Raw genomic sequence first — 56144 nt, forward strand, 5'->3', positions numbered from 1 at the left:
GGGGGGGCCCCCCCCCCCCACTTCTGTCCACGGGCGGCACGTGGGCACTCCCGGCAGGCGGGTCGCGCCGTGCGGACGTGGCCGCCGACGGCGGGCGCGGGCGGGGTGTCACAGGGGCGAGGCAGAATCACGTCCGTGCTGGTGGCGGTGGTCTCGGACGAGCGGGGCGGGGGAGTGCTGTGCCCGCTGCGGCCCGACGGGCTGCCCGCCGGGCCCGCCGAGCCGGTCGCCGATCTGGCCGCCGCCGTCGCGGCCCGCGAGGCCGCCCACCGGCCGCGCTGGGTGTGGGCGTCCGGCGCGACGGTCTACCCCGCGCTGCTGCGCGCCGGGGTGCGGGTGGAGCGCTGCCATGACGTGGAGCTGACCGAGGCACTGTTGCTCGGGCACGGCGGCCGCTGGGGCGAGCCCCGCTCGCTCGCCGCGGCCTGGGCCCGGCTCACCGGCGCGCCGGTGCCGGCCGACCCGCCGCCGCGCCCGGCCGCGCCCCCCGGCCACGGCCAGAGCGCGCTCTTCGACGCCCTGCCCGGCCCGCCGGGGCCCGGCATCGAGGCCCTGACCCGGGTGTACGCGGACCAGCTCGCCCGGATCGCCGCGACCGAGCACCCCGGCCGGTTCCGGTTGCTGGTCGCCGCCGAGTCGGCCGGCGCGCTCATCGCGGTGGAGATGGGCGCGGCCGGGCTGCCCTGGCGGGCCGACGTGCACGACGAGATCCTCGCCGAGCTGCTCGGCGAGCCGTCCCCGGTCGGTGGCCCGCCCCGGCGGCTGGCCGAGCTGGCCGCCCGGATCGCCGCCGCGTTCGGCGTACGCCAGTTGCACGCCGACTCCCCGGCGGAGCTGTTGCGGGCGTTCGCGCGGGCCGGCGTGGAGCTGCCCAACACGCGGGCCTGGGTGCTGCGCGGGGTGGACCACCCGGCGGTGCCGCTGGTCCTGGAATACAAGGAGCTCTACCGCATCTGGACGGCGCACGGCTGGGCCTGGCGCGACGCCTGGGTGCGCGACGGGCGGTTCCAGCCGGAGTACGTGCCGGGCGGGGTGGTCTCCGGTCGCTGGGCCACCCGGGGCGGCGGCGCGTTGCAGATCCCGAAGGTGATCCGGCGGGCGGTGGTCGCCGACCCGGGCTGGCGGTTCGTGGTCGCCGACGCCGGCCAGTTGGAGCCGAGGGTGCTCGCCGCGGTCTCCGGCGACGCCCGGCTGGCGGCGGCCGGTGGGGCCGGCGACCTCTACGCCGCCCTCGCCCAGGACGCCTTCGGCGGCGACCGGGCCCGGGCCAAGGTGGCCCTGCTCGGGGCCATGTACGGGCAGACCGGCGGGTCGGCGGTGCCGGCGCTGGCGGTGCTGCGCCGCAGCTACCCGACCGCCTTCGGCTACGTGGAGGCCGCCGCGCGCACGGGCGAGGCCGGCGGGCTGGTGCGTTCCTGGTTGGGCCGCACCTGTCCGCCGGGCACGGCGGGGTTCGGCGACGGCGAGGAGGCCGACCCCGACAGCGGCGGCGACCCGCAGTCGCCGCGCGCCCGGGCGGCCCGCTCGCGGGGGCGGTTCACCCGCAACTTCGTCATCCAGGCCACCGCCGCCGAGTGGGCCTCGACCCTGCTGGCGACGCTCCGCGCCGAGTTGGCCGGCGCCCGCGCCGAGCTGGTCTTCTTCCAGCACGACGAGGTGATAGTGCACTGCCCGGCGGAGCAGGCCGGCGTGGTCGCCGAGGCGGTCACCCGCGCCGGCGAGCGGGCCGCCGCGCTGCTCTTCGGCGACACCCCGGTCCGCTTCCCGCTGGATCTGTCCGTCGTGGGCTGTTACGCCGACGCGGCGTGACGGGCCTCGGTCAGGAGACGGCGGATCCGGGTCGGCGGCGTTCCACGCCTGACGGGATTCGGCGATCGCGTCCTCGTGCGTCCGCGACCAGTCGGCCAACTGCCGGACGAGGTGGGTCAGACTCTGTAGCCGATCGGTAACAGTTGCACTATTTTCCCTTTTCGCCCCGCTACCCGGCCCGCCCCGTCCTCGTTGCTCCCGATGTCCGTACGACGGAGCGGGCCGTGCCCTCGCGACACGGCCCGCTCCACGGTGGAGGGGGCCCAGCTGAACCGGATCGCAGGAATGATCATCGCCGCGGGCGGGGGACGCCGCATCGGTGGCCCGGAGGCCCTGCTGCACCAGGGGGAGAAGCCCCTGGTGAACCGGATGATCGACACGATGACCGAGGCGGGCTGCGAGCGGATCGTGGTCGTGCTGGGCGCGGCGGCCGACCAGGTCCGCGAGACGGCCGACCTGAGCGGCGTCACGGTGGTGATCAACCGGGCGTGGGGCACCGGCGTCGGCTCGTCCATCCGGGCCGGCCTGGCCGCGCTCGACGACGAGGGGATCGAGGCGGTCGTGGTGGTGCCGGTCGACATGCCCGGCCTGACCGCCACCGCCGTCCGCCGGGTGACCGCGCTGCCGTACCCCGACGTGCTGGTCTGCGCCACGTACGACGGGCTGCGCGGCTACCCGATGCTGTTCGGGCGTCGGCACTGGTCCGGCATCGCCACCCTGGCCAGCGCGGACGTCGGCGCCCGGCCCTACCTGCTGGCGCACAAGGACCAGATCGTCGACATCTCCTGCGACTCGGTCGCCGACGGCAGCCGGGTCGACACTCCGGAGCTGATGGCGCTCTACGGGCTGACCGTCCCGCCCCAGCGCGTCGGCGTCTAGTGGCCCGCCCTTCGACTGTTGGATGGGTGATCCAGGGGGCTGAATTCGTCTCGGATGTGGCAGGGAACGCCCCGTGGGCCCGCATCCGTCGACGAGCGGAAGCACTCACACGTGGGACCCTTTCGAGCTGATGTCGCAGACGATTCACCGCCGTGCAGCGCAGGGCGCGGCCTGGGCACCATCGCCTGATGTCGCCAACGATTCAGCTCGAAAGCGTCCGTACGGCCCGTCGCCTGCGGACCGGCTCGGCAGCCACCACCGCCCCAGGACGCACGGAACACCCGTTCAAGGCTGCGTGGCGAGGCACGAGGTTGCCCTGTCGATGTGCGCTCGACACGCCAGCCGTCGACTCGTCACCGGCTGCTGGATGACGCCGCCACCGGCCGGGCCCGGGGCCTGCCCGCCGCCGAGACGCCCCACAGCACCAGTGCCGCGAGCAGCGCCGCGCCGGGCGCCACGGCCAACCCGTACCGGAGATCGGCCGACACCAGCGGACCGGCGAGCGCGGAGCCGGCGGCGCTGCCGATCACGAACGCCGTGGCCACCCAGGCGAACGCCTCGGCCACCGTCCCCGGCTGCGCCAGCCGCTCGGCGGCGAGGAAGACGGCGGTGAGCACGGGCGGCAGCGCCAATCCGCTGACCACCAGCAGGCCGGCCATCGGCAGCGGGCCGGGGGCGAGCAGCAGCGGCAGGTACCCGACGGTGAGAACGCCGGCCAGCAGCGGCAGCCGCCCCGGCCCGCCGGGCCGGGCCCGGGTGTAGAGCAGCCCGCCGGCCAGCGCGCCCGCCGCCTGTGCCGCGAGCAGCCAGCCGCTGAGCCGCCGGTCGCCGACCGCCTCCGCGTAGCCGGTCACCGCCACCGCGATGCTGCCGACCGCCGCCCCGACGCCGACCACCCCGGCCACCATGGCCGTGAAGCGGGGCACCCGCAGCGGGCCGGCCCAGTGCCGCGCCGCCGGCACCCCGCGCCACGCCCGGACGGCGGGTGCCGTCGCGTACGCCGCGGTGCCGGCGAGCTGCGCCAGCGCGGCGGCGACCAGCCCGGCCGACGGCCCGCCCAGGGTCACCGCGAGCACGGTGACCAGCGGACCCACCACGAAGATGACCTCCTGCACGGCGATGTCGAGGGTGTACGCCGTCGGCACGGCGGTCGCCGGGAGCATGCCGGGCCAGAGGGTGCGCAGGCAGGCCTCCAACGGCGGCGTGCCGAGCCCGGCCACCGCCGCGCCGAGCATCGCGCCCGTCAGGTGCCCGTCGGTCAGCGCCACCGCGCCGAACCCGAGGCCGGAGAGCACGGCCGAACCCCACAGCACCGGCGGCTGCCGCCAGCGGTCCACCGCCCGGGCGAGCAGCGGCGTACCCACCGCCATGCCGGCGGTGTACGCGGCGACGAGCAGCCCGGCGGTGGCCAGACTCAGGGACTGCCGGGCGAACAACAACAGCGCCAGCGGCCCGCTGGCGGTGGGCAGCCGGCCGACCTGGCTGCTGACGAGGACGCGCAGGACCTGGGGTGCGCGCAGCACCATCCGGATCCCGGGATTGTCGACGGACATGAGGCATCGCTCCCGGTGTGCTTCGGGTTGGGGGGAAGAGGCGAGGGAACCGGGAGCGGTTCAGGGAGCGAAGTCGGCCCGCTCGTGGTCGTTGCCGTAGAGCGGCAGCGCGGGCGTGATCCACCGCGCGTACGCGGCAGCGACGGCCTCCACCGGGATCACCCGCCGACGATAACCCATCGGCCGGTCGCCACACCGCCCCGACCGCTCACTCCCGCCGGAGGCGCCGGTGCCCTCGGCGGGCCGACCGGCGTCGCCGACGAGTCTCCACCCGCGACGCCCGGGACCGGCCGGGTCAGCCCTCGATGTTGAATCGCTGCAACACCGACGGGGCGACCAGCCCGAGCGCCGCGAGCACCGAGATCGCCGTCAGCACGGCCCGGACGACGACCACCTCGGTCTTGCTGCCGGCGCGCAGGGCGATCTTGTTGGGCAGGCCGACCGGCATCCACATCCGGCGCTTGATCGGGATCGGCCAGAGGATCGGCACCCCGGCCCTGGTGATCATGTCGCCGAGGATGTGCACGAAGCAGCCGACCCCGACGGCGGTGCCGATCAGCGGGTAACCCCGGCCGCCGGGCAGGTTGGCGAAGGTGAACCAGGCCGCCGCGGCCGACGCGAGGGTCACGATGACCCAGCCGGCCCGCTCCGCCCACTTGTCGAACAGCCCGCGCAGCGCCAGCCCGAACATGAAGAAGAGGATCCCGATCACCGCCCACTTGCCGTACGCGGCGCAGAGCGCGGTGGTGCCCCAGCCGACCAGCAGGGTGAACGGGATGGTGTGGGTCAGCGTCCGGTGGCCGTTGTTGCGGCGCGGGTCCTTGCTGAGCTTCGTGGCGTAGTAGACCCCGAGCGAGATCTTCTCCATCACCTCGGCGATGAAGAGCGAGAACACCCCGAAGGTGCGGGCGACGGTCGCGCCGCCCTGGTTGCGGGTCACCTTGCCGGAGAGGTCGAGATCGGGGAAGAGCGCCCCACCGGCGCAGACCGCGGTGCCGACGGCGAGTTCCAGCGGGGTCTGGTGGTAGTTGGCGAAGTGGTCCAGCGCCCAGGACCCGGCCAGCCACGCCGCCGCGCCGGACAACGCGTGGGACGGTCCCATCATGTCGGCTCACCCTCCCCAGGGATCTTGAGCGCCAAACTACGCCACTGTAGTTCGCCGCCGTGGCGCAGGGGCATCACCCGGACGGTCCACAGGGGGCGGTGCGAGGGAGGGGGCGCGCGGCCCCGCCGGGCCACCAGGAAGTATCGCCGGCCGGCGGGCGGCGTTCTGTCGGCCACGCGACGGTGTGTGCCGAGGGGCGGCGCGGCGCGCCGTGGCCCCGATTCAGCAGGCGGCGCCGCCGACCGCGAGGAGGTTCCCCTCGGGGATGGTGATCTTCCGGCGGGTCTCGCCGAGCCGGGCGGCGGCCCGGCGGGCCTGCGCCGGGCCGTGGTCCCGGCGGGCGGTGGCGTACGTGCCGGCGGTCCGGGCCGCGATCGTGGCCCAGCCGTACCGCCGGCCGACCATCGTGCGGGCCCGCCGGGCCACCCGCCGGGCGAAGACCTCGTCGCCGAGGAGCTGGTCGACCGCGCCGGCGAGGGCGTCCGGGTCGCTGTGCGGGAAGGTCACGCCCGTCACGCCCGGCTCGACGATCTCCGCGAGGCCGCCGGTGCGGGCCACGGCCAGCGGCGCGCCGGCGGCCGCCGCCTCCAGCGCCACCATGCCGAACGGCTCGTAGAGGCTGGGCACCACCGTCGCGTCGGTGGCGCCGAGCACCGCCGGGAGCTGGGTGGCGTCCATGAAGCCGGCGAAGCGTACGGTCTGTCCGAGCGCGAGCCGGCGGGCCTCCTCCTCCAGTTCGGCGCGGTAGGGGCCGTCGCCCGCGATCACCACCCGCAGCCCGGGGTGCCGCTCGCGCAGGTACGGCACGGCGTGCACGAGGTGCTGCACGCCCTTCTCGTAGACGAGCCGGCCGGCGTAGCCGACGAGGGGACCGTCGCCGGCGAACCGGGCCCGGGCCGAGGCGACCGCCCGGGGTCGCGCCCGCCAGGCGCGGTCGTCGACCCCGTTGGGCACCACGTCGATCTGGTCGGCCGGCACGCCGAAGAGCGTGGCGACCTGGTCGCGCATGTATCCCGAGCAGGCGATGACGCGGCCGGACTCGCCGGCGAGCCAGTGTTCGACGCCGTGGATGGTGCGGTTCATCTCCTCGGGCAGCCAGCCCTGGTGTCGGCCGGCCTCGGTGGCGTGGATGGTGCTGACCAGGGGGATGTCGAGGTGTTCGCGCAGGGTCATGGCGGTGTGGGCGACGAGCCAGTCGTGGGCGTGGATGACGTCGTAGGAGCCGGCTTCGGTGGCGCGCAGGGCGGCGCGGGTGAGGGTGTGGTTGAAGGCCATGGTCCAGGCCAGCAGTGAGGAGGTGGCCAGGGGGAAGGTGACGGGGTCCTCGGCGGCGCGGACGACGCGGACGCCGTCGGCGTACTCCTCAAGGGGTGCGCCGTCGGCGTGGCGGGTGACGACGGTGACCTCGTGCCCGGCGGCGGCCAGGGCCACCGACAGGGCGTGCACGTGTCGGCCGAGGCCACCGACCAGCACCGGCGGGTACTCCCAGGAGAGCATCAGCACCCGTTGCGGCCGGGCGGGGTGGATGTCGATCACGTCGGCGTCAGGTGACATGCGGCCCCCTTTGAGTTGTCCCCGAGCGCGCGCGGACCGGCACCTTGGCAGGTGCCCGCCGGACGTCGCGACTGGATCGGGACCCATCCTGCTGGCGGTTGGCTAACCAGCGGAGACGCCGCCGTTGCGGTCGTGTAAAGCGCTACCGACCGGTGCGGCGGGCGCGGAGCACCTCGGCGACCGACCACGCCTGGAACGGGCAACCGGTCGCGCCGTGCGGCGCGAGGCCGTCGGCCGTCTCACTCACCGATCCTAGCCCGTATTCGGTCAGATGGGACTCGATGCCCACGAAAAGGTCGTCGACCGGCATCTTGGCCCGCCGGGCCGCGTCGACGTACGGGCCGAGCAGCCAGGGCCAGACCGTGCCCTGGTGGTAGGCGCCGTCCCGCTCGGCCGGCCCACCCCGGTGCCGACCGACGAACTCCGGCGAGTCGGGGGAGAGGCTGCGCGGGCCCAGCGGGGTGAGCAGCCCGGCGGCGATCCGGCGCAGGGTGGGCTCGTCGGGCTCCAGCGGGGCGTACGGCAGCGACCAGGCCAGTAGCTGGTTGGGGCGGAGCAGGTCGTCGTCGTGGTGCGCGGCCCCACCCAGCGGGTACGCCGGGGCGGGCGCGTCCACCACGTCGTGCAGCCAGCCCGTCGGGGCGGGGAACCGGTCCCGGAACGCGGTGACGGCCCGCTCGTGCAGCCGCCACAGGCCGGTCGCGTCCCGCCCGGCCAGCTCGGTCAGCTCGGCGAGGCCGGCCAGCCCGTTGACCCACAGCGCGTTGACCTCCACCGGCTTGCCGGTGCGTGGCGTGACCGGCACCCCGTACACCCGGGCGTCCATCCAGGTCAGTGCCGTCCCCGGGGTGCCACCCTGGGTGAGCAGGCCGTCGGCCGGGTCGACGGCGATGCCGAACCGGGTGCCGGCCAGGTGCGCGTCGACCACCCCGCGCAGCGCGGGCAGCAGCTCGTCGCCGAGGTCCGTGTCGCCGGTGACGGTGACGTGCCGGCTCACCGCGTGCAGGAACCACAGCGTCGCGTCGACGGTGTTGTACTCCACCCGGCCGGTGTCGGCGGTGTTGGCGAGCATCCCCTCCGACAGCGTCGCCGCGTACGCCCGCAGCAGCTCTCGCCCCTCGTCGGCCCGGTTGGTGCAGAGGAAAAGCCCTTCGTAGGAGATCATCGTGTCCCGCGACCAGGCGCCGAACCACGGGTAGCCGGCCACCACGTCCGGCCCGGTGCCCGTGCGGATCACGAACGCGTCGGCGGCCAGCGCGAGCGTCGCCTCGACCGGGTCGGCCGGCTTCGCCGCCGCCACGACCCGCCGGTTGCGGGACCGGGCCGCCGCGACCACCTCGGTCGCGGGCGGCGGCTCCTCGGCCAGGTCGCCGGCCCAGGCGAGCACCGACACCGTGTCGCCGGGGCGCCCCAGCTCGCCGGAGAAGCGGCCGGCGTACCACAGGTCCTCGTCCGGGTGCAGGCCGCGCGCCGCCTCCTCCCGGTGGTGCGCGCCGAGCCACCACTGGCCCTCCGGGGTCCAGTCCGGTCCGGCGAGCCGGAACCCGCTCTCGACCACCGCGCCGTCGGGCGCCGGCTCCACCCGCGGGGCCGGGCCGTCGGCGCGGCGCTCGCCGTGCGCGTCCCGCCAGGTGCAGACGGCCGCCAGGTCGAGCCGCACCGGCCCGCCGGAGACCAGCCGGTGCACCACCGCGACGCCCGGGCGGCCGCGCGTCATCGCCAGCTCCCGCTCGATCACCACGTCGCCGATCCGCCAGCGCCACCGGGGCAGGCCGTCGGTCAGGTCGAACCGCTCCAGCAGCTCGAAGCCGCGCGGGTCGACGTCGCCGGAGGCCCACTCGTGCGCGCCCAGGCGCACCCGGGCGCCCGAGGGGAGCAGCACGGCCGGGTCCAGGCTCGCCAGTCCCACCCGTCGGGACGCCGGCGTCTCCCCGGCCACCACCAGCAGACCGTGGTAGCGGCGGGTGCGCAGCCCGCTCACCGTGCCGGTGGCGTACCCGCCGAGACCGTCGGTGACCAGCCACTCCCGGGTCGCCCCGCCAGCCAGCTCTCCGCACACCTGCGGACCGAAACCAATGTCGATCAACTTTCCTCCACCAGCGGCGGCGTGCGACAGACCACGACGAGAATGGCCCGTGTGGTGAAGTCCCCCGGCGGCGTCGAAGATGTGCGAGTGATCACCGACGTGCCGCCCACCGACGACCGCGCGCCCGACCCCGAACGGCTCCGGCTGGCTCAGGCCGACGCCGGGGAGCAGGACTGGCGCGCATGGGGTCCCTATCTGTCCGAACGGGCGTGGGGGACGGTACGGGAGGACTACAGCGAGCACGGTACGGCCTGGGACTACTTCCCGCACGACCACGCGCGGTCCCGAGCCTACCGGTGGAGCGAGGACGGGATGGCGGGCGTCTGCGACGACCGGCAGACGTTCTGCTTCGCCCTGGCGCTGTGGAACGGCCAGGACCCGATCCTCAAGGAGCGGATGTTCGGCCTCGGCGGCGACGGCGGCAACCACGGCGAGGACGCCAAGGAGTACTGGTGGTACGAGGACTCCACGCCCACCCACTCCTGGATGCGCTGGCGCTACCACTACCCGCAGGCCGCCTTCCCGTACGACGAGTTGGTCGCGGTGAACGCCCTGCGCGGCCGGGACGACACCGAGTACGAGCTGGTCGACACCGGCATCTTCGACGACGACCGGTACTGGGCGGTGACCGTCGACTATGCCAAGGCGAGCCCGACGGACATGTGCATCGTGATCACGGTCGCCAACCGGGGCGACCGGGCCGCCACCCTGCACGTGCTGCCCACCCTCTGGTTCCGCAACACGTGGGCGTGGGGGCTGCCCGGTGGCGACCGGGTGCCCCGGCTGGTCGGCGACGGTTCCCGCCTGGTGGGGGAGCACCGGGTGCTCGGCCAGCTGCTGCTGGAGGGCGACGGCGAGCCCACCCCGCTGCTCTGTGACAACGACAGCAACGCCGAGCGGCTCTGGGGGCTGCCGGGCCGGTCCCGCTACCCGAAGGACGGCATCAACGACCACGTGGTCGACGGGGCCGCCACGGTCAACCCGGCGCGGGAGGGCACCAAGGGCGCGCTGCACTACGTGCTGGACGTGCCGGCCGGCGCGCAGCGGCGGATCCGGCTGCGGCTGACCCGCACCGCCCCGCCGCCCGGCGGCACCCCGCCCCCGCCGGCGGACCTCGGCGACGGCTTCGACGCGGTCCTCTGGGCCCGGCGGGCGGAGGCGAACCGGTTCTTCGCGGGGGTGATCCCGGCCGCGGCGACGCCGGACGAGGCCCTGGTCGCCCGGCAGGCGATCGCCGGGCTGATGTGGGGCAAGCAGTTCTACCACTTCGACGTCAAGCGCTGGCTGGAGGGCGACCCGGGCTCCGCGCCGCCGTCGGGCCGCCGGCACGGGCGCAACAGCGCCTGGTGGCACATGAACAGCTTCGATGTGATCTCCATGCCGGACCCGTGGGAGTACCCCTGGTACGCGGCGTGGGACCTGGCCTTCCACTGCGTCAGCATCGCCCGGGTCGACCCCGGCTTCGCCAAGGAGCAACTGCTGCTCCTGCTGCGCGAGTGGTACCTGCACCCCAACGGGCAGATCCCGGCGTACGAGTGGGCGTTCGGCGACGTGAACCCGCCGGTGCACGCCTGGGCGGCGCTGAAGGTGTTCGAGATCGACGGCAGCCGGGACCACGACTTCCTGGCCCGGGTGATGCACAAGCTGCTGCTGAACTTCACCTGGTGGGTCAACCGCAAGGACACCGTCGGCAACAACGTCTTCGAGGGGGGCTTCCTCGGGCTGGACAACGTCGGCCCGTTCGACCGCTCGGCGGCGCTGCCGGTGGCCGGGGTGCTGGAGCAGTCCGACGGCACGGCCTGGATGGCGATGTACGCCCTCAACCTGCTGGACATCGCCGTCGTGCTGGCCGAGCACGACCGCACCTGGGTCGACACCGCCACCAAGTTCTTCGAGCACTTCGCCTACATCGCCGCCGCCGCGTACGAGCAGGGGCTGTGGGACGCCGAGGACGCGTTCTTCTACGACGTGCTGCGGCTCGCCGACGGCAGCAAGGTGCCGCTGCGGGTCCGCTCGGTGGTGGGTCTGCTGCCGCTGGCCGCGACCACCAGGCTCACCGCGCGTACCCTGCACCGGCTGCCCGAGCTAAGCGCCCGGCTGCGCTGGTTCCTCACCAACCGCCCCGAGTACGCCGACGTGATCGGGGCCCGGCGGCTCGGTCCCGACGGCCGCCAACACCGGCTGCTGTCCATGGTCGGCCCGGAGCAGATCGTCCGGCTGCTGGCCCGGATGCTCGACCCCGACGAGTTCCTCTCCGAGTACGGCCTGCGCACGCTGTCCCGGGCGCATCTGGACAAGCCGTTCTCGGTGACCCTCGGCGGTCAGGAGTTCAGCGTCGGCTACGAGCCGGCCGAGTCGACCAGCGGCCTGTTCGGGGGTAACTCCAACTGGCGCGGCCCGATCTGGATGCCGACCAACTTCCTGCTGATCAGCGCGCTGCGCGACTACGCGGCCTTCTTTGGCGACGACCTGCAGGTGGAGTACCCGACCCGCTCGGGGGTGAAGCGGACCCTCGACGAGATCGCCGACGACCTCTCCGCGCGGCTGATCTCGCTGTTCACCCGCGACGGCTGGGGCCGACGGCCGATCTACGGCGCGGCCCAGCTCTTCCAGACCCACCCGGACTGGCGGGACCTGATCTGCTTCCCCGAGTACTTCCACGGCGACAACGGCGCCGGCCTGGGCGCCTGGCACCAGACCGGCTGGACGGCGCTGGTCGCCGACCTGATCCTCACGCTGCGCCGCTGACCCCGTCCCCGCCGCCACCGCACCGACCCCCGCCCACCGGTCGCCCGCCAGCTCGGCGGAGAGTCGCCAATCCGTCGCGGAACGGTCGGAAGTGGTGACGGTCAGTAGCATCGACCGGGTGTCGCCAGCAGAGGGAGCAGACGCCGTCGAGCGGGACCGCGTGGTCGCGGCCGCCCGCGAGCTGGCCGAGGCCGAGGGGTGGGCGGCGGCGACCCACCGCCGCCTGGCCGAGCGCGCCGGGGTCGACATCGAGGCTCTCTACCGCCGCTTCCCGGACCCGGCCGCGCTCATGTCCGCCGTGGCGGTGCAGGGTTTCGCCGACCTGGCCGCCGCGCTCGCCGCCGCCCGCGCCGGTGCCGGCGACCGCGTGGGCTGGCCGGCCGTGGTGAGCGCCTACCTGGACTTCGCGTACGCCAATCCCGAGGTGTACGACGCGATGCTCGCCCACACCGCGGACCTCACCCTCGGTCGCGACCCGGCGCCGGGCGCGCCGCGGGCCGCCTTCGCCGAGCTGCGCGCCGCCGTGGCGCCGCTGGCGGCCGGCCGCGACCCGGACACGCTCGCCGAACTCGGCTGGGCGCTGCTGCACGGCATGGTGATGCTGACCCGGGGCGGGCGGCTGCGCCCGGACACGCAGGAGCAGCGGGAGGAGATGGCCGTCGCCCGGCTGCTCGCCGGACCGTGACCCCGCCGCCACCGGCTGCTCCTGCCTGCTGGTGATGCCGGCTCTGCGGGCGGGGCGCCCCGACGGAACCCGGATGACCCGACCGGCGGCGCCCAGTACCGTGGCTGCGGCCGTCGACGGGAGGAGCAGCCATGGGGGACACGACGCGCCGGCGCGACGGGCAGGTGCTCGTCTTCGACGCCGACGACACGCTCTGGGAGAACAACGTCCTGTTCGAGCGGGTGATCGACGACTTCCTGGAGTGGCTGGACCACCCGACCCTCGACCGGGCCGAGACCCGTGCCATCCTCGACGACATCGAGCGGGCCAACGCGGTCGCCCACGGTTACGGCAGCAAGGTGTTCCTGCGCAGCCTGGCGGAGTGCCTGGAGCGGTTGCGCCGGCGGCCCGCCACGGAGGCGGAGCGGCGCGAGATCGAGGGCCTCGCGGCGGCGCTGGTCGAGCACCGGGTCGAGCTGATGCCCGGCGTCGCCGAGGCGCTGGACGAGCTGGCCACCCGGCACGAGCTGCTGCTGCTGACCAAGGGCGACCGCGAGGAGCAGCAGCGCAAGCTCGACGCCTGCGGGCTGCTGCACCACTTCCGGGCCGCGCACATCGTGCGGGAGAAGGACGTCGACACCTACCGGTGGCTGGCCCGGGAGCACGCCCTCGACCCGGCGGTCACCTGGATGGTCGGCAACTCCCCGAAGTCCGACATCCTGCCCGCCCGCGCCGCCGGCATGAACGCCGTGTTCATCCCCAACGACAACACCTGGGTGCTGGAGCAGGACGAGCTGGACCCGACCGACCCGGGCGTGCTGCGGCTGTCCGCCTTCCCCGAACTGCTGCTCCACTTCTGAGCCGGATCACCGCACCCCGGCGGCGGACCGCGTCTCCGGGGCGAACTCGACGTATTCGATGGTGGCCCCGGCGGGATGCCGCACGGTCATGTTGCGCCCGGTGGGTACGTCGTTCGGGCCGTCGAGGATCTCCCCGCCGTGCTCCTCGGTGATCCGAAGCGGCTCGTCGAGCGAGGCCACGATCGCGGTGGCGTGGGTGCCCCGGTACGGCGCCAGCGCCGCCTCGCTCCCGCCGAGGATCAGATACCCGCCGACGGTGGCGAGTTCCAGGTCCCGGTAGGTGAAGCGGAGCTTCGGCTGTTCCCCGGTGAGCCGGACGAACGTCGGCAGTGCGGTGTCGAGGTCTTCGACGTAGACCCGGGCGTAGGTGGCGAGCGTCGGCATGGCACTCCTAGATCATTTCGACTTTCCCGAAACGTTGTACTGAGGTGGCATGCTAGGGGCCGATGCGGACGAGGACAAGGGAGGGTTTCGATGCGGCCGTTGTCGCAGCCGAAGCGGGAGGACCTCGAGCTGGCCGCGGTGCTGCACGCGCTGGGCGATCCGGTGCGCCTCGACCTGCTCCGCCGCATGGACCGCGACGGTGAGTGCATGTGCAGCCCGGCCGGTGTGAACGTGCCCCGCTCGACCCTGTCCAACCACTGGCGGATCCTGCGCGAGGCCGGCATCACCTCGACCGTGGCCGTCGGGAAGGAGCGGCGGATGACGCTCCGCCGCGACGACCTCGACGCCCGCTTTCCCGGACTCCTCGACGCCGTCCTCGGCCAGGGCACGCGTGCGACCGCGCCGAGCCAACCACCGCCGACGCCGAAAACCGCACCAGGATCCCGCTGATCCGGCTCGCGTCCGCCCGTTCGTCCGGCCCGCGTCCGCTGCGCCGTACGCTGGTCGCTGGCGGCGGCACGGGCACCTCGACGCAGTGGTCGCCTCGACGGGGAACAGCGCTGGCCCGCGGGGCCGTGTTACGTCGACATGCCGCTTTTTCACCTTGACATCAATCACGCTCGCCCGGCCCCGGTTCGTCCTTGTCCGGCCCGCGAACGCGCGCCTAACCTGATCCGGCGCTCACGGCTCTTCGGGGTGAGTCGGGGGCGTGCCGAAGTCCGGTAGTTGGGCACCGTGGAGCTGAGTGCAGGCGGCAGGCTCGCCGCGTTGGGCCCGGCGTGGGCGGCGTGCCACGCCCGCGGGCTCATGCGGCGAAGTCCGCTACCACGCCGGACGGCTGGGGGTCAGGGCCGGGGAGTTGCGGACCCGGTCCTGACCCGCCCGGCAGGTGACAGGCCGACCCCGGCCTTACACGAAGGGGCCAGGGGAACCATGCTGCCAGGGAACTGCGGGAACGTGCGCCGGCTGCCAGGACGCGCGGCGTGAACCGGAGAGGTCTGCTGCTTGCCGCCGCGGGCGCGGCGGCATCCGCCGTCGTCGCCCCCGCGGCGCGCGCCGCCGCGGCCCCCGCGGTCGTGGCAACCCCGGACACCTGGAGCAGCACCACGACCGTGGCCCGCTACCCGAGCGACCGGCGCATGTGGGTGGACCCGAACAACCGCGCCGCCAAGCTGCGGACGCTGCCGGTGGAGTGCCGGCAGGTCATCGTCGTCGGCGGCGCCAGCTACACCACCACCTACGCGACCCTGGAGACGTACGCCAAGGTGCTGGGCCACTGGCGGCGGGTCTCGGCCGTGCTGCCCGCCCGGGTCGGCTCGAAGGGGTTCAGCGACAACCACGTGGAAGGGGTGCCGACCACCCCGACCGGGGTCTACTCGATCGGCCCGACCATGTACGGCATCGCGGCCAACCCGGGCGTGCGCTACCCGTACCACCGCCTGGTCAGCGGCGACTGGTGGAACGAGAACCCGGACTCCCCGCTCTACAACACCTTCCAGCACAGCGCCACCAACCCCGGCGGCTACAGCGAGGCGCTGTGGCGGGAGACGCCCGCGTACACGCACTTCGCGGTGATCACCTACAACATGCCGCCGAACGTGGCGAAGCCCGTGCCGAACGCGGGCAGCGGCATCTTCCTGCACGAGTTCAGCACGAGCGGCGGCAACGCCACCGCCGGCTGCGTCAGCCTCTCGCACACCAACCTGGTGGCCGTGCTGCGGTGGCTCAACCCGGCGCTGTCCCCGCGCATCGTGATCAGCCCGTACGCGAACCTCGACCGCTACTGAGATGAGCGGTTGGGTCGACGTCTACCAGCGCGACGACGGCCGCCTCTACGTGTCCAGCCACTCCCGCGTCCTGGGCGGCCCGAGGGTGGTGAACGGCTGGTGCGAGGCAATCGCCGGCGACGTGGCCGACGGCCGGCTCGGCGCGCTGGTGTGCGACGGCCTGCGGGCCGGCGAGAAGCCGTTGCGGGACGTCACGGCGGCCGACGTGCGGGAGTTCCTGCGCCCGCTGCTGGCGTTGGCGCAGGTCAGTTCCGTCGCGGACTTCGCGCGGGGCGCCCAGGCGGTGGGCGTCGAGCGGGACGCCTCCGGCGCCTACGTGGTCGTCGCCAGCGAGAACCGGGGCGCCGGCCTCGGGTTCGTGTTCACGGACACCACGATCGTCGTCCCGGCGGAGGCCGTCGCCGACGAGATCGGCAGGGCCGTGCGGCGAGGGCTCGCCTCCTCCTGCGACCTCGGGAGACGACGACACCGCCGTTGACGCCGGTTCGACCCGAGCACCCCGCGCGGGTCTTCCGGTCCACCGGGCTCGGGCCGGCGAGCCCCAGCGTGGCCAGGGATCCGGATGACGTGCGCGGCGATCTCCTGTGCGGCGACTGGAAGGAGAGTCAGGCGGCCACGGGGGCCTCGCGTTCGGCGTCCTGCGTGGACGTCCGGGTCCGGGGCAGGACGAGATAGGTCAGGGCCAGTCCGATCAGGCTCAGCGCCGCGCCCGCCAGGCCGGTCCAGCGCAGTGCGCCGGCGGCGACGATCGCGCCGCCGATGACCGAGCCCGCGGCGGCGCCGAGGTTGAAGGCGCCCACGTTGACGGCGACGGCCAGGGTGGGAGCGGCGCCCGCGTGGTGCAGGATCAGGCCCTGCAGCGGGGCGATGGTCGCCGTCGCGAGCAGGCCGAGCACCAGCACCGCGACCACGGCGGTGGGCTGCCACACCACGGCGAACGGGACGAGCAGGAGCGTCCCCGTCAGCCCGCCGAAGACCCCGCGCACGGTCGCGCTCATGGACCTGTCGGTCAGCTTGCCGGCGGTGAGGTTGCCGAGGAAACTGCCTGCGCCGTAGGCGAGCAGCAGACCGGAGACCATCGCGGCGGAGAAACCGGAGACGCGGGTCAGCAGCGGGGCGATGTAGGTGAACACGGTGGCGACCCCGGAGAAGCCCACCGCGGTGGTGGCGATCGCGAGCACGACGGGCCGACGCGTCACCACCCGTATCTCGTCACGTGGTCGCGTCGACGGTGCCGCCTGCCGGGGCAGCACGGCGGCCAGGAGCACGGCGCCCGCCAGGGCGAGAGCGGTCAGCGCGACGAACGGAGCCCGCCATCCGGCACTCTGCCCGAGCAGCGCCCCCAGGGGCACCCCGAGGAGCGTGGCCACCGTGAAGCCGGAGGCGACGGTGGCAATGGCCGAGCCCGTCTTCTCGGCCGGGACCACCCGGGTCGCCGTCACCAGCGCCAGGGCGAGGAAGGCGGCGTGACTGAGCGAGGACACCACGCGGCCCACCAGGAGCAGACCGAACGACGGCGCCGCGGCGCTGATCGCGCTGCCGGCCGCGAACAACAGCATCAGGCCGACGGCGAGGCCCTTTCGCGGCAGACGCGCGGTCACCAGGGCCACTATCGGCCCTCCGACCACCACGCCGAGCGCGTACGCGGTCACCGCCTGTCCGGCGGTTCCGATCGGGACGTGCAGGTCGGCTCCCACCTGGGGCAGCAGGCCGGCGATCAGGTACTCGGAGGTACCCACGACGAAGACGCTCGCACACAACGCCACGAGCGTCGCGAAACCCTTGTTCACGTTCACGCCGCAGAGGCTAAAGTCTCACATCGGTATGAGAGTCAAGTCGAGCGGGCATGTCCGCGTGGGGAGGCCGTGTGCGTATCGGAGAGCTGTCCCGGCGGACCGGCGTGGCCGTGCACCTGCTGCGCTACTACGAGGAGCAGGGCCTGCTCCATCCGCAGCGGCGCCCCAGCGGCTACCGGGAATACGTCGAGGAGGACGTGGCCGTCGTCCGCCGCATCCGCAGCCTGCTGGCGGCCGGCCTGAACACCTCGACGATCACCACGGTCCTGCCGTGCCTGCGGGACACCGGCGATCGTCTGGTCCCCACCTGCGCGGACCTGCTCGCCGACCTCCACCAGGAGCGCGACCGCATCGCCCAGGCCATCGCCGACCTCCAGGCTTCGATGGTCGCCCTCAACGACGTCATCGCCGCCGCCCCGGCAGACGTCACCCGCCGCGCGTTGGCCGCACGGCACGCGTGAGCGAAGCCGGTTCTCGCCGACGGTCGCCCGCGACCTTCCGTCGTCGTGCGGGGGCCGGCACGCCTGCCTCAGGAGACCTCGCCGCGCACGATCGCCACCGCCACCCGGCAGAACTCGTCCATGTCCGGCTCGAAGCCGGCCGCGATGTCGGGGTGCAGGCCGCCGCGCGTCTCGTCGAGCAGTCGCTGGCAGACCTGCTCGACCGGCTCGCCGGCGTAGCTGGCGCTGACCCGTTCCGTCGCGGCCTGCAGCGCCGAGGTCAGCTGGTCCTCCAGCGGGCCGCGCAGCTTCTGCTGCACGGGATCGAGCCCGCGAGGGTCCAGCGTGACATGTGGCTCCGACATCGGCGCTCCCTTCGTCGGCGTCCGCGGTACCCCACCGCGGCCGTCGGTCAAACCACGGTCGGTACGGCGGCGACCCGCACCCGGTACGAGAAGTCGTCCGCCGGTTCCTCGACGTACGACAGCCGGCGGATCTGCCGGTCGTCGTCGTAGAGGGCGACGTCCACGAGGACGCCGAGGTGCGCCAGGCCGATGCTGGCCACCCGCTTCTTGTCCTGGAGCACCGCACACACCCCGCCCAGCAGGGTGCTGGCGTCGGAGGTGCGGTGCCCCGGCGGGCAGCGCAGCACGAGGTCCACCTCGATCGGCCCCGACAGCGGGGTCCAGCCGGTGCGCTGGGCCGCCTCGCAGGCCGCCAGGAGCAGGGCGCGGACCCTCGTCGCCTGCCGGTGCCCGGCGGCGAAGATGGACAGCGCCTCGGTCTTGACCGGTGGCAGGCCGCTCACCTCGAACGTCAGGGCGAGAGCGCGGGTGTCCTGCACGACGGCACCTCCTCGTTGGGGACGATCCTGCCCAACCGGTGGCGCGGCAGAGGGAGTTCCCGCGAGAACCAACCGATCGGACGGGGCTGGGGTCGGCCGGAGGCGTGTCGACGGCGGCGGCGAACGCGGTGGCTGCGGAGTTACGGAAACGCTAGTCGACCCGGGGGCCGCTGGGTAGCCCGCCGCTCACCGGCTGGGACGCGGCGCGAAGGCGCAGAACTCGTTGCCCTCCGGGTCGGCCAGGACCCACCAGCCGACGGCGTCGTCCGGCTCGCGCAGCAGCGTCGCGCCGGCCCGGATCAGCGCGGTCGGCTCCGGGTCGGTCAGGTCGACGTCCCAGTGCATCCGGTTCTTGACCGACTTGCGCTCCGGCACCGGGACGAAGACCCACCAGTCCCACGGGAAGCCGCCGGCGTCCACCACGAACCCGACGCCCGTCGCACTGGTGTCGGCCCTGCCGCCGGTCACGCCGGCCCACCAGGCGGCCTGGGCGGCGGGGTCGGCCGCGTCGACGATCAGCTCGAACGGGCCGGGCCGGGCGCCCTCCCCGGGCGGGAACGCGCAGAACTGGTTGCCGTCCGGGTCGGCCAGCACCCACCAGTCGACCTCCGCGTCCGGCTCGCGTACCAGCCGGGCGCCGGCCGCCAGCAGTGCCGCCGGGTCGGCCTCGGCCAGCCGTAGGTCCAGGTGTACGCGGGTCTTGGCCGTACACGGCTCGGGCACCCGGTTGACCCAGATCGACTCCGCGTCGGAGCGGGCCGCCCGGGGGTCGACCCGGGTGTCGCCGTCGTCGAGGTCCACGAGGTCGCCGTCGAGCACCCGGGCCCAGAAGGCTCCCGTCTCGCGGGGGTCTGCGGCGTCCAGACAGAGGTCCTTGAAGCGCGCGATCATCCGCCCATCATGCCGCCGTCGCCCGCCCCGGCCGACCCGCCACCCCGCGTGGGGGGTCAGTGGCGGGCGCGCTTGACCTCGTGGAAGGCGGGCATGCGGATCAGGGGCAGCAGCGAGTCCCAGATGGTCAGGGCGTCGTCGGTGCCCGGCACCTCGGTCAGGATCGGGCCGTGGACGCCCCGGTCGGCGCCGGGCACCATCAGCACGGGCGAGCCGACGTCCGGGCCGGCGGAGGCGTACGCCAGCGCGTGCGACTCGCGTACCGCGTCGTCCCAGCGGTCGTCGTCGAGGGCCGGCGCGGCCTGCTCCAGGCCCGCCGCCTCGACGGCCGCCGCCACGATCTTCGGCGACAGCGGGTTGCCGGCGTCGTGGCTGCGGGCGCCGAGTTCGGCGTAGAACCGGGCGACGTCGTCGTGGCGGCCGTCGGCGCGCAGCGCCTCCACCAGGCGCAGCGCCCGGCTGGACGTGGCCATCGCCTCGGCGAACTGCGGTGGGACGTTGCCCTCGTTGAGGATGGCCAGGCTGAACGCCCGCCACTCGACGTGCAGGGTGCGGGCGTCGGCGACGGCGACCAGCCAGCGCGAGGTGCGCCAGGTCCACGGGCAGGCGGGGTCGAAGAAGAAGGTGGCGTCCATCGGCCGAGCGTACGGGCGCCGGGGTCGCCGCGCACGGCGGTGATCCGGGCCACACCGGGGCCTGTCGGGGCCGTCTCACCAGCGTCAGGTTTCGCCGCTTCGCAGGTCGGGCAGTGTTGGGGCCACGAAACCCCCGGGGCCGCGGATTCGCTGGTCAGCGCCCTGAGAGTTCCGCCGTGCGCCGGGGCACGGAGCCCTACCCCGGCTTTGGCCGACACGAGGGGAGGGGTGATGAGCGACCCTGACAAGGCCCGACGCCGCAGGCGGCCACGCGTGCGCGCGCTGGCCGCGGCCGCGGCGTTGACGCTGGTGGCGCCGACGGCGGCCGCCTGCGGTTCCGGCGGGGACGGCGGTACGCCCACGATCAACCTGTACTACCCGCCGGAGCAGAACCTGCAGAAGGTCGTCGACGACTGCAACGCGCAGGCGCAGGGGCGCTACAAGATCGCCTATCGGGTGCTGCCGCGGCAGGCGGACGACCAGCGGGTGCAGCTGGTCCGCCGGCTGGCCGCGCAGGACAGCGGGATGGACGTACTCGGCCTCGACGTCACCTGGACCCAGGAGTTCGCCAGCGCCGACTGGATCCGGGAGTGGACCGGGCAGGACAAGGCCGAGGTGGAACAGGGCACCCTCGCCGGCCCGCTGGAGACGGCCCGCTATCAGGACAAGCTCTACGGCGCCCCGAAGAACACCAACGTGCAGCTGCTCTGGTACCGCAAGGACCTCGTGCCCGAGCCGCCGAAGACGTGGGACCAGATGATCTCGGCGGCGCAGGAGCTGAAGCAGCAGGGCAAGGCCCACCAGGTGCTCACCATGGGCGCCCAGTACGAGGGCCTCGTGGTCCTCTACAACACCCTCGCCGAGAGCGCCGGCGGCAAGATCCTCAGCGACGACGGCGAGCAGGCCGTGATGGACGCCGGCGCCGTCCGGGCGCTGGAGCAGCTCCAGCGGTTCGCCACGTCGGGCGTGACGTCGCCGTCGTTCAGCAACGCCACCGAGGACCCCGTCCGGCTGGAGTTCCAGTCCGGCAGCGGCGCGTTCCAGGTGAACTGGCCGTTCGTCTACCCGGCGATGCAGGAGGCCAACCCGGAGCTGGCGAAGCAGGTCGGCTGGGCGCGGATCCCCGGCATCGACGAGAACACCCCGAGCAAGGTCACCATCGGCGGGGTCAACATGGCCGTCAGCGCGTACTCGAAGCACCCCGAGGAGTCCTTCGAGGCGGCCCGGTGCATCCGCAACGAGAAGAACCAGAAGTTCTCCGCGATCAACGACGGCGTGCCGCCGACCATCGAGAAGGTCTACGACGACCCGGAGATGGCCGAGGCGTACCCGATGCGGGAGACGATCCTCGAGGAGCTCAAGGACCCGGCGGTCCGGCCGCTGACCCCCGCGTACCAGAGCATCTCCACCGTCATGTCGGCGATCCTGTCGCCGCCGTCGGCCATCGACCCGCAGCGGACGGCCGACGAGCTGCGCGGCGCCATCGCCGACGCCCTCGAATCGAAGGGGGTCCTGCCGTGAGCGAGCGCGCCCGGCCACTCGACGCCGACGGCCCGGAGGTGGCGGCATGAGCGTCAACGCCACCCCGGCGGGCGCCGACGTGACCGCCGAGGAGACCGCCGGTCGGTCCGGGCGGCACGCCGCCGTGCCGGCCCAGCGGGCCGGCGGTGGCCGCAAGGCCCCGCTGAGCGAGAACAAGAAGGCCGAGCGGCGGCTGGGCTGGCTGCTCTGCGCCCCCGCCGCGCTGGTCATGGTGCTGGTGACCGCCTACCCGATCCTCTACTCGGTCTGGCTGTCGTTGCAGCGCTTCGACCTGCGCTTCCCCGACGAGCGCGAGTTCGTCGGGCTGGAGAACTACGCCACGGTGCTGTCCAACGAGTTCTGGTGGACGGCGTTCGGGGTCACCGCCCTGATCACCGTGGTCACCGTCGCGATCGAGCTGGTCCTCGGCATGGGGCTCGCGCTGATCATGCACCGCACGCTGGTCGGCCGGGGCCTCGTCCGGACCTCCGCGCTGATCCCGTACGGCATCGTCACGGTGGTCGCGGCGTTCTCCTGGCGGTACGCGTGGACGCCCGGAACCGGCTACCTGGCGAACCTGTTCAGCGAGGGCGCGCCGTTGACCGAGCGGGCCAGCTCGCTGGCGATCATCATGCTGGCCGAGATCTGGAAGACCACGCCGTTCATGGCGCTGCTGCTCATGGCCGGCCTGGCGCTGGTGCCGGAGGACCTGCTCAAAGCCGCCTCCACCGACGGCGCCACCGCGTGGCAGCGGTTCACCAAGGTGATGCTGCCGGTGATGAAGCCGGCGATCCTCGTCGCGCTGCTGTTCCGCACCCTGGACGCGTTCCGGGTGTTCGACAACATCTTCGTGCTGACCGCGGGCGGCAACGAGACCTCGTCGGTGTCGATGCTCGCCTACAACAACCTGATCCGGGGGCTGAACCTCGGCATCGGGTCGACGATGTCGGTGCTGATCTTCCTCACCGTGGCGATCATCGCCTTCGTCTTCGTGAAGCTGTTCGGTACCGCTGCCCCGGGCAGCGACGACGGGGAGAGGCGCTGAGATGGCTGAGACCACCACCCGGGCCAAGCTGCGCTGGGGCCTGCTGGACGCCATCGTGGTCGTCTTCGCCCTGGTCCCGGTCCTCTGGATCATGTCGCTGTCGTTCAAGACGCCGGCGACCCTGACGGACGGGAAGTTCATCCCGCAGGAGTGGACGCTCGACAACTACCGGACGATCTTCTCCACCGACCAGTTCGTCCGGGCCCTGATCAACTCGATCGGCATCGCCCTGATCGCCACCCTCATCGCCGTGGTGCTCGGCGCCATGGCCGCGTACGCGATCTCCCGGCTGGACTTCCCCGGCAAGCGGCTGCTGGTTGGCGTCTCCCTGCTGATCGCGATGTTCCCGCAGGTGTCGCTGGTGTCGCCGCTGTTCGAGATCGAGCGGCAGCTCGGCCTCTTCGACACCTGGCCGGGGCTGATCCTGCCGTACATCACCTTCGCGCTGCCGCTGGCGATCTACACGCTGTCGGCGTTCTTCAAGCAGATTCCGTGGGACCTGGAGAAGGCGGCGAAGATGGACGGCGCGACGCAGGGCCAGGCGTTCCGGCGGGTCATCGCCCCGCTGGCCGCGCCGGGGCTGTTCACCACGGCGATCCTGGTCTTCATCTTCTGCTGGAACGACTTCCTCTTCGCCATCACGCTGACCTCCACCGAGCGGGCCCGCACGGTGCCGGTGGCGCTGTCGTTCTTCACCGGCGAGTCGCAATTCGAGGACCCCACCGGGGCGATCTGCGCCGCCGCCGTGGTGATCACCATTCCGATCATCCTGTTCGTCCTCTTCTTCCAGCGCCGCATCGTCTCCGGCCTGACCTCCGGCGCAGTCAAGGGATAGGTGGTAGTCATGGCTGACATCGTGCTCGACAAGGTGAGCAAGAGGTTCCCGGACGGGACCGTGGCGGTGCAGGACGTCGACCTGGAGATCGCCGACGGCGAGTTCGTGATCCTGGTCGGCCCGTCCGGCTGCGGGAAGTCCACCACCCTGAACATGATCGCGGGCCTGGAGGACATCAGCTCCGGCGAGCTGCGCATCGGCGGCGAGCGGGTCAACGACAAGGCCCCCCGGGACCGCGACATCGCGATGGTCTTCCAGTCGTACGCGCTCTATCCCAACATGACGGTGCGGGAGAACATGGCGTTCCCGCTGCGGCTGGCGAAGCTGGACAAGGAGACGATCAACCGGAAGGTGGAGGAGGCGGCGAAGGTCCTGGAGCTGACCGCGCTGCTGGACCGCAAGCCGGCGAACCTCTCCGGCGGCCAGCGCCAGCGGGTGGCGATGGGCCGGGCGATCGTCCGGCAGCCGAAGGCGTTCCTGATGGACGAGCCGCTGTCCAACCTGGACGCCAAGCTGCGCGTGCAGATGCGCACCGTGGTGTCGCGCCTGCAGAAGCAGCTCGGCACCACCACCGTCTACGTCACCCACGACCAGACCGAGGCGATGACCCTCGGCGACCGCGTGGTGATCATGCGGGGCGGCGCGGTGCAGCAGGTCGGCCCGCCGCAGGAGCTGTACGACCACCCGCGCAACCTCTTCGTGGCCGGGTTCATCGGCTCGCCGTCGATGAACTTCCTGCACGCGGCGGTCGAGGACGGCACGCTGCGCACGGCGCTGGGCGACGTGCCGATCGGCGAGCGGATCCGGCGCGAGCTGGAGGGAGCCGACGCGCCGCGCGAGCTGATCCTCGGCATCCGGCCGGAGCACTTCGAGGACGCCGCCCTGATCGACGACGACACCCGCCGCCGGGGCCTGGAGTTCGAGGCGCCGGTCGACATCGTCGAGTCGATGGGCTCCGACAAGTACGTCTACTTCAGCGTCGAGGGGGAGCGCGCCAGCGCCGCCGAGCTGGAGGAGTTGGCGGCCGACGCGGGCGCGGACTTCAGCGGCGGCGGCACCAGCCTGGTGACCCGGCTCTCGGCCGAGTCCCCGGTCGAGGAGGGGCAGTCCCGGCGGGTCTGGTTCAACCTGGAGAAGATCCACCTGTTCGACCCCTCGAACGGCCGCAACCTGACCCTGCACGAGGGCCGGGCGGCCGGAGCGCTCGCCGACTGACGCGACGACGCGTGGGGCGGGGGGGTCGCACCGACCCACCCGCCCCGTGTCGTGTCAGCGGTCAGCGACGTCGCCGGGCCGGCTCCGGGATGTCCGCCTCGACCCGTTCCCGCCGGATCTGGTCGTCGACGGGCTGCTGCTCGACGACCTCGTCCTTGGCGAGGTGGACCCGCTCGACGGGCACCGTGTCCTTCGCGACGACGGGCCGCTCGGCGCGCAGGGTCATCTCCTGCTCCGCCTCGCCGATGTCCGCGCGGGCACCACGGGCGTCGCCGGCGGCGATGGGCTCCCGCTCGACGTACACCTCGTCGTGCTCGACCGGCACGGTGGTGTGCACGTCCTCGGTGACGACGTACTTGCGCAGCCGCGCCGTACCGGCAGGCTGGCTCTCCGTGCCGACCCGGAGCCGCTCCTCGGACCGGATCAGGTCCTCGCCCGCGCCCGGTGCCCGCCCCCGCGAGGCGCTCGGCGCGCCCTGCGGCTGCAGGTGGTAGTGGGCGTAGAGCTGCTCGATCTGCGCCGTGTCCAGCGGCTGGTCGGTGCCGGCGTCCACGGCGGGGGCGTTCTTCACCGTCGACTTGTCGTAGTCGACCGCCAGCCCGCTGTCGGTGATCCGGGCCTTGTCCAGCGGAGCCATCGACTCCTTCTGGCCCATCAGGCCGGTCTTCACGCTGACCCAGGTCGGCTCACCGGTGGCGTCGGTCCAGATCTGACCCACACTGCCGATCTTCGACCCCGAGCGGTCCTTGACGTCCTGTCCGTACAGCGAGTTGGCCTGCTGTGCGTTGAGCTTCATCGGTCGTCTACCTCCCTCTCGTGTCAGGGGCCGGATACCCGGCCGGTGGGAGCGGATTCGTCCGCCGGCCGATGAATAGGAGCAGCCGCCGGGCGCGGGCGGATGCCGCGAGCGGCGGGGTCGGCGGGGCCACCGGGGCCGGTGTGGCTGCCGGGACAGCGGCACCGCGGAGCGCGCACCGGAGTCAGTCGGGCCAGGCGATGCGGAGCGGCCGGGCCAGGAAGTCGGCGTACCGGCTCAGCGCGCCCTCCACCCGGTCCCGGGTCCGCCGGTCGAAGGGCACCAGCGGGAACACCCGGACCGTCACCCCCGCCTCGTCGAGGGACCGCTTCCAGGTGCCCACCACCCGGCCGCCGCGCACGACGGTCGCCTGGAACACGCCGTTGCCGCCCGGCACGATCGCGTCCCGGTGCGCGGCGTCGAGCATCAGCGAGCGGTCCTTGAAGCCCAGCAGGTACTCGTCGAAGCCGGGCAGCACCAGCAGGTCGTCGACCGGCTCGCGCGGCGCGTCCAGCAGGGCCGCGTCGACCAGTGCCTCCTCCCCGTCGACCCGCACCGTCGCCAGCGCGTCGCCGGCGGCCGCGAGACCCCGGCGCGCGTCGGTGAGCGTCAGCCCCGTCCAGCCGGCGAACTCCCGGGCGGTGACCGGGCCGTGGCCCCGCACGTACCGCTGGGCGAGGACGGCCAGCGCCTCGTCCCGCTCGGGCCGGCGCGGCGCGGGCGCCCACTCGTCGAGCAGGGCGAAGGTCTGCTCGGTGCCGACGTTCGGCGCGAGGCAGGTGACGCCGCGCACGCTGGCGTACCAGAGCAGGTGGTAGCCGCGCTGGCCGCCGGTGCCGATCCCGGCCGTCTCCAACGCGTCCAGGCACCGCGCCCGGGTGAGCCGGGTGCCGCCGGCCAGCGCGGCGCCGAGCACGTCGACCGCGCGGTCCGCGTCGGCCTCGGTCAGCCCGAGTTGCGCGCGGCGGGTGGCGGCGGCGGTCAGCGAGCGTACGCCGGTCAGCTCCAGCATCCAGCGGGCGTCGCGGGGCGGCACCAGGTGCACGGTGCCCCGCATCGGCCAGGTGCGCAGCGCCTCCCGGCGCTCCAGCGCGGCGTGCACGTCGTCGTGGCCGAGCGTGGGCAGCCGCACCCCGAGCGACCACATGCCGCTGGCCAGATCCTGCGCCTGCATGGCCCCGAACCACTCCACCACGTCGGCCACCCCGCCCGGGTCGGCGGTCGGGTGCGGGCGGAGCAGCAGGCTGGTCATCCGCAGCGCGAGCGCCTCGCGCCCGCCGAGGTTCACCGTCATCGGGTTCCCTTCACAAGAGGTCGGCGGCCAGCCTAGGACCGCCCACCGACCCGTCGATCGCGCATAAGGGCGGCCGCAGTGGGAAAGCGCCCGCGAGGTACGCGCAACGGTGCGCGTGGAGGGAGCGACATGACTGCGTCCAGTGAGCCGTCCCGGCGCGGCGCCGTACCGTTGCGGTCCGGCGAGGCCGGGGCCGGCACGTCGGCGAAGACCAGCGCCGCCGCCGCCTTCGCACTGGTCTTCGGGGTGGCCGCGCTGATCAGCGTGCTGACCGTGATCCTGTCCTGGATCGGCCTGCTGCTCGGCATCATCGGCGTGATCCTGGGCATCGTCGGGCTCAAGATGGCCCGACGGCCCGGGGTGACCGGCCGGGGCGTGGCGATCGGCGGCCTGGTGCTCAGCGCCCTGGCGGTGCTGATCGGACTGGGCTTCGCCGCCGGGATCACCACCTTCCTCAACGACGAGGGCGCCGTGGACCGGATCCAGCAGGAGGTCGACGACCTGCGCGACCGGCTCGACAACTGACCGTCGGGCCACCGCGGTGGGGCCGGGTCACCCGGCCCGGCCCACCCGCGTGCGACTAGGGTGGTCCCGTGCTCCGCGAGGTCACCGGAATCCGGTACGTCACCCCGCTGCGTGAGGGCGGCTCGCTGCCCGGCGTGGTGGAGGCCGACGACCTCGGCACGTACGTGGCGAAGTTCCGGGGCGCCGGGCAGGGGCCCAAGGCGCTGGTCGCCGAGGTGATCTGCGGCGAGCTGGCCCGCCGGCTGGGCCTGGCGGTGCCGCCGCTGGTGGTGCTCGACATCGACCCGGTGATCGGGCGGGCCGAGCCCGACCAGGAGGTGCAGGAGCTGCTGCGCAACAGCGGCGGCGCCAACCTGGGCATGGACTTCCTGCCCGGCGCGCTGGGCTACGACCCGGTCGCGCACCCCGTCGAGCCGGCGCTCGCCTCCCGGGTGCTCTGGCTCGACGCCTTCGTGGAGAACGTCGACCGCAGCTGGCGCAACCCGAACCTGCTCGTCTGGCACCGCGAACTCTGGCTGATCGACCATGGCGCGTCGCTGTACTTCCACCACAACTGGCCGCGGGCCGAGGCGGCGGTGCACCGGCCGTACCGGGCCGACGACCACGTGCTGGCGCCCTACGCCGGGCGGTTGGCCGAGGCGGACGCCGACCTGGCCCCGCGGGTGACCCGGGAGCTGCTGGCCGAGGTGTTGGCCCTGGTGCCCGAGAGCTGGTTGACCGGCGTCGACTTCGACTCCGCCGACGCGGCCCGCGCGGCGTACGTGGACCACCTGGCCCGCCGGGTCGCGCGCACCGGGGACTGGTTGCCGCAGGGGAGCGCCGCGTGAGGGAACCGTTCGAGTACGCGGTCGTCCGGCTGGTGCCCCGGGTGGAACGCGGCGAGCAGGTCAACGTCGGCGTGCTGCTCTACTGCCAGCAGCGGGACTTCCTGGGAGTGCGTACCCATCTGGACGCCGGCCGGGTGCGGGCGTTGGCCCCGCAGGTCGACCTGGACGCGGTGGCGGCGGTGCTGCGTTCCTGGGACCGGACGTGCGCCGGCGACGGCCCGTCGGGCGGGATGCGCCTGGGGGAGCGGTTCCGCTGGCTGGCCGCCCCGCGCAGCACGATGATCCAGACCGGGCCGGTACACACCGGGCTGACCGCCGACCCGGCGGCCGAGTTGGAGCGGCTGATGGACGCGCTGGTCCGCTGAGCCGCCCTTCCTGATCGCGCTACGCCAGCCACGCTGCCGGCGGAGCGCGATCCCCCGTTCAGGCCCACCGGCGCGGCGGCCGCCGGTGGGACCAGGATCCCCGGTCGGCGCCCGGACCGGCACCCGATCGCATCGAAACTTGCGGAACTCTTGAGGCCCGGCGGGTGGGTCGCGGCTCAGAGCCGCCGGTGCATGACGAGCAGGTCGACGAAGCCCTCGGTCGGGTGCCGGAACGCCTCCGGCACCCGGCCGACCACCTCGAATCCCAACGACCGCCAGAGCGCCACCGCCCGGGTGTTCGTCGCCACCACGGCGTTGAACTGCATGGCCCGGTAGCCCTCCGCGCGGGCGAGCGCCAGCACGTGCTCGCCCAGCGCGCGCCCCACCCCGCGCCCGGCGGCGGCCGGCGAGACCATGAAGCTCGCGTTGGCGACGTGGTCTCCCGGCCCGAGCTGGTTGGGCACCAGCTTCGCCGAGCCGAGCACCGTGCCGTCCGGATCGACGGCGACCACCGCGCGACCCTGCGGCGGCACCAGCCACATCGTCCGGGCCCGCGCCTCGTCGACGTCACGGGGCCAGGTGTAGGTCTCCCCGGCGGCCACGATCTCGCGCAGGAAGGGCCAGATCCGCGGCCAGTCGTCGGCGGTGGCGGCTCTGATCAGCATGGCCCCAGCATCGCTCACGCCGGCGCACGGGCGCAGCCGGGCGCCGGCCGTTTGTCGACGCGGGTGCCGGGTAGTCGCCGGAGCTGACCCGACATGAGGGAGGAAACACCTGATGGCTGCCCAGATCAAGGTCGCGGTGATCTACTACAGCGCGACCGGCATCACGTACCAGATGGCGCAGGCGGCGTGCGAGGCCGCCGGTGAGGCCGGCGCCGAGGTACGCCTGCGCAAAGTGCGCGAGCTGGCGCCGGACGAGGCGATCCGTTCCAACTCCGGCTGGCAGGCGCACCGCCTGGAAACCCAGGACGTCCCCGAGGTGCAGCTGGACGACCTCTCCTGGGCCGACGTGGTGATCTTCGGGACGCCCACCCGGTACGGCGTGATGGCCGCCCAGCTCAAGCAGTTCATGGACACCACCGGGCCGCTGTGGTCGCAGGGCGCCCTGGCGAACAAGGTCTACTCCGCGTTCTGCACCACGGCCACCTCCCACGGCGGCCAGGAGGCGACCCTGCTGTCGATGTTCAACGTCTTCTACCACTGGGGCGGGGTCGTGGTCACCCCCGGCTACACCGACGCCAGCCAGTTCGTCGCCGGCAACCCCTACGGCGCCTCGCACACCAGCAACAACGGGGAGATCGCGCCGGACAGCATCGCCCTCGGCGCCACCGCGTTGACCGTCCGCCGGGCGGTCCAGATCGGCGCCGCCCTGAAGGCCGGCCTGGCCGGCTGAGCCGGCGGCGACCGGCGGCCCGGGCGGGGGCTCTCGGCCCGTCCGGACCGCCGGTCGCCCCCAGCCCTACCCCCGTGCGGCGCGACTATGCGCCCTCGGCCGCCCCGGTGGTCGCCGACAGCTCCCCGGCCGGCGCCGACAGCTCCCCGGCCGGCGCCGGCAGCAGCCCGGCCAGCAGGTCGACGAGGACCGCCAGGCCGTCCGGGCTGAGCACCGACTCGGGGTGGAACTGCACGCCTGCGACACCCCGTCCGCGCAGCGCGTGCACCGCGCCGTCCGCGCCGTCCCGCGCCACCTCCACCGGCCCGTACGGTGTCGACAGCCGGTCGGCGTCCGCGCGGGCGGTGAACGTCGAGTAGAAGCCCACCCGGCGACGCGCGCCGAAGACCTCCACCTCCCGCTGGAGCCCCTGGTAGGGGGCGTCCCGGCGGTGCAGCGCCAGCCCGAGCAGGCCGCAGAGCAGCTGGTGGCCCAGGCAGACCGCCAGGGTCGGCCGGCCCTCGGCGAGCAGCCCGGCCAGCAGACCGCGCATCGCGAGCATCTTCGGCGCGGTCGTGCTCCCCGGGTCGCCCGGGCCGGGACCGACCACCACCAGGTCGAATCCGGCCACGGCACCGGGGGCGTGCCACGGCCGCAGCGTCACGGCCAGGCCCAGCGCGCCCAACTGGTGGGCCAGCATCCCGGTGAAGGTGTCCTCGCCGTCGACGATGAGCACCCGCCGACCGTCCAGCCCGGGCAGGCCGGGCGCGTCCGCGGCGCGCTGGTCCAGCCAGAAACGGGCCAGCGGCGCGTTGCGGGCGGCCAGCGCCGCGCGGACCTCCGGGTCGTCGGCGAGGCGTACCGGCGGGCGCGCGCCGGACGCGGGCGCCTGCGGGCCCAGCCCCAGCGCGGCGAGCACGCCCGCCGCCTTCGCGTGCGTCTCGGCCACCTCGCCGGCGGCCGTGGAGTGCCGGACCAGGGTGGCCCCGACCGGCACCCGCAACTCACCGGAGGGGGAGATCTCGGCGGTACGGATCAGGATCGGCGCGTCCAGGGTCTGCCGCCCGGCCTCGTCGCGCCCGAGCAGCGCCAGCACCCCGGCGTAGTAGCGCCGCCCGGTGTGCTCGTGCCGGGCGATCACCCGGCAGGCGTTCTCCATCGGGCTGCCGGTGACGGTGGGCGCGAACATCGTCTCCCGCAGCACCTCCCGCACGTCCTTCGTGCCCCGGCCGGCGAGCAGGTACTCGGTGTGCGCGAGATGGGACATCTCCTTGAGGTACGGCCCGACCACCTGGCCGCCGTGCTCGGCGACGGTGGCCATCATCTTCAGCTCCTCGTCGAGCACCATGTACAGCTCCTCGACCTCCTTGGGGTCGGCGAGGAAGCGCAGCAGCGCGTCCCGGTCGGCGTCCGCGCCGGTGTGCCGGAAGGTGCCGCTGATCGGGTTCATCATGACCAGGCCGTCGTCGACGCTGACGTGCCGTTCCGGGCTGGCCCCGACCAGGATCCGGGTGCCCGTGTGCACCACGAAGGTCCAGTACGCCCCGCGCTCGCCCGACAGCAGCCGACGCAGCGCGGCGAGCGCGGCGACCAGCGGCGGCCCCTCGACGGTGGCGCGCAGACAGCGGTGGATGACGAAGTTCGCGCCCTCGCCACGCCCGATCTCCTCCGCGAGCACCCGGCCGACGGTGGCCGCGTAGGCGTCGTCGCTGACGTCGAAGCCGGCGTCGGCGGTGCGCACCGGCACGTCGGGCAGCGCGGCGAGCGCCTCGACCAGATCGATCCGCTCGTGCCGGGCGATCTCCAGGCACTCCAGCGGGGCGCCGTCGTCGACGCAGGCGAAGCCCCGCTCGGTGACCTGTCGGAACGGCACCAGCGCCAGCGTCCGTGGGCCGGGCCCCGCGTCGGGCAGTGGGATGTCGGCGAGGCGAGGCACCGCGCGTACGGTGCCGGTGAACAGCTCCAGGTGGTCGGCGCCCTCGCGCCGCACGAGCGCGAAGGGGCCGGGGTCGACGCCGGCGGCGACGGCGGCCAGCAGCTCGGTCAGGTGGGTCATCGGGTCTCCTCGGGCCGGGCGCCGCCCGGCGGGGCGACCGGGGGGGCCGGAGAGAGACCGGCGGCCGCCTCGTCGGGCGGCCGCGTGGGAAGCTACGCGCGGGGGATGGCCGCCGGGTCGGCGGGCCACCAGCAGGACAGGTGCGCGAGCATGGGATCACCCTACGCGGCCCGCCCGCACGCCGGGAAGCCGATCGGGCGTACGGCCCACCCGCTGGGACGCCGGGCCGCGGCGCAGCGGGTAACTTGACCCGCGATGAACATTCTCGCGCTCGATCTGGGCACCTCCTCGGTACGCGGGCTCGTGCTGGACGCGGACGCCCGGCCGCTGCCCGGCGCGCTGGCCCGGCGCCGGGTGAGTCTCGTCGTGCACGACGACGGCACCGGCACCCTGGACGGCCCCGGCTACCTGGCCTGCCTGACCGACTGCCTGGACGAGCTGGCCGCCGGCGGGCACCTGCGCGACGTGTCCCTGGTGGCGACCTCCGCGCAGTGGCACTCGGTGGTCCCCCTGGGCGCCGACGGCGTGCCCCTCGGGCCGGTGCTGACCTGGTTGGACACCCGCCCGGAGGCGCTGCCGGGGGCGACGGGCCCGGCCGACCCGGACGCGTTCCACCAGCGCACGGGCGCGTGGTGGCACCGCTGCTACTGGTCGATGCGGCTGCCCTGGCTGCGGGAGCAGACCGGCACGCGGATCGCCCGGTTCGCCGGCCTGGCCGAGTACGTGCTGGGCGAGCTGCTCGACTCCGCCCCCATGTCGATCTCCCAGGCGTCCGGCACGGGCCTGCTGGACCTGCGGACGCTCACCTGGGACGCCGAGGCCTGCGCGCTGGCCGGCAGCCGCCCCGACGAGCTGCCGGAGCTGGCCCCGACGCGGTGGCGGGGCCGGCTGCGCCCCGCGTACGCGCGGCGCTGGCCGCAGCTGACCGACGCGCCCTGGGCCTGCCCGGTGGGCGACGGCGCGGCGTCGAACGTCGGCTCCGGCTGCGTCGAGCCGGACCGGGCCGCGGTGACCGTGGGCACGTCGGCGGCGGTCCGGCTGGTGCAGCGCGTTCCGGCGGGCGAGGAACTGCCCGCGCTGCCCGAGACGCTCTGGCGCTACCGGGTCGACCACGACCACGTGGTGACCGGCGCCGCGTACTCCTCCGGCGGCAACCTCTTCGCGTGGGCCGACCGGGAGCTGCGGCTGCCCGCGGGCGCCGAGCTGGACGCCGCGCTGTCCCGGCTGCCGCTCGACGGCGGCCTGCCGGTGAACGTGCGGTTCGGCGGGGACCGGCCCCCGGGCCTGCTCCCGGCCGGCTCGGGCGAGCTGCGGGGGCTGAGCTTCGGCACCACGGCCGTGGAGATCCTGGCCGGGCTGATGCGCGGCCTGTGCGACCTCGTCGCGGACGACCTCGCCGTGCTGGAGTCCACCGTCGACAAGCCGGTCGAGGTGGTGCTCGGCGGGGGAGCCATGACCGCCTCGCCCTGGTGGCGCGCGGCGTTCGCCGCGGCGCTCGCGCCCCGGGCCGTGTGGCACGGGCGCGACCCGGAGGTCGGGGCGAGCGGCGCGGCGCTGATCGCGCTGGGGCGCATCGGGGACGCCACCCGGCTCGCCGACATCGGCCGGACGGACGAGACCGCCTCACCCTCCTGAGTCGCACCTCAGCCCGGCCCGTTGACACAGCTCGCGGGCCTGATTGGATGGACTCCGCTCCCCGGCTCGCGGCGGACGCGAGGGGACGTAGGAGGCACGTGTGGGCGCAGGTCCGGACCCGGCGCGGGGCGCGGTGCCCCACCACCGCCGGCGCCGGTTCGACGTCCGGGTCGTCCCGCACCGCCGCCGCTCGCCGTTCCGGTTGCGGGACTGGCGGATGCGCACGAAGCTCGCCACCGTGCTGGTCATCCCCTCGGTGGCGTTCCTGGTGCTGGCCGGGGTGCAGACCCGGGCCCTGGTCGGGCAGACCACCGCGCTCGGCGACTTCGCCCGGCAGGTGGGCATCGGCCGGGAGATCACGGCGCTGGTGCACCAGCTCCAGCAGGAGCGGGACCGGGCCGCCGGTGAGCTGAGCGAGCTGCGGCGCAGCGGCGCGGGCGCCGACCGGGACGCGGCCATCATCGCGCTGAAACCGTTGCAGAGCGCGACCGACCAGGCCCTGCGCGAGCTGCGCCGGGCGGCGGAGCCGCTGGCCGACGCCGACGCGTCCTGGCGGGTCGCGTACTCGGAGGTGCTGGAGGCGTACCAGCAGGTCGTCTACATCCGGGCTGCGATCCCCCCGGCGGTGCTGGGCAGCGACACCATCCTCAGCAACTACCACCGGGCCGTCGACGCGCTGCTCAGCCTCCTCGCCGAGCCGTCGCCCGGCGAGGACCAGCCCGCCCTCAGCGACGCGGTGCTGCGCTACGTCCAGCTCGCCCGGGTCAAGGAGCTCTCCTCCCGGGTCCGCGCCCAGCTCTACGAGGCCGCCCGGTCCGGCCGGTACGGCGTGGAGGACCAGGTGGTCCTCACCGACCTGCGAGCCCAGCAACTCACCGCGCTGGGCGCGTTCCGGGTCGCCGCCACCACCGCGCAGATCCGCCGCTACGACGAGATCGCCGCCGACCCCGCGTTCCTGGCCGCCGCCCGGTTGGAGGAGCAGAGCCTGCCGACCGGCGCCGCCCCGCCGGCCGTGCTGCCCGCTCCACAGTGGTGGGCGGCCAGCGAGCAGCGCCAGGAGCTGCTGCGCCAGGTCGAGGCGTCGGTGCTCGACGACGCCGTACGCCAGGCCGACGAGGTGAGCGCCGCGCAGCTGCGGACCACGCTGCTGGTCATCGGTGTGATCGTCGCGGTGCTGCTGGTGGCCCTGCTCATCTCCGTCCTGGTCGGCCGGTCCATCGCCCGCTCCATGCGGCTGCTGCGCGGCCAGGCCCTGCGGATCGCCCAGGTCGAGCTGCCGGACGCCCTGGACCGGCTCCGCACCGTGACCGGCGGCGTCCCCACCATCGAGGTCCCGCCGGCGGTGGTCCGCTCGCTCGACGAGATCGGCGAGTTGGCCGAGGCGTTCGTCGCGGTGCACCGCAGCGCGGTCGGCGTCGCCGTGGAGCAGGCCACCACGCGACGCAACGTCAACGCGATGTTCGTCAACCTCGCGCGGCGCAGTCAGGTGCTCGTCGAACGCCAGCTGGAGCTGCTGGACGACCTGGAACGCGAGGAGAGCGACCCGGACCAGCTGGAGAACCTGTTCAAGCTCGACCACCTGGCCGCCCGGATGCGGCGCAACGACGACAGCCTGCTGGTGCTGGCCGGGACCGAGTCGACCCGCCGGTGGAACCGGCCGGTGGGGTTCGGCGCGGTGCTGCTCGCCGCCAGCGCCGAGATCGAGCAGTACCAGCGGGTGCGCCACGAGGCGGTGGCCGACCTGCACATCGTCGGGCACGCCGTCGGTGAACTGGTCCACGTCCTCGCCGAGCTGCTGGAGAACGCCACCTCGTTCTCCCGCCCCGACACGGTGGTGGTGGTCACCGCGTGCGCCGACGGCGCGGGAGCGGTCGTCGAGATCACCGACGAGGGCCTCGGCATGAGCCCGTCCGCCCTGGCCGAGGCGAACGCCGTCCTCGCCACGCCGCCGGCCGCCGACGTGGCGACCGTCGAGCGGATGGGCCTGTTCGTGGTCAGCCACCTGGCCGCCCGGCTCGGGGTCGAGGTGCGGTTGCGCGCCGGTGCGACCGCCGGCCTCGTCGCCCGGATCCGGCTCCCCGGCGACCTGCTGGCCCCATCGGCGCCGACCGAGGCGGACGCGTCCCCGGCGCGGATGCTGACCTCCGCGGTCGCCGCCGTGGCCTGGGCCGGCGCGCCGGCCCCGGACGAGATGCCGGTGGCCGGGCGGCGCCCGGAGGCCGTCGCGCCCCGCCAGGCGCGGCCGGTCCCGGTGCGGGCGGAGGACGTGCTGGCGCCGGCGGGCGGATCGACCGTGCCGGCCGGGGGAGGCTGGTGGTCCCGTCAGGGGCCGGCGCCAGCCCCCGCGCGGGAGACCTCGCCCACCCCGCCCGCCGTCCCGGTGACCGGCGGGACCAACGCCCGCGGACTGCCCGTACGGGTGCCGATGGCCCAGCTCTCCGCCGTCACCCGGTCGGCGCGGCCGGAGCAGCCCGCGGTACGCCACGACCCGGACCCGGAGGCGGTCGGCGGCATGCTGTCGCGGCTCTACAGCGGCGTCCGGCGGGCCGAAGCCGAGGACACCACCGAGATATTCTTGCCGCCCGGCGGCGTGCGCACCGAAGGGGGAGATCGATGACGACGTTGAGCCAGGAGGCCCGCGACCTGAGCTGGCTGGTCAGCGCCTTTGCGCAGCGGGTGCCGGGGGTGGCGCACGCCATCGTCGTCTCCTCCGACGGCCTGCTGGTGGCGATCTCCGACAATCTGCCCCGGGACCACGCCGACAAGCTCTCCGCGGTGACGTCGGGGCTGATGAGCATCACCGCGGGCGCGGCGCAGATGTTCGACGGGGACGTGGTCAAGCAGACCGTCGTCGAGATGGGACGCGGATACTTCCTGGTCATGCAGGTGCGCGACGGGTCCATCCTGGCCACGCTGGCCGGCGCGGACGCCGACATCGGCGTGGTCGGCTACGAGATGGCGCGGCTGGCCAAGCAGGCGGGGGAGATGCTGACCCCGGCGCTGCGGGCGGAGTTGCAGCAGGCCCTGCCCCGCTGACGCCGGGCCGTGCGCCGGCGCGCCGTCGACGGTGCGGTGGCGGCTCCCGCCGGTGTCGCGCCGACGCCCGCTGGTGAGCGCCGCCGCACGGCCGGCGCGGGTGCCCGCGTCAGCGGTTCCGCTCGCGGTAGTCCCGGGGCGAAATGCCGTAGGTCGCCCGGAAGAGTCGGCTGAAGTGGGCCTTGTCGGTAAAGCCCCACCGCGCGGCGATGACGTGGATCGGTTGCCCCGCCACCAGCGGGGCGGCGAGGTCCCGCCGGCAGCGTTCCAGCCGCTGCCGCCGGATTAGTTCCGCGACCGTGACGTCTTCGTCCTCGAACAGCCGGTGCAGCGACCGCAGGGAGATGTGGTGGGCGGCCGCGATCGCGCGCGGGGTCAACTCCGGATCGTCGAGGTGCCTCTCGACGAAGTCCCGGATCCGTACGCGCAGGGTGCGTTGGTGGACCTCGTTCGGCAGGATCTCGGGAGCGTCCAGCCGGTGGGCCAGCGTGCCGGCCACCAGATCCATCGTCATCGCGCCCAGGACGACGGCGTCGGAGGCGTCGTACTGCTCCGGGTACGTCACGAGGCGACGCACGAACTGGGCGAGCAGCGCGGCCATGCCGGTGTCGGACGGGATCGACGTGGCGAGCAACCGGCGGACCTTGTTCGCCGGCAGCGGCAGCGCCTGGTGCGGGATCACGACGGAGACGGACCCGGCGAGTTCCGGCCCGGTCGAGAGGTGGCGAGCGACGAACGGGCGGCAGTTGTCGAGGAACGTGAACGATGCCGGTGCGACGGCCGACTGGTTGCGGTCCTGGTTGATGGCGCTGTCCCCGGTCGTCGTCAGCACGAACTGGTAGGTGTCCGGTTGGCTCGTGCGTACCAGCCTCGAGGTTCGCCTGGTGTGCAGGGTGGGATAGCGCAGGGCGGCGAGCTTCACGGTCCCGAGGTCCACGCTCTTGGCCTCGGCGAGGAAGTCGTCCAGGTGGGGGCTGCTGATGACGCTGGGAGCCGCCTCCTGCTCGATCACCTCGTACCAGCAGGCGAACCGGTCGCGTGGCGGAAGCAGCGACGTGTCGAGGACCTGGCATGGCAGCACCCCGTCACCCACCCTCACGTACGCCGATCCCGGGGATCGTACTCACGGGTGCCGGGTGGAAGTTGTCCGGGCGCAACGAGGTGACCGACCGGTGGCCGCCACGGCGCCGTCGTGGGTGGTGGGTGGCCAGCGGGCGGTGAGCCGGCCTGCGCGGACGGGCGCCACGCCGCCGGCGACGCACCGGCCCGCCCCACGGGACGGCCGGCGCGTCGCCGACCGCTCACCAGGGCAGCGGCCCGTTTTCGTCGAAGTAACCCCCGCTCGGCCCGTCGGCCGGCAGGGTCGCCAGCCGGATGGCGACCGACGCCCCCTGGCGGGGGGTGCGGTCGCCCTCGCCGCCGTTCATGTCGGTGGCGCAGTAGCCGGGGTCGGCCGCGTTGACCTTGATGGGTGTCTCCCGCAGCTCGTTGGCGTAGCAGACGGTCACCGCGTTGACCGCGCTCTTCGAGGCGTTGTAGGCCACCATCGGCATCCGGGAGTTGGACGACGTCGGATCGGTGGCGAGGGTCAGTGAGCCCAGCCCGCTGGACAGGTTGACGATCCGTCCGGCCGGTGCGCGGCGCAGCAGCGGCAGCAGCGCGTTGGTCACCGCCACCACCCCGACCACGTTCGTCTCGAAGGTGGCGCGCACCGCCTCGATCGGGGCGGCGCTGGGGGCGACCCCGAAGTCGAGCAGCACCGCGGCGTTGTTGACCAGCACGTCGAGCCGGCCGTGGGCCCGCTCGACGGTGTGCGCGGCGGCGCTCACCGACTCCGGGTCGGTGACGTCCAACCGCACCGTCGACACGTCGTACCCCTCGGCGGCGAGCTTCTCGGCCGCCTCCCGGCCCCGCGTCGCCGACCGGGCGCCGATCAGCACCCGGAACCCCGCCGCGGCCAGCCCGCGGGCGATCTCGTACCCGATTCCCTTGTTGGCCCCCGTGACGAGGGCGACCTCTGCGCTCATGCCGCAACCCTCCGGCACGCGGTCGGGGCCGGGAAGGCACCGGCCATCCAGGGACCGGCGGTCCCTGGATGGCGCTCGTGGGGGCGGCATCATGGTGGGATGGATCGCGCCCTGCTCGCCGACTTCCTCCGCAGCCGACGCGCCCGGGTGCGTCCGGAGGAGGTCGGCCTGCCCCCCGGCACACGTCGCCGCACCCCGGGGCTGCGTCGGGAGGAGGTCGCCCAGCTCGCCGCGATCTCGGTGGACTACTACAACCGACTGGAGCAGGCCCGCGCGCCGCGGCCGTCCCGGCAGGTGCTCGCCGCGTTGGGACGCGCCCTGCTGCTCTATCCGACCGAGCGGGCGCACCTGTTCCGCCTCGCCGGCGAGGTGCCCGACCCGCCGGCCCGCCCGGACGACGTCGTGCCGCACGGGTTGCGGCACCTGCTCGACCGGCTCACCGACACCCCCGCCTACGTCATCGACGCCCGGTACGAGCTGCTCGCCTGGAATTCGCTGGCGGTGGCCGTGCTCGGCGACCCGGACGACTGGGCGCCGGACGAGCGCAACCTGGCCTGGCGGATGTTCCGGGGCCTGCCGGGCCCGGTCCTCGACCAGGCCGGCGCGGTGGCCGTGGCCGCGCGGTGCGTGGCGGACCTGCGCGCGGCGGCCAGCCGCTACCCGGACGATCCGGCCCTGGGGCGGCTGCTGGCCCGGCTCCGCGCCGACAGCCCCGAGTTCGACCGCCGTTGGCGGGACCACGGGGTCTGCGTGCGCGACGCCCCGGACCGCATCGTGCTGACCCACCGGGCCGTGGGCGAGCTGGCGCTGGACCGCGAGGTGCTGGAGCTGGCCGGGGGCGGGCAGCGGCTCGTGCTGCACACCGCGTCGGGCGGCCGGTCGGCCGAGGCGCTGCGGCTGCTCGGCGTCATCGGGGCTGACTGGCGGACGGCGTCGGCGAGCTGACCGACGCGGACGTCGCCGTCAGCGCGCAGCCGGGCGGGCCCGCCGCGAGGCCGCCCACCGGCGCGGCGGCCCGTCCGGCCGCCGGCTGGTGCGGCGCCGTCGCGGTCAGAGGCCGTTGGCGGCGATGACCTGGCGGTACCAGTGCGCGCTGCGCTTGAGCACGCGCCGCTGGGTCGGGTAGTCCACGTAGACGAGACCCCAGCGCTGGTCGTACCCCTCGGCCCACTCGAAGTTGTCCAGCAGGGACCAGACGTGGAAGCTCTCCAGGGGCACGCCGGCGGCCACGGCCCGGTGGGCGGCGGCGAGGTGGTCACGTAGGAAGCCGATCCGCCCGGCGTCGTCGACCGTGCCGTCGGCGCCGAGCACGTCCGGGGTGGGCAGCCCGTTCTCGGTGACGGTGAGCGGGATCGGGCCGTAGTCGCGGGTCACCCGGGTCAGGATGTCGTACATGCCCTCGGGGTAGATCTGCTGCCAGTCGGCCTCCGAGGTGGGCCAGCGCCGGGTGGTGTCGCCGTCGGGGGTGACGTAGTACGGCGTGTAGTACTGCACGGCCAGCAGGTCCACCGGCGCGGAGATGGTGGCCAGGTCACCGTCGCGGATGCCGCGCACCATCCGGCTGTCGGGCCCGAGGTCGTCGAGCACGTCCTGCGGGTAGCGGCCGGTGAGGATCGAGTCGAGGTAGAGGCGGTTCTCGTAGCCGTCGTAGAGCCGGGCGGCGCGGGCCGCCTCGGGCGACGCGTCGGCCGGGTAGCAGGGGTGCAGGTTGAGGGCCGGGCCGATCCGGCCGGGGCCGGTGGCGCGCAGCGCCGCGACGGCGAGCCCGTGGGCGAGCTGGAGGTGGTGGGCGACCAGGTACGCGGCGGCCGGGTCCTGCCGGCCCGGCGCGTGGTGTCCCCAGAGGTAGCCGTTCTGTACCACCGTCTTCGGCTCGTTGACGGTCAGCCAGACCGGCACCCGGTCGCCGAGGGCGCGGAAGACGATCTCAGCGTAGTCGGCGAAGCGGTGGGCGACGTCGCGCGACTCCCAGCCCCCGGCGTCCTGCAGGGCCTGTGGCAGGTCCCAGTGGAACAGCGTCGCCATCGGGGCGATGCCCCGCTCGTGGAGCCCGTCGACCAGCCGGCGGTAGAAGTCGAGCCCGCGCTGGTTGGGGGCGCCGGCGCCGTCGGCCTGCACGCGGGGCCAGGAGATGGAGAACCGGTAGCTGCGCAGGCCGAGGTCGCGCATCAGGTCGAGGTCCTCGGCGTACCGGTGGTAGTGGTCGGCCGCGACGTCGCCTGTGTCGCCGTTGCGCGTGCGTCCCGGCGTACGGCTGAAGGTGTCCCAGATCGACTCGCCCCGGCCGTCCTCCTTGGCCGCGCCCTCGATCTGGTACGCCGAGGTGGCCGCGCCCCAGCCGAAGTCCGGCGGGAAACGCAGGTCGCCGGCGGGCGTGTCCGCCGTGCGCGGCGCGGGACTCTCGTCCTGGTCGGCGCAGCCGGCGACCGCGGCGGCGGTGGCGGCGGTGGTCGCGGCGGCGCCCAGCCCGGTGCCGGTGGCGGCGCTGGCGGTGGCGGAGATCGCGGCGTGGCGGAGCAGCCGCCGCCGGGTGAGCATCGACATGGGGTTCTCCTCGTGGGTTGCGTGGCCACCGCCGGGCCGGGAGCGCTCCCAGCATAGCCAGGAGCCGCCAACCGGTCGCCGCCGGCCGATCCGGTCGGTGCCGGCCGGTGCGACGGCGCTCGGAGATGGTGGGAGGGGGGTGCGGCGTGCGCCCGTGGGCGGCGGTGCGGGGCGGGGCGCGCGGTGGCGCGCCGGCGCGGGACGGCCGGCCGTGCGGGGTGCCGCGGGATCGGCGCGCCGGCGGGTCGCCGGTGGCGGGACGTCGCCGGGTGGGCGGTGCGGCCGGACAGCGGACGAGGCCGGTCGGAAGGGCGACACGGCCAGTCCCGTCGGCCTCTTTTCCCATCGTGCAAGGGGGTTTAGTGTGGGGACGGGGGAGGGCAACCCCCGTCCCCACCGTTGCTGCACACGCACGGGCGGAATTGGCGTCCTGTCGTGCGTGTCGCGCGGGAGCCGGGCCACGCGAGTGGCTTGAGGATCCACCTCCCTCCACGTTGGCGGGATGACGGCTGACGGCGGCGTCCGGGCTGGCCCGCCGTCAGCCCTCGGGCTGACTCCCCGGGCTCCGTCGGACGAACCCCGGGTGATCTTCCAGTTGGAACCCTGTCGATGGAAGCGCTCCCATCGACGATGCTGCGACTGTAACGCCCGTCACGGCTTTGTGAAAGACCCAAAACGAGATCGAAACAAGTGACTGCTCCGTGTGTCCGCGCCATTGTGGGAGCGCTTCCATGCATGGCACACTGACGCCACCGCGACGCGGAGCCAGATCGCGCGAACCGTGGGTGGCCGAGGGCAGCCGGTGTCTCCGGTACGGCACCCGACGCGGCCGGCGCAGCCCCCGCAGGGGCGCCGCCCGCCGTAACCCCGGCCCGGGCCGGGGTCGACCACCATCCCCGGGCGCCTGGAATCCCCCTTCGTGGGCAGGCGCCCCGCCGGGGCCTTCGTCCCCGGCCAGGTCCGAGGAGACACCGCGCTCATGAGACATCTGGCAAGACGTCGCCGCCTGGCGATGGTCGCCGCCACCGCGCTCGCCGTCGGCGGGGTGACCCTGCCGGCCGGTGCCGCCCAGGCCGCCCCGGCCTGCGACGTGGTCTACGCGACCAGCGACTGGAACAACGGCTTCACCGCCAACGTCACCATCAAGAACCTCGGCGACCCGATCAACGGCTGGACGCTGAAGTTCGCCTTCCCCGGCGACCAGCGGGTGACCCAGGGCTGGTCGGCCAAGTGGAGCCAGACCGGCAACGAGGTCACCGCCACCAACGAGTCGTGGAACGGCAGCCTCGGCACCGGCGCCTCGACCAGCATCGGCTTCAACGGATCGCACGGCGGCAGCAACCCGAAGCCCACCTCGTTCTCCGTCAACGGGGTGACCTGCGGCGGCACCCAGCAGCAGCCGCCGACGGTCGGGCTCAGCGTGCCGGCCGGCCCGTTCGAGGCCCCCGCCGACGTGCCGCTGACCGCCACGGCCAGCGACCCGGACGGGACGATCAGCAAGGTCGAGTTCTACCGCAACGGCCTGCTGGTCAACACCGACACCACCGCCCCGTACGGCTACACCCTCGAGGACCTGCCGGCCGGCGCGTACACCGTGCAGGCCAAGGCGTACGACAACGCCAACCTGAGCGCCACCGCGGAGAAGTCCTTCACCGTCACGGCGGCGTCCGGGCCGGTGCTGGTCGCCACCCCGTCGGCGGTGAGCGTGAGCGAGGGCGGCAGCTCGGCGGTCAACCTCAAGCTCAGCGCCGCGCCGACCGCCAACGTCCCGGTCTCCCTCGCCCGCACCGGGGACGCCGACATCACCGTCGCGCCGGCCTCGGTGACGCTGACCCCGAGCAACTGGAACACCGGGGTGAACGTGACCGTCGCGGCGGTGGAGGACGCCGACACGCTCGGCGGCACCGCCACCGTCACCGCCTCGGCGACCGGCTACGCGCCGCTGGCGATCACCGCCACCGAGGTCGACAACGACAACGGCGGCGGGGACAACACCTACGTCAAGCGGTTCCTCGACCAGTACGGCAAGATCAAGAACTCGGGCTACTTCAGCCCCGAGGGCGTGCCGTACCACTCCATCGAGACGCTGATCGTCGAGGCGCCCGACCACGGCCACGAGACCACCTCGGAGGCGTTCAGCTTCTGGCTCTGGCTGGAGGCCAACTACGGGCGGGTGACCCAGAACTGGGCGCCGTTCAACAACGCCTGGACGGTCATGGAGAAGTACATCATCCCGTCGCACGCCGACCAGCCGAGCGCGGGCGCCGCCGGCACCCCGCAGTACGCGGCCGAGCACGACCTGCCCAGCCAGTACCCGTCCCAACTGGAGCCCTCCGTGCCGGTCGGGCAGGACCCGCTGCGCAGCGAGCTGCAGTCCACCTACGGCACCGGCGACATCTACGGCATGCACTGGCTGCTCGACGTGGACAACACCTACGGCTTCGGCCGCTGCGGCGACGGCACCAGCCGCCCGACGTACATCAACACCTTCCAGCGGGGCACCCAGGAGTCGGTGTGGGAGACCGTGCCGCAGCCGTCCTGCGACACCTTCGCCCACGGCGGCCGGTACGGCTACCTCGACCTGTTCATCAAGGAGGCCAACGCCCCGGCGAAGCAGTGGAAGTACACCAACGCCCCGGACGCCGACGCCCGCGCCGTGCAGGCCGCCTACTGGGCCCTGACCTGGGCCAAGGAGCAGGGCAAGGCGGCCGACGTGGCGGCCACCGTGGCCAAGGCCGCCAAGATGGGCGACTACCTGCGCTACGCCATGTTCGACAAGTACTTCAAGAAGATCGGCAACTGCGTCGGCGCCAGCGCCTGCCCGGCGGGCACCGGCAAGGACTCGGCGCACTACCTGATGTCCTGGTACTACGCCTGGGGCGGCGCGTACGAGCCGAACCAGAACTGGTCGTGGCGCATCGGCTCCAGCCACAACCACTTCGGCTACCAGAACCCGTTCGCGGCGTGGGCGCTGACCAACGTCAACGAGCTGAAGCCGAAGTCGCCGACCGCCGTCGCCGACTGGACCAAGAGCTTCGAGCGGCAGCTGGAGTTCTACACCTGGCTCCAGTCCGCCGAGGGCGGCATCGCCGGCGGCGCCACCAACAGCTGGGGCGGCAACTACGGCCAGCCCCCGGCCGGCACGTCGACCTTCTACGGCATGTACTACGACGTCGACCCGGTCTACAACGACCCGCCGTCGAACCAGTGGTTCGGCATGCAGGCCTGGTCGATGCAGCGCATCGCCGAGCTCTACCTGCAGACCGGCAACGCCAAGGCCAAGGCGCTGCTGGACAAGTGGGTGCCGTGGGCGATCGCCAACACCACGCTGGGCACCAACTGGTCGATCCCGTCGGACATGAAGTGGACCGGCCAGCCGACCACCTGGAACCCGACCAACCCGCAGCCCAACACCAACCTGCACGTCGAGGTCACCGTGAAGGGCCAGGACGTCGGCGTCGCCGCCGCCTACGCCCGGACCCTGATCGCGTACGCGGCCAAGTCGGGCAACGTGGCGGCGAAGGACACCGCCAAGGGGCTGCTGGACGCCCTGCACGCCGCCAGCGACGCCCAGGGCGTCTCCACCACCGAGAAGCGCGGCGACTACCGCCGCTTCGACGACGTCTACGACGCCGGCACCGGCCAGGGCCTCTACGTGCCGCCGGGCTGGACGGGGACGATGCCCAACGGTGACGCCATCGCCGCCGGCAAGAGCTTCGTCGACATCCGTTCCTTCTACAAGAACGACCCGGCCTGGCCGAAGGTCCAGGCGTACCTCAACGGCGGCCCCGAGCCGGAGTTCAACTACCACCGGTTCTGGGCCCAGGCCGACGTCGCCATGGCGTACGCCGACTACGGCAAGCTGTTCCCCAACGGCTGAACCAGCTCCTCCGGGTGGGCGGCGCCGCTCGCCCACCCGGAGGCCGACCGGGCGAGGGGGAACATGAGCCCGGTCGGCGGACGGCCTGACTCCCACGGTCAGGCCGGGGTGGGCCGGCCCTTCGGCCGACGCAGCGGAGCGGACCGGCCCACCCCACCACCCGGATACGCAACGGGCGCGAAAAAGCCCGCAAAAACAGGTCTCGCGGGATCACGCGCGGGACCGCGACGGAGTAACGTACGTCACCGGAGAGGCCGCTCCCCCCGTGGCGGCCTCTCCCTTTATGTGTCCGCCGCCATGGCGGGCCGGGCCGGGGCGAGCGGGTGCCGCAGCCCCGGATGGCCGGCCGGCAACGACCGGCGCACCACCACCCAGCTCACCGCCAGCGCGGTCGCCACCAGCGGCCAGGTCAGCGCCACCCGGGCGACCGTCAGCGCGACCACCTCGTCGCCGAGCCACAGCGGCAGGAACACCGCCACCCGCAGCACGTAGGTCGCCGCCCACACCCAGCTGCCCCGGCCGTACGCGCGCAGCAGCGCCCGATCACGCCGCCACCGGCCGCGCTGCCCGAGCGCGACGCCCACCACCACCCCGAGCAGCGGCCAGCGCACGACGATGCTGACCACCCACGCCAGCGCGCTCGCCGCGTTGGAGAGCAGTTGGACGAGGAAGAAGTCCTCGGCGCGGCCGGTGCGCAACGCGACCAGCGCGGCCACGCAGACCGCCAGCAGCCCGACCAGCACCGAGCGCGGCCGGTCGCCCCGGCGCAACCGCCAGCCGGCCAGCGCCGCGCCGGTGACCACCGCCGCGCCGACCCCGCCCCACAGCGAGTGGCCGCCGAGCAGCCAACCGGCCGTGAACGCCACCGGTGGCAGGGTGGCGTCGACCGCGCCCCGGCGCCCGCCCAGCAGGTCGGCGAGCGTCTCCGGTCGATCCGCCGGGGCGGTTTCGCGCTCCGGTGTCCTGGTCACCGCACCTCCTCACGTCCGTCGTCAAACCTAGTCGCCGCCGGTGGGCGGGCCACCGGGCGACCGGGACGGGCCGGCCGCTACGGTGTGCGGGTGCGAGCGACGCCGAGGGGTTGGACCGCGGTCTGGTTGGTCGTCCTGGCCATCGTCCAGGCGGCGGCGTTTCTCGCCGTGTGGCGGGTCGCCGTGCACGCCGAGGTGGGCCAGTGGCTCGACACCGTCGCGCTGACCGGCAACCGGATCGGCCAGGACCGCATCGACGGCCCGGTGGACCGGATCCTCAACGCCATGTCGGTCGTGTCGCTGCTGGCGGCGACCGCGGTGATCGGCTTCATCGCGCTGATCCGGGGGCGCATCGCGCTCGCTGTCACGGCCACCCTGCTGATCGCCGGCGCCAACGGCACCACCCAGCTGCTCAAGTACGGCCTGACCCGGCCGGACTTCGGCGTCGACCCGGAGCGGATCTACGCCGGCAACAGCCTGCCGAGTGGGCACGCCACGGTGGCCGCGTCGGTCGCGGTGGCGCTGGTGCTCGTGCTGCCGCGCAAGGTACGGGCGCTCGGCGCCTTCCTCGGGGCCGGCTACGCCGCGGTCGCCGGGGTCGCCACCCTCTCCGCCGGTTGGCACCGGCCCAGCGACGCGGTGGCGGCGTTCCTGGTGGTCGGGGTGTGGGCGGCGCTGGCCGGGCTGCTGCTGCTGGTCACCCAGCGGGAGCAGGCGCAGGTGGAGTCGGCCGACGCGCACCGGGTCGCCGCCGCGGTGCTCGGCGTGGGCGGCGTGCTGGCGGCGGTGGCCTGCGGGCTCGCGCTGGCCTGGTTGGTCGACCTGCGCGGCACCCCGCCCGACGAGCTGGCCCGCCGGCCGCTGTTCGTCGGCTACGCCGGCAGCGCCGCCGGCATCGCCGGGACGATGGGCGTGGTGATGGCGCTGGTGCTGGCCGCCGTGCACCGGCTGGTGCCGCGCGTCAAGGGCTGACCGCGGCTCCGCCGCCTCGCGTCCGGGGCTGCCCCCGCGTCAGCGGGAGTAGGTGCCCACCATCGTTCCGCTGGCGAGGTCTCGCTGCACGAGCGCGCGGTGCACGTCGGCGGCGCGCGGCGTGTCGGGGAGTTCCAGGGGCCGGTCCAGCGCGTAGAGCCGGAAGAAGTACCGGTGTGGGTCGTCGCCCTGCGGCGGGTGCGGCCCGCCCCACCCGGGCGTGCCGAAGTCGTTGGGCCACTCCCGGCCGCCCAGGGGCACCCCGCCCTCGGGCGTCCCGGCCGAAGTCGGCGCGATGCCCGTCACCAGCCAGTGCAGGAACGGGGTCTTCCCGGCGTCCGGGTCCTCGACGAAGAGGACCAGCTCGGTCGCGGACTCCGGCACCTGCGACCACTCCAACGGCGGCGAGACGTTGCCGCCCTCGCGGGCGAAGCGGCTCGGCAACTTGTCGTGGTCGTTGAACGCGGTGCTGCGCAGCATGATCCCGGCCATCGGTGGCGCTCCTCTCCTCGGCCCGGCCGCGCGTACCCGCCGGACGGCCGCCGAAACGGCCCGTGGGGCGTGATCGGCGGTGTGAGAGGGTCTGCGGTGGCGGGTGCGGACGGGGGAGGACCGGTGGAGCGGGTACGGGCGGCGTTCCGGGACGAGTGCGGGCGGCTCGGGGAGGTGCTGCGCGGCGTCGACGAGGGCGATCTCGACCGCCCCACCGACTGCCGCCCCTGGACGGTGCGGGAACTGCTGGCCCACGTGCGCACCGGCGCCGGGCGTCTGGTGGACATGCTCGCCGCGCCCGCGCCGCCGCGTGCCGAGGTCGACGCCGCCGGGTACTACGGCGCCGCCAAGTTCACCCCGCCCGTGGACGCCGCCCGCGTCGACAGCGGCCGGCGGGAGGCTCGGGAACTCGACGGCCCGGCCCTGGTGGCCGACTTCGACCGCGCCTGGCGGGACACCCTCGACGCCGTGGACGTCCAGCCGCCCGGCCGGGTGGTGCGCACCCGGCACGGCGACGCGATGGCGCTGACCGAGTTCCTGCGTACCCGCGTGGTGGAGGTAGGGGTGCACGGCCTGGATCTGGCGGCGGCGCTCGACCGGGAGCCGTGGCTGACGCGCACCGCGGCGGAGGTCGTCGCGGACCTGCTCACCGGTGGCCGGCCCGTTCCGGCGGAGCTGGGCTGGGACCGGCTCACGCTGATCCGCAAGGCGACCGGCCGGGCGCGCCTCACCGCCGGGGAGCGGGCCGTCGTCGACGCCGCCGGCTTCCGCTGGCTCTCGTTCGGCGGCTGACCCGGCTGGGGCCCGACCCGGGTGCCGCGCGGGCGGCCGGACCGCCCACCGCGCGACCCGTCGTCGGGCGCGGCCCGCCGGACCAGCGGGGCCGTTCGGCGGCCGGGGAGGAGCGGGTCAGGTCGCGGCGAGCGGGTCCGCCGCCGCGCGTGGCGCGGGCACCCGGGGAGCGGCCTTGCGCAGGTGGTCCAGCACCACCGGGTCGATCCGGCCGGGCACCAGCCGCTCCTCCAGGTTCTCCATGCCCGCCCAGGCGAAGAGCGCCTCCTCCGGCCGGTCCGGGTCGACCGGCAGGCCCAGCGCGGTCAGCAGCGCGCCGACCTCGGCGGCGACCGCGCCCGTCAGGTCGAGCAGGGTGGCCGGGTCGGGCCGGCCGAACAGCAGGGTGTGTACCGCGAGCAGCCGACCCAGCTCGGCCACCGGATCGGGGTGGTCGTCGACCCGCAGGTCGACCAGGACGTCGCTGGTGCCGCCGTACCCACCGCCGCGCTCGACCACCAGCAGCCCGGCGCTCTGCCGGCCGCGCCGGTCGCCGCCGGCCTGGTCCCCGGCGCGCAGTGCGGCGAGCAACCGGTCGGGGAACGGCAGCGCCGCCCCGCCCAGCCAGGCGTCGCGCACCGCGTCGATCACCTGCGGGCCGGCCAGGATGTTGCCCTGCGCCGCCCAGCCGTCCCCGGCCTGGCCGCCGGCCCATGGGTGGCAGGCCGGGCCGGTCCAGGTCGCGCCCGCGCCGGTGGCGGCGACCACGCCGATCTGGCGGTGGTCCCGGTCCGGGTCGGCGGCGACCAGGCCGGCGACCACGTCGGCCGCGGCCACCCTGGTGCGCAGCAGGGTCAGCCCCTGCGGCCGGTACGCGAGGTTGACGTGCGCCTGGGTGGCGAGCGCGCCGACCTCGGCCTCGGCGGCCGGGACCAGCGCGCCGGCGGCCAGGAACCTGCTGGCCACGACGACGCCGTGCAGGCGGCCGTCGTCGGATCGGGCGACGAGCGAGAAGGTCACGCATGGAGACTAACGCCCTCCACCCCGTGCGCATCCGTGCTGTTCGATGTATTGGCGGTGTCCCGACGGGTGGCCGGTTCGGGCCGGATCTTGCTCGGCGGCGCGGCGAGCGGGCACCATCGATCGATGACGACGCGATGGGGCATGACGGTGCCGCTGGACGGCATCCCGCTCGCCGACCACGCCGCGGTCTACGCGGCCCTCGACCGGGCGGGTTTCACCGACGTCTGGTCCGCCGAGGTCAACGGGGTGGACGCGTTCACCCCGTTGGCGCTCGCCGCCGCCTGGCAGCCCCGGCTGCGCCTGGGCACCGCGATCACGCCGGTCTTCACCCGTGGGCCGGGTCTGCTGGCGATGAGCGCGGCCGCGCTCGCCGAGGCCGCGCCCAGCCGGTTCGCGCTCGGCATCGGCGCGTCCTCGCCGGTCGTCGTCCGCGACTGGAACGCGGTGCCGTTCGACGAACCGTTCCGGCGTACCCGCGACGTCCTGCGGTTCCTGCGCGCGGCGCTGTCCGGCGAGACCGTCGACGGCGCGTTCGACACCTTCGCCGTGCGCCGGTTCACGCTGGACCGCAAGCCGGCCGTGCCGCCACCGTTGCTGCTCGCCGCGCTGCGTCCGGGGATGCTGCGGCTGGCCGGCGCGGAGGCCGACGGCGTCATCCTCAACTGGCTCGGCGCGGACGACGTGCCGCGGGCGCTCGCCGAGGTGGGCGAGCGGCGTTCGGGCTTCGAGGTGGTCACCCGGATCTTCGTCTGCCCCACCTCCGACGCCGCGCACGCCCGCGCCCTGGGCCGCCGGCTGATCACCAGCTACCTCACCGTCCCCGCGTACGCCGAGTTCCACCGCTGGCTGGGCCGGGAGGAGGTGCTCGGGCCGATGTGGCGGGCCTGGGCTTCCGGGGACCGGCGCGGCGCGGGCGCGGCGGTGCCCGACGAGGTGGTCGACGCACTGGTGCTGCACGGCTCGCCGGAGCACTGCCGCGAGCAGGTCCGCCGCTACGCCGACGCGGGGGTCGACGTGCCCGTGCTGGCCCTGCTGCCCACCCCCGAGCTGGCCGCCGGCGGCACGGCGGTGCTGGGCGACCTGATCACGAGGTTGGGCGGGGGTGGGGCGCGGTGAACCTCACCGACCGGGTGGTGGTGATCACCGGCGGGGCCGGCGGCATCGGCTCGGCCCTGGCGCGGCGGTTCGCCGCCGAGGGCGCGGCGGCCGTGGTCGTGGCCGACCTCGACGCCGACGCCGCCCGCGCGGTGGCCGCCGGTGTCGGCCCGGTTGCCCGTCCCGCCGCCGTGGACGTGACCGACGAGGAGCAGGTCCGCGCGCTGGTCGCCGACACCGAGCGGCGGTACGGGCGGATCGACCTGTTCTGCGCGAACGCGGGCGTGGCCACCAGCGGGGGAGTGGAGGTCGACGACGCCGGCTGGGACCGTGCGTGGCGGGTGAACGTGCTCTCGCACGTCTACGCCGCCCGGGCGGTGCTCCCGGCGATGCTGGTTCGGGGCGGCGGCTACCTGCTGCACACCTGTTCGGCGGCGGGCGTGCTGACCGCGGTCGGGGACGCGCCCTACACGACCACCAAGCACGCCGCCGTGGGCTTCGCCGAGTGGCTTTCCGTCACCTATCGTGACCAGGGCCTGCGGGTCAGTGCCCTGTGCCCGCAGGGGGTGGACACGCCGATGCTGGCCGAGGGGCTGGCCGCCGGCCACCTCGGCGCCCGGGTGATCGCCGCCTCCGGCGCGGTGCTCGCCCCGGACGAGGTCGCCGACGCGGTGGTCGCCGGCCTCGCCGAGGAGCGGTTCCTCATCCTGCCGCACCCGGAGGTCGCCGCGTACGCCCGCCGCCGGGCGGAGGACCCCGACGGCTGGCAGGCCGGCCTGCGTAAACTCGTGCGCCGCCTGCGGGCGTAGTGCCCCGACAAGCGGGACGGGCGGCGTGGACACCGATCACGACGCCGGGGCGCCGATGTCGCGTGCGCGTTTGAGCCGACCGGCGTCGGCCTCGCTCAGCGCTCCACGTCGAATGACAGTGGCGCGGTGGCGGCGGCCCGCAGTCGCGCGAGGATGGCGGTCCGGGCGCGGCGGTAGGCGGCGGGGTCGTCGTGCAACAGCGAGGTGCCGTTGGCCATCTCCAGCAGCGCGATCAACTCGTAGGCGAGTTGATCGGCGTCCGTCGTCTCCACGAGGTCGCCCAGTTGGCGTGCGTCCTCGATCGTGCGGGTCACCAGCCGTGTCCAGTCGAGGCTGGCGGCGGCCACCGCCTCCCGGACGGGGCCCGGGCGGGCGTCGAACTCGGCGGCGACGGTGAAGAAGAAGCATCCCCCCGGGAACACCCGCCGCTCCGAGTAGTTCAGCCAGGCATCGCACAGCCGCCACAGTCGACGCAGGCCCGGCGCGACGGCCAGGGCGGGCTGGACCACCTCGTCCAGATACACCGCGGACGCCGTGCGCAGGGTGGCGAGCTGAAGCTCCTCCTTGGAGCCGAAGTAGCCGAACAGTCCGCTCTTGCTCACGCGGAGGTCGGCGGCGAGCCGTCCGATCGTGAGGCCCTCCAGGCCGTCCTTCGAGGCGATGTCCGCGGCGCGACGAAGGATCGTCGCGCGGGTGCGCTCGTCGCGCGGCCGACCCGCCATGCCGGAGCCCTCTCCTTCTGTCGCTGCGCGGATTCAGCGTACGGGCGTTCGGTCTGTCTGGCCCAGCAGGAGCTACCATGCTTTTCAAGCACGAACGATCGTGCTGAAAATTAGGAGGGGCGACGGGGATGTCCGAGATCGAAGAGGGCCGCGTGCTGCGGACCCGTTGGACGCCGGGGCCGGACGTCGACGCCACCGGAGCGGTGCTCGTCGCCGTGACCGCGTTCCGCGCCGACCGCGCGCGGGACCTGCCGGGGATCTACCGGGCCGGCATGCGCCTGCGCGACGCCTGGCCGGACCTGACGGGTGCGGTCGGGATGTGGTTGTGGACCACACCGCTCAGGCGCCGGTGCGGCTCGGTGTCGGTCTGGCGGGACCAGGACGCGTTGCGGCAGTTCGTGGCCTGGCCCGACCACGTGGTGATCATGAAGCGGTACCGGCGACGCGGCCGACTGACATCGACCACGTGGACGACGGAGCGGTGCGAGCCGTCAGTCATCTGGCGGGAGGCCCACCAACACCTCGCGGAGCGGTGAGCCGGCGAACGATCGGTCGCGTTCCTCCCTGCCGATCCGGACTCACCCGAGAACGACGTCGCGGCCGAGCGCTCCCGCGCCCACCGGTCGGCGGGCCGAGGGCGCGAACCGGGCGTCGTGGCGCGAGATCGCCCAGACGATGAGCGCGGCGACACCGTAGGCGGCGCCCAGCAGGCTGGTGAGGGCCCAGCCTGCCGCCGAGTAGGCCCAGGTGGTGCTCACCGCGCCGAGGGCGGAGCCGAGTGAGTAGAACACCATGTACGCGCCGATGGTGCGGCTGGCCGCCTCGGGTCTGCCGGCCGTGACGAGTTGTTGGCTGGTCACGTGTACGGCCTGCACGGCGAAGTCGAGCGCCACCACTCCGATGACCAGCAGCGGCAGGGAGTGGGGGGCCTGTGCGGTGAACATCCAGGAGAGGATGAGGAGTAGAAGCGACCATCCGGTGACCGGAGTCGCCAGTCCCCGGTCCGCCCAGCGGCCGGCTCGCGCGGCGCCGAGGGCCCCGGTGAGCCCCGCGATGCCGAAGAGGCCGATCTGGGTCGCCGAGAGGTTCCATGGCTCGTCGCTCAGCGGCAGGGCGATCCCGCTCCAGAGCGTCCCGAACGAGGCGAACAGGAAGAAGCAGAGCAGCGCGCGGCCGCGGAACGTGCGGTCGGAGAGGGGCAGGCGAAGCGCGGAGTTGACCGTGCGCAGGTACCCGCGATCCCGGTTCTGCCGCGCCTCGCGGGGAAGAAGGGCCAGGACGGCGCCGGCGAGTGCGAGTGACGCGAGTGCGGATACGGCGTAGACCGTGCGCCAGCCCGCTGCGTCGGCGAGGGTTCCGGCGACGGTACGGGCGGCGAGGATGCCGATCACGACGCCGGAGGTGACGGCGCCGATGTCGCGTCCGCGTTCGGCGGGGCTCGACACGGCCGCCGCGTAGGCGACGGCGATCTGGACCACGACGGAGAACAGCCCCGCCAATGCCGCTCCCGCCAACACGCCCACCGTTGTGGCGGACAGTGCGATCAGGCCCGTGCCGACCGCCGTGAACGCGACGTGGGCCGCCATCAGCAGGCGACGATTCGCCAGGTCGCCCAGTGGGACCAGCGCGACGAGGCCCAGCAGGTAGCCGATCTGCCCGATCCCGACGATCCAGCCCACGTGCTGCTCGGGGATGGCCAGGTCGGCGCCGATGCGCGCCAGCAGGGGCTGTGCGTAGTAGATGTTCGCGACCGCGACCGCAGACAGCGTCGCGAGCAGCAGTCGACGGCCCGAGCTGAGCCCGGCGGGTTCCATCGCGTCTCCGATCAGTAGCAATATGCAACTGATCGGAGGCTAGGGCATAATGGTTTCGGATCGCAACTCATCGGAGGTTCGTGTGACGTCCCAGTCGGCCGGCCCGGAACTCGCCTCCACGCACTGGACGGACCCGGAGTGCCCCGTGGCCCGCGCGGTCGACCTGGTCGGAGACCGCTGGAGCCTGCTCATCGTGCGTGACGCAATGGACGGCGTCCGCGCGTTCACGGACTTCCAACGCAGCCTCGGCGTCGCCCGGAACATCCTCAGCGACAGGCTCCGCCGGCTCGTTGCCCACGGCATCCTGGCCCGCGAGATCGCCCCGTCCGGCAAGCGCCAGGAGTACGTGCTGACGGAGGTTGGTCATGATCTGTTCACCGCTGTGCTCGCCCTGCGCCAATGGGGTGAGCGCCATGCGTTCGCCCCTGGCGAGGCGCACTCCGTTCTCCTGGACGACACCGCTGCCGTCGTGCCTGAACTGCGTCCGACCGGCCACGGTGGACAGGACCTGTCCGACCACAACACGCGGGTACGAAAGGTCGAGAGGCGTCACCGGTCAGCCGGGTGAAGTGATCCGGCCGACCGCGTGTGCTCGCCGCTCGGGAGCTTCCCGCGATCACGGCCTACGGACGAACTCGATCGCGACCGATGCGAAGAACCGCTCGACGCTGACGCGCTGCCGACCGCGCACCACAGCCGCCCTACCGATCAGGCTCGATGGTGTCCATGGAGGCGCCCTCGCCAGCGCGATGAGGCCCGTGCAGCCAGGGCGCGACCTTGGGCGCCGCCGCGATCAGTGCGACCGCGAGCGCGGTGATCACCGCCTGCCCGATCCGGCCCGGCGTGATCCCCGGCGCGGTGTCCAGCACGTAGTTGGCGTACCCGTTCGCCGCCGCGTCGCTGCCGAGCACGGCACACCCCAGCAGCAGCCCTTCGACCCGGCGCAGCGCCAGCAGCAGCGCCGCGAGTGGATCGAACACCGTCAGCGAGGTGAAGTACAGCATCAGCAAGGTGGGGGTGGACGGGCCTGGACCACCTGGCCGGACGCCGAGCAGGTCGCCCAGGTGGACGATCCCGCCGTACGCGAGGAGGCAGACGGCGGCGATCACGACGACCCGGACCCACCGGGGCACGCCGGCCCACCGCCGGTCCGATGTGCGCCTCGCCGCGCCCACTGGCCTCCCGTTTCCCGTCGGGCAGTGGCCCGCCCGCGCCGCACCGATGCTGGTGCGCCAGCGGCGGCCTCCCCAGGGAGCCGGACGGGCGGATCCCGCCGCCCGCTCCTGGCTAGCCAGCTGTCTCGGCGTGACCGCCCGTGGTGGCCGGCACCGGGGCCTCAGCCGTCCCGGTCGAACCCGTCCAGCAGGGCGGCGGCCTGCGCCAACTGGCCTTGGTGGAACACGGGGATTCCGGCGCGGACCAGCAGTTCGGCGGCCAGGCCGCGCCCGGGGACCGTGCGGCCCGTGAACGACCCGTCGTGCACCCGGCTGGTGCCGCATGTGGGACTGCGGTCCACGAGGACGGCGAGGACCACCCCGGCCGCCCGAGCCCGGTCCACGGCCCGTCGCGCCGCCAGCCGGAACAGGTCCGTGACGTCCCGCCCGGTCACCTCCCGCACCCTGCCGTCACCGTCGAGCACCTCCGCGGCGACGCCGCCGACGATCTCGGCCGGTGGCCTGGGTACCGGCAGCCCCACCGACACTTCGGGACAGAACGACACCAGGCGGCCCTCAGTGGCCCAGCGGTCCCAGATCGGCGAGCAGACATCCACCCCGGTCGCGTTGAAGCGGATCGGGGCGCCTCCCAGACAGCCGCTCACCAACACCCTGTGCACCCGAGCACCGTAACCGCCGCCGGGCGGCCGTCCTTGTCAGGGGCCCACAGTCGCCGAGTTCCGTCGCCAGCGACCCATGCCGTCGTTGACTGCCACGGGCCAGCGGTTGATTGCTGCTTCCAGGGCGGGTTCCATCGGGCCGTTGGAGGCGTATCGCATACGAATTTCGGCCGGGGACCGCCGGGCCGACCCGTCAGTGGTCCGCGCGCCGGTCACCCGACCGGACGCCGCGCAGGCGTCCGTACGCCCACGCCACCAGCGCGAAGAGGCCCCAGAGGATTAGGCCCCAACTCGTCGGCGGAGTCCAGGCCGACAGCGACCCCGCGATGTCCGCCTCACTCAGCGAGGCGCGCGGCTGCGTCCCCGACAGGGCCAGCGCGGCGAAGCCGACGGCGGCGAGGCCGCACAGCACCGGCACGACGGCGCGACGGAACATGAGCGCGGCCAGCAGGGCCGTTGCCAGCCACAGGGACGCCCCGGACAGGAAAGCGGCGGCGGTGGTGGCGCGATCGGCCGCAGAGGGCTCCTCGCCGAAGAACGGCGCGGAGGCGACGACTGCCGCGTACCAGGACCACACGGCGCCGGGCAGCGCCAGGATCAGCAGGATCCAGGGTTGCGCCCAGTGGCCTCG

53 protein-coding genes (1 of these 53 running past the window's edge) are annotated in these 56144 nt (G+C 74.0%); 28 read left to right on the forward strand and 25 right to left on the reverse strand.

The features are described 5' to 3' along the window. Positions 1 to 135 precede the first annotated feature (135 nt). Both ACSNOB_RS10190 and ACSNOB_RS10195 read left to right on the forward strand, forming a co-directional pair. A complete protein-coding gene (locus ACSNOB_RS10190; RefSeq protein ID WP_436686363.1) occupies positions 136 to 1809 on the forward strand; it encodes a bifunctional 3'-5' exonuclease/DNA polymerase in 1674 nt (557 codons plus the stop codon). Between the two features lie 285 nt (positions 1810 to 2094). Further along, positions 2095 to 2688, forward strand: coding sequence for a nucleotidyltransferase family protein (locus ACSNOB_RS10195; protein ID WP_393103976.1), 594 nt, complete (start codon positions 2095 to 2097; stop codon positions 2686 to 2688). Positions 2689 to 3041: 353 nt separating this feature from the next. On the opposite strand, the gene ACSNOB_RS10200 is transcribed toward ACSNOB_RS10195, so the two are convergent. The 4 genes from ACSNOB_RS10200 to ACSNOB_RS10215 all read right to left on the reverse strand — a co-directional run bounded on the left by ACSNOB_RS10200 (position 3042) and on the right by ACSNOB_RS10215 (position 8986). Continuing rightward, a complete protein-coding gene (locus tag ACSNOB_RS10200; RefSeq protein WP_436686364.1) occupies positions 3042 to 4241 on the reverse strand; it encodes an MFS transporter in 1200 nt (399 codons plus the stop codon). A 295-nt stretch (positions 4242 to 4536) separates the two neighbouring features. Continuing rightward, positions 4537 to 5346 carry a metal-dependent hydrolase gene (locus ACSNOB_RS10205; protein WP_393103992.1) on the reverse strand — a complete coding sequence of 270 codons (810 nt, stop codon included), beginning with the start codon at positions 5344 to 5346 and terminating at the stop codon, positions 4537 to 4539. 222 nt (positions 5347 to 5568) lie between these two features. Beyond that, positions 5569 to 6900 (reverse strand): glycosyltransferase family 4 protein, encoded by a 1332-nt coding sequence (locus ACSNOB_RS10210; protein ID WP_436686365.1) that lies wholly within the window; start codon positions 6898 to 6900, stop codon positions 5569 to 5571. Positions 6901 to 7042: 142 nt separating this feature from the next. Then, positions 7043 to 8986 carry an amylo-alpha-1,6-glucosidase gene (locus tag ACSNOB_RS10215; RefSeq protein ID WP_436686366.1) on the reverse strand — a complete coding sequence of 648 codons (1944 nt, stop codon included), beginning with the start codon at positions 8984 to 8986 and terminating at the stop codon, positions 7043 to 7045. A 42-nt stretch (positions 8987 to 9028) separates the two neighbouring features. Between ACSNOB_RS10215 and ACSNOB_RS10220 the strand changes: the two genes are divergently transcribed. The 3 genes from ACSNOB_RS10220 (at position 9029) to ACSNOB_RS10230 (ending at position 13258) form a co-directional block, all read left to right on the forward strand. After that, entirely contained in the window at positions 9029 to 11734 is a 2706-nt protein-coding gene (locus tag ACSNOB_RS10220; RefSeq protein WP_436686367.1) for an MGH1-like glycoside hydrolase domain-containing protein, read from the forward strand. 118 nt (positions 11735 to 11852) lie between these two features. Beyond that, a complete protein-coding gene (locus tag ACSNOB_RS10225) occupies positions 11853 to 12419 on the forward strand; it encodes a TetR/AcrR family transcriptional regulator (protein WP_436686368.1) in 567 nt (188 codons plus the stop codon). A 131-nt stretch (positions 12420 to 12550) separates the two neighbouring features. Further along, entirely contained in the window at positions 12551 to 13258 is a 708-nt protein-coding gene (locus ACSNOB_RS10230; protein ID WP_436686369.1) for an HAD family hydrolase, read from the forward strand. Positions 13259 to 13264: 6 nt separating this feature from the next. Here the strand turns inward: ACSNOB_RS10230 and ACSNOB_RS10235 are convergent, their stop codons facing one another. Beyond that, positions 13265 to 13642 (reverse strand): VOC family protein, encoded by a 378-nt coding sequence (locus ACSNOB_RS10235; RefSeq protein WP_436686371.1) that lies wholly within the window; start codon positions 13640 to 13642, stop codon positions 13265 to 13267. Between the two features lie 90 nt (positions 13643 to 13732). Here ACSNOB_RS10235 and ACSNOB_RS10240 point away from each other — a divergent pair, with 90 nt between their 5' ends. From ACSNOB_RS10240 to ACSNOB_RS10250, 3 genes are all read left to right on the forward strand, one after another. After that, complete coding sequence (locus ACSNOB_RS10240) at positions 13733 to 14092, forward strand: ArsR/SmtB family transcription factor (RefSeq protein WP_436686372.1); 360 nt, start codon at positions 13733 to 13735, stop codon at positions 14090 to 14092. Between the two features lie 533 nt (positions 14093 to 14625). After that, positions 14626 to 15429: a L,D-transpeptidase family protein gene (locus tag ACSNOB_RS10245; protein ID WP_436686373.1), complete on the forward strand. Its 804-nt coding sequence runs from the start codon at positions 14626 to 14628 to the stop codon at positions 15427 to 15429. Between the two features lies 1 nt (position 15430). Further along, entirely contained in the window at positions 15431 to 15907 is a 477-nt protein-coding gene (locus tag ACSNOB_RS10250; protein WP_436686374.1) for a hypothetical protein, read from the forward strand. A 127-nt stretch (positions 15908 to 16034) separates the two neighbouring features. Here ACSNOB_RS10250 and ACSNOB_RS10255 read toward each other — a convergent pair whose 3' ends face one another. Beyond that, on the reverse strand, positions 16035 to 17225 hold the full coding sequence (locus tag ACSNOB_RS10255) for an MFS transporter (protein WP_436686376.1): 1191 nt from the start codon (positions 17223 to 17225) through the stop codon (positions 16035 to 16037). A 71-nt stretch (positions 17226 to 17296) separates the two neighbouring features. On the opposite strand from ACSNOB_RS10255, the gene ACSNOB_RS10260 reads away from it, so the two are divergent. Further along, positions 17297 to 17686, forward strand: coding sequence for a MerR family transcriptional regulator (locus ACSNOB_RS10260; RefSeq protein ID WP_436686378.1), 390 nt, complete (start codon positions 17297 to 17299; stop codon positions 17684 to 17686). 68 nt (positions 17687 to 17754) lie between these two features. Here the strand turns inward: ACSNOB_RS10260 and ACSNOB_RS10265 are convergent, their stop codons facing one another. The 4 genes from ACSNOB_RS10265 to ACSNOB_RS10280 form a co-directional block, all read right to left on the reverse strand. Further along, complete coding sequence (locus ACSNOB_RS10265; RefSeq protein WP_393104012.1) at positions 17755 to 18030, reverse strand: hypothetical protein; 276 nt, start codon at positions 18028 to 18030, stop codon at positions 17755 to 17757. 47 nt (positions 18031 to 18077) lie between these two features. Then, positions 18078 to 18509 (reverse strand): hypothetical protein, encoded by a 432-nt coding sequence (locus ACSNOB_RS10270; RefSeq protein WP_436686379.1) that lies wholly within the window; start codon positions 18507 to 18509, stop codon positions 18078 to 18080. Between the two features lie 186 nt (positions 18510 to 18695). After that, entirely contained in the window at positions 18696 to 19400 is a 705-nt protein-coding gene (locus ACSNOB_RS10275; RefSeq protein WP_436686381.1) for a VOC family protein, read from the reverse strand. Positions 19401 to 19456: 56 nt separating this feature from the next. Next, positions 19457 to 20035 carry a mycothiol-dependent nitroreductase Rv2466c family protein gene (locus tag ACSNOB_RS10280; protein ID WP_436686382.1) on the reverse strand — a complete coding sequence of 193 codons (579 nt, stop codon included), beginning with the start codon at positions 20033 to 20035 and terminating at the stop codon, positions 19457 to 19459. Positions 20036 to 20266: 231 nt separating this feature from the next. Here ACSNOB_RS10280 and ACSNOB_RS10285 point away from each other — a divergent pair, with 231 nt between their 5' ends. From ACSNOB_RS10285 to ACSNOB_RS10300, 4 genes are read left to right on the forward strand one after another with little or no spacing between them, the layout of a single operon-like run. After that, entirely contained in the window at positions 20267 to 21556 is a 1290-nt protein-coding gene (locus ACSNOB_RS10285) for an ABC transporter substrate-binding protein (protein WP_436686384.1), read from the forward strand. Positions 21557 to 21602: 46 nt separating this feature from the next. Then, positions 21603 to 22601, forward strand: coding sequence for a carbohydrate ABC transporter permease (locus ACSNOB_RS10290; protein WP_436686386.1), 999 nt, complete (start codon positions 21603 to 21605; stop codon positions 22599 to 22601). Between the two features lies 1 nt (position 22602). Continuing rightward, positions 22603 to 23436 carry a carbohydrate ABC transporter permease gene (locus ACSNOB_RS10295; protein WP_393104024.1) on the forward strand — a complete coding sequence of 278 codons (834 nt, stop codon included), beginning with the start codon at positions 22603 to 22605 and terminating at the stop codon, positions 23434 to 23436. Between the two features lie 9 nt (positions 23437 to 23445). After that, on the forward strand, positions 23446 to 24651 hold the full coding sequence (locus ACSNOB_RS10300; RefSeq protein WP_436686387.1) for an ABC transporter ATP-binding protein: 1206 nt from the start codon (positions 23446 to 23448) through the stop codon (positions 24649 to 24651). 61 nt (positions 24652 to 24712) lie between these two features. Here ACSNOB_RS10300 and ACSNOB_RS10305 read toward each other — a convergent pair whose 3' ends face one another. Both ACSNOB_RS10305 and ACSNOB_RS10310 read right to left on the reverse strand, forming a co-directional pair. Further along, positions 24713 to 25447, reverse strand: a complete 735-nt coding sequence (locus ACSNOB_RS10305) for a YsnF/AvaK domain-containing protein (RefSeq protein WP_436686389.1) — start codon at positions 25445 to 25447, stop codon at positions 24713 to 24715. A gap of 184 nt (positions 25448 to 25631) precedes the next feature. Next, positions 25632 to 26741, reverse strand: coding sequence for a winged helix DNA-binding domain-containing protein (locus tag ACSNOB_RS10310; RefSeq protein ID WP_436686390.1), 1110 nt, complete (start codon positions 26739 to 26741; stop codon positions 25632 to 25634). A gap of 129 nt (positions 26742 to 26870) precedes the next feature. Between ACSNOB_RS10310 and ACSNOB_RS10315 the strand changes: the two genes are divergently transcribed. From ACSNOB_RS10315 to ACSNOB_RS10325, 3 genes are all read left to right on the forward strand, one after another. Further along, the gene (locus ACSNOB_RS10315; protein WP_436686391.1) at positions 26871 to 27266 is read left to right on the forward strand and encodes a DUF4190 domain-containing protein; all 396 of its coding nucleotides are present in this window, start codon (positions 26871 to 26873) and stop codon (positions 27264 to 27266) included. A gap of 68 nt (positions 27267 to 27334) precedes the next feature. Beyond that, positions 27335 to 28093 (forward strand): HipA family kinase, encoded by a 759-nt coding sequence (locus ACSNOB_RS10320; RefSeq protein WP_436686392.1) that lies wholly within the window; start codon positions 27335 to 27337, stop codon positions 28091 to 28093. Next, positions 28090 to 28458, forward strand: a complete 369-nt coding sequence (locus ACSNOB_RS10325) for a DUF3037 domain-containing protein (protein ID WP_393104036.1) — start codon at positions 28090 to 28092, stop codon at positions 28456 to 28458. Before ACSNOB_RS10320 ends, ACSNOB_RS10325 begins: the two co-directional genes overlap by 4 nt. Positions 28459 to 28634: 176 nt before the next feature. Here the strand turns inward: ACSNOB_RS10325 and ACSNOB_RS10330 are convergent, their stop codons facing one another. Next, the gene (locus ACSNOB_RS10330) at positions 28635 to 29123 is read right to left on the reverse strand and encodes an N-acetyltransferase family protein (protein ID WP_436686393.1); all 489 of its coding nucleotides are present in this window, start codon (positions 29121 to 29123) and stop codon (positions 28635 to 28637) included. Between the two features lie 112 nt (positions 29124 to 29235). Between ACSNOB_RS10330 and wrbA the strand changes: the two genes are divergently transcribed. Then, positions 29236 to 29853, forward strand: a complete 618-nt coding sequence (gene wrbA / locus ACSNOB_RS10335; protein ID WP_393104040.1) for an NAD(P)H:quinone oxidoreductase — start codon at positions 29236 to 29238, stop codon at positions 29851 to 29853. A gap of 85 nt (positions 29854 to 29938) precedes the next feature. On the opposite strand, the gene ACSNOB_RS10340 is transcribed toward wrbA, so the two are convergent. Then, entirely contained in the window at positions 29939 to 31888 is a 1950-nt protein-coding gene (locus ACSNOB_RS10340) for a chorismate-binding protein (protein ID WP_436686394.1), read from the reverse strand. A gap of 255 nt (positions 31889 to 32143) precedes the next feature. On the opposite strand from ACSNOB_RS10340, the gene ACSNOB_RS10345 reads away from it, so the two are divergent. The 3 genes from ACSNOB_RS10345 to ACSNOB_RS10355 all read left to right on the forward strand — a co-directional run bounded on the left by ACSNOB_RS10345 (position 32144) and on the right by ACSNOB_RS10355 (position 36559). Beyond that, positions 32144 to 33523 (forward strand): FGGY family carbohydrate kinase, encoded by a 1380-nt coding sequence (locus ACSNOB_RS10345; protein WP_436686396.1) that lies wholly within the window; start codon positions 32144 to 32146, stop codon positions 33521 to 33523. A 100-nt stretch (positions 33524 to 33623) separates the two neighbouring features. Continuing rightward, positions 33624 to 36140: a nitrate- and nitrite sensing domain-containing protein gene (locus ACSNOB_RS10350; RefSeq protein WP_436686397.1), complete on the forward strand. Its 2517-nt coding sequence runs from the start codon at positions 33624 to 33626 to the stop codon at positions 36138 to 36140. Next, positions 36137 to 36559 carry a roadblock/LC7 domain-containing protein gene (locus ACSNOB_RS10355; protein WP_436686398.1) on the forward strand — a complete coding sequence of 141 codons (423 nt, stop codon included), beginning with the start codon at positions 36137 to 36139 and terminating at the stop codon, positions 36557 to 36559. Before ACSNOB_RS10350 ends, ACSNOB_RS10355 begins: the two co-directional genes overlap by 4 nt. A 109-nt stretch (positions 36560 to 36668) precedes the next feature. Here ACSNOB_RS10355 and ACSNOB_RS10360 read toward each other — a convergent pair whose 3' ends face one another. Both ACSNOB_RS10360 and ACSNOB_RS10365 read right to left on the reverse strand, forming a co-directional pair. Then, on the reverse strand, positions 36669 to 37658 hold the full coding sequence (locus ACSNOB_RS10360) for a helix-turn-helix domain-containing protein (RefSeq protein WP_436686399.1): 990 nt from the start codon (positions 37656 to 37658) through the stop codon (positions 36669 to 36671). 202 nt (positions 37659 to 37860) lie between these two features. Beyond that, a complete protein-coding gene (locus tag ACSNOB_RS10365; RefSeq protein ID WP_436686400.1) occupies positions 37861 to 38586 on the reverse strand; it encodes an SDR family oxidoreductase in 726 nt (241 codons plus the stop codon). Between the two features lie 99 nt (positions 38587 to 38685). Between ACSNOB_RS10365 and ACSNOB_RS10370 the strand changes: the two genes are divergently transcribed. Next, the gene (locus ACSNOB_RS10370; protein WP_436686401.1) at positions 38686 to 39531 is read left to right on the forward strand and encodes a helix-turn-helix transcriptional regulator; all 846 of its coding nucleotides are present in this window, start codon (positions 38686 to 38688) and stop codon (positions 39529 to 39531) included. 105 nt (positions 39532 to 39636) lie between these two features. Here the strand turns inward: ACSNOB_RS10370 and ACSNOB_RS10375 are convergent, their stop codons facing one another. Further along, positions 39637 to 41130: a GH1 family beta-glucosidase gene (locus tag ACSNOB_RS10375; RefSeq protein WP_436686402.1), complete on the reverse strand. Its 1494-nt coding sequence runs from the start codon at positions 41128 to 41130 to the stop codon at positions 39637 to 39639. A gap of 988 nt (positions 41131 to 42118) precedes the next feature. Between ACSNOB_RS10375 and ACSNOB_RS10380 the strand changes: the two genes are divergently transcribed. Further along, positions 42119 to 45010 carry a glycoside hydrolase family 48 protein gene (locus ACSNOB_RS10380; protein WP_436686427.1) on the forward strand — a complete coding sequence of 964 codons (2892 nt, stop codon included), beginning with the start codon at positions 42119 to 42121 and terminating at the stop codon, positions 45008 to 45010. Positions 45011 to 45291: 281 nt separating this feature from the next. Here ACSNOB_RS10380 and ACSNOB_RS10385 read toward each other — a convergent pair whose 3' ends face one another. Further along, the gene (locus tag ACSNOB_RS10385; RefSeq protein ID WP_436686403.1) at positions 45292 to 45981 is read right to left on the reverse strand and encodes a DUF3159 domain-containing protein; all 690 of its coding nucleotides are present in this window, start codon (positions 45979 to 45981) and stop codon (positions 45292 to 45294) included. Between the two features lie 84 nt (positions 45982 to 46065). On the opposite strand from ACSNOB_RS10385, the gene ACSNOB_RS10390 reads away from it, so the two are divergent. Next, positions 46066 to 46953, forward strand: a complete 888-nt coding sequence (locus ACSNOB_RS10390) for a phosphatase PAP2 family protein (RefSeq protein ID WP_393104058.1) — start codon at positions 46066 to 46068, stop codon at positions 46951 to 46953. 39 nt (positions 46954 to 46992) lie between these two features. On the opposite strand, the gene ACSNOB_RS10395 is transcribed toward ACSNOB_RS10390, so the two are convergent. Continuing rightward, positions 46993 to 47445: a YbhB/YbcL family Raf kinase inhibitor-like protein gene (locus ACSNOB_RS10395; protein ID WP_436686405.1), complete on the reverse strand. Its 453-nt coding sequence runs from the start codon at positions 47443 to 47445 to the stop codon at positions 46993 to 46995. Between the two features lie 96 nt (positions 47446 to 47541). On the opposite strand from ACSNOB_RS10395, the gene ACSNOB_RS10400 reads away from it, so the two are divergent. Continuing rightward, on the forward strand, positions 47542 to 48237 hold the full coding sequence (locus ACSNOB_RS10400) for a maleylpyruvate isomerase N-terminal domain-containing protein (protein ID WP_436686406.1): 696 nt from the start codon (positions 47542 to 47544) through the stop codon (positions 48235 to 48237). Between the two features lie 117 nt (positions 48238 to 48354). On the opposite strand, the gene ACSNOB_RS10405 is transcribed toward ACSNOB_RS10400, so the two are convergent. Continuing rightward, complete coding sequence (locus ACSNOB_RS10405) at positions 48355 to 49236, reverse strand: DUF1028 domain-containing protein (RefSeq protein WP_436686408.1); 882 nt, start codon at positions 49234 to 49236, stop codon at positions 48355 to 48357. A 144-nt stretch (positions 49237 to 49380) separates the two neighbouring features. On the opposite strand from ACSNOB_RS10405, the gene ACSNOB_RS10410 reads away from it, so the two are divergent. Beyond that, a complete protein-coding gene (locus ACSNOB_RS10410; protein WP_436686428.1) occupies positions 49381 to 50355 on the forward strand; it encodes an LLM class F420-dependent oxidoreductase in 975 nt (324 codons plus the stop codon). Beyond that, the gene (locus ACSNOB_RS10415) at positions 50352 to 51143 is read left to right on the forward strand and encodes an SDR family oxidoreductase (RefSeq protein ID WP_436686409.1); all 792 of its coding nucleotides are present in this window, start codon (positions 50352 to 50354) and stop codon (positions 51141 to 51143) included. The genes ACSNOB_RS10410 and ACSNOB_RS10415 overlap by 4 nt, the downstream gene beginning before the upstream one ends. Before the next feature lie 95 nt (positions 51144 to 51238). On the opposite strand, the gene ACSNOB_RS10420 is transcribed toward ACSNOB_RS10415, so the two are convergent. Beyond that, positions 51239 to 51865, reverse strand: a complete 627-nt coding sequence (locus tag ACSNOB_RS10420; protein WP_436686410.1) for a TetR/AcrR family transcriptional regulator — start codon at positions 51863 to 51865, stop codon at positions 51239 to 51241. A gap of 128 nt (positions 51866 to 51993) precedes the next feature. On the opposite strand from ACSNOB_RS10420, the gene ACSNOB_RS10425 reads away from it, so the two are divergent. Further along, positions 51994 to 52401 (forward strand): hypothetical protein, encoded by a 408-nt coding sequence (locus tag ACSNOB_RS10425; protein ID WP_436686412.1) that lies wholly within the window; start codon positions 51994 to 51996, stop codon positions 52399 to 52401. A gap of 42 nt (positions 52402 to 52443) precedes the next feature. On the opposite strand, the gene ACSNOB_RS10430 is transcribed toward ACSNOB_RS10425, so the two are convergent. Further along, entirely contained in the window at positions 52444 to 53679 is a 1236-nt protein-coding gene (locus tag ACSNOB_RS10430) for an MFS transporter (protein WP_436686413.1), read from the reverse strand. An 82-nt stretch (positions 53680 to 53761) separates the two neighbouring features. On the opposite strand from ACSNOB_RS10430, the gene ACSNOB_RS10435 reads away from it, so the two are divergent. Beyond that, the gene (locus ACSNOB_RS10435) at positions 53762 to 54247 is read left to right on the forward strand and encodes a winged helix-turn-helix transcriptional regulator (protein ID WP_436686414.1); all 486 of its coding nucleotides are present in this window, start codon (positions 53762 to 53764) and stop codon (positions 54245 to 54247) included. Positions 54248 to 54380: 133 nt separating this feature from the next. Here ACSNOB_RS10435 and ACSNOB_RS10440 read toward each other — a convergent pair whose 3' ends face one another. From ACSNOB_RS10440 to ACSNOB_RS10450, 3 genes are all read right to left on the reverse strand, one after another. Then, a complete protein-coding gene (locus ACSNOB_RS10440) occupies positions 54381 to 54812 on the reverse strand; it encodes a hypothetical protein (protein ID WP_436686415.1) in 432 nt (143 codons plus the stop codon). Positions 54813 to 55015: 203 nt separating this feature from the next. Continuing rightward, a complete protein-coding gene (locus ACSNOB_RS10445) occupies positions 55016 to 55513 on the reverse strand; it encodes a DUF523 domain-containing protein (protein ID WP_436686416.1) in 498 nt (165 codons plus the stop codon). 193 nt (positions 55514 to 55706) lie between these two features. Further along, positions 55707 to 56144, reverse strand: partial view of a hypothetical protein gene (locus ACSNOB_RS10450; protein WP_436686417.1) — the 3' portion only. It continues 66 nt past the right edge of the window; only the last 438 of its 504 coding nucleotides appear in the window; the start codon falls outside the window, past its right edge; it ends in the stop codon at positions 55707 to 55709.

The sequence above is a fragment of the Micromonospora sp. URMC 106 genome (assembly GCF_051386395.1).
Lineage (GTDB): Bacteria > Actinomycetota > Actinomycetes > Mycobacteriales > Micromonosporaceae > Micromonospora.

Coding starts and splice junctions, on each gene's coding strand:
- ACSNOB_RS10195 (WP_393103976.1), top strand. CDS start 2,095: ATGATCATCGCCGCGGGCGGGGGACGCCGCATCGGTGGCCCGGAGGCC.
- ACSNOB_RS10200 (WP_436686364.1), bottom strand. CDS start 4,241: ATGTCCGTCGACAATCCCGGGATCCGGATGGTGCTGCGCGCACCCCAG.
- ACSNOB_RS10205 (WP_393103992.1), bottom strand. CDS start 5,346: ATGATGGGACCGTCCCACGCGTTGTCCGGCGCGGCGGCGTGGCTGGCC.
- ACSNOB_RS10210 (WP_436686365.1), bottom strand. CDS start 6,900: ATGTCACCTGACGCCGACGTGATCGACATCCACCCCGCCCGGCCGCAA.
- ACSNOB_RS10220 (WP_436686367.1), top strand. CDS start 9,029: ATGGCCCGTGTGGTGAAGTCCCCCGGCGGCGTCGAAGATGTGCGAGTG.
- ACSNOB_RS10230 (WP_436686369.1), top strand. CDS start 12,551: ATGGGGGACACGACGCGCCGGCGCGACGGGCAGGTGCTCGTCTTCGAC.
- ACSNOB_RS10235 (WP_436686371.1), bottom strand. CDS start 13,642: ATGCCGACGCTCGCCACCTACGCCCGGGTCTACGTCGAAGACCTCGAC.
- ACSNOB_RS10240 (WP_436686372.1), top strand. CDS start 13,733: ATGCGGCCGTTGTCGCAGCCGAAGCGGGAGGACCTCGAGCTGGCCGCG.
- ACSNOB_RS10250 (WP_436686374.1), top strand. CDS start 15,431: ATGAGCGGTTGGGTCGACGTCTACCAGCGCGACGACGGCCGCCTCTAC.
- ACSNOB_RS10265 (WP_393104012.1), bottom strand. CDS start 18,030: ATGTCGGAGCCACATGTCACGCTGGACCCTCGCGGGCTCGATCCCGTG.
- ACSNOB_RS10275 (WP_436686381.1), bottom strand. CDS start 19,400: ATGATCGCGCGCTTCAAGGACCTCTGTCTGGACGCCGCAGACCCCCGC.
- ACSNOB_RS10280 (WP_436686382.1), bottom strand. CDS start 20,035: ATGGACGCCACCTTCTTCTTCGACCCCGCCTGCCCGTGGACCTGGCGC.
- ACSNOB_RS10285 (WP_436686384.1), top strand. CDS start 20,267: ATGAGCGACCCTGACAAGGCCCGACGCCGCAGGCGGCCACGCGTGCGC.
- ACSNOB_RS10290 (WP_436686386.1), top strand. CDS start 21,603: ATGAGCGTCAACGCCACCCCGGCGGGCGCCGACGTGACCGCCGAGGAG.
- ACSNOB_RS10295 (WP_393104024.1), top strand. CDS start 22,603: ATGGCTGAGACCACCACCCGGGCCAAGCTGCGCTGGGGCCTGCTGGAC.
- ACSNOB_RS10300 (WP_436686387.1), top strand. CDS start 23,446: ATGGCTGACATCGTGCTCGACAAGGTGAGCAAGAGGTTCCCGGACGGG.
- ACSNOB_RS10305 (WP_436686389.1), bottom strand. CDS start 25,447: ATGAAGCTCAACGCACAGCAGGCCAACTCGCTGTACGGACAGGACGTC.
- ACSNOB_RS10310 (WP_436686390.1), bottom strand. CDS start 26,741: ATGACGGTGAACCTCGGCGGGCGCGAGGCGCTCGCGCTGCGGATGACC.
- ACSNOB_RS10315 (WP_436686391.1), top strand. CDS start 26,871: ATGACTGCGTCCAGTGAGCCGTCCCGGCGCGGCGCCGTACCGTTGCGG.
- ACSNOB_RS10330 (WP_436686393.1), bottom strand. CDS start 29,123: ATGCTGATCAGAGCCGCCACCGCCGACGACTGGCCGCGGATCTGGCCC.
- wrbA (WP_393104040.1), top strand. CDS start 29,236: ATGGCTGCCCAGATCAAGGTCGCGGTGATCTACTACAGCGCGACCGGC.
- ACSNOB_RS10340 (WP_436686394.1), bottom strand. CDS start 31,888: ATGACCCACCTGACCGAGCTGCTGGCCGCCGTCGCCGCCGGCGTCGAC.
- ACSNOB_RS10345 (WP_436686396.1), top strand. CDS start 32,144: ATGAACATTCTCGCGCTCGATCTGGGCACCTCCTCGGTACGCGGGCTC.
- ACSNOB_RS10355 (WP_436686398.1), top strand. CDS start 36,137: ATGACGACGTTGAGCCAGGAGGCCCGCGACCTGAGCTGGCTGGTCAGC.
- ACSNOB_RS10365 (WP_436686400.1), bottom strand. CDS start 38,586: ATGAGCGCAGAGGTCGCCCTCGTCACGGGGGCCAACAAGGGAATCGGG.
- ACSNOB_RS10370 (WP_436686401.1), top strand. CDS start 38,686: ATGGATCGCGCCCTGCTCGCCGACTTCCTCCGCAGCCGACGCGCCCGG.
- ACSNOB_RS10375 (WP_436686402.1), bottom strand. CDS start 41,130: ATGTCGATGCTCACCCGGCGGCGGCTGCTCCGCCACGCCGCGATCTCC.
- ACSNOB_RS10395 (WP_436686405.1), bottom strand. CDS start 47,445: ATGGCCGGGATCATGCTGCGCAGCACCGCGTTCAACGACCACGACAAG.
- ACSNOB_RS10410 (WP_436686428.1), top strand. CDS start 49,381: ATGACGGTGCCGCTGGACGGCATCCCGCTCGCCGACCACGCCGCGGTC.
- ACSNOB_RS10420 (WP_436686410.1), bottom strand. CDS start 51,865: ATGGCGGGTCGGCCGCGCGACGAGCGCACCCGCGCGACGATCCTTCGT.
- ACSNOB_RS10425 (WP_436686412.1), top strand. CDS start 51,994: ATGTCCGAGATCGAAGAGGGCCGCGTGCTGCGGACCCGTTGGACGCCG.
- ACSNOB_RS10430 (WP_436686413.1), bottom strand. CDS start 53,679: ATGGAACCCGCCGGGCTCAGCTCGGGCCGTCGACTGCTGCTCGCGACG.